Source organism: Metaclostridioides mangenotii, from assembly GCF_018917235.1.
Lineage (GTDB): Bacteria > Bacillota > Clostridia > Peptostreptococcales > Peptostreptococcaceae > Metaclostridioides.
The window spans coordinates 230,687-288,357 of sequence record NZ_JAHLOF010000003.1 but is presented as its reverse complement, the minus strand read 5'-3'; the positions used below and the strand labels follow the sequence as shown (position 1 = coordinate 288,357).

The 57,671-nt window shown below is 30.3% G+C and carries 56 protein-coding genes and 1 pseudogene (2 of these 57 running past the window's edge); 53 read left to right on the top strand and 4 right to left on the bottom strand.

What is annotated here, in order from left to right:
- The 5 genes from KQI18_RS06730 to KQI18_RS06710 form a co-directional block, all read left to right on the top strand.
- A protein-coding gene (locus tag KQI18_RS06730) for a branched-chain amino acid transporter permease (RefSeq protein WP_216467015.1) crosses the window boundary here: on the top strand, window positions 1–118 show its 3' portion. 221 nt of this gene lie to the left of the window's left edge; only the last 118 of its 339 coding nucleotides appear in the window; its start codon lies beyond the left edge, outside the window; it ends in the stop codon at window positions 116–118.
- A 35-nt stretch (window positions 119–153) separates the two neighbouring features.
- Window positions 154–624, top strand: a complete 471-nt coding sequence (locus KQI18_RS06725) for a YbaK/EbsC family protein (RefSeq protein ID WP_216467014.1) — start codon at window positions 154–156, stop codon at window positions 622–624.
- A gap of 372 nt (window positions 625–996) precedes the next feature.
- Window positions 997–2,028, top strand: a complete 1,032-nt coding sequence (locus tag KQI18_RS06720) for an XdhC family protein (RefSeq protein ID WP_216467013.1) — start codon at window positions 997–999, stop codon at window positions 2,026–2,028.
- Window positions 2,029–2,286: 258 nt separating this feature from the next.
- Window positions 2,287–3,054 (top strand): 4,5-DOPA dioxygenase extradiol, encoded by a 768-nt coding sequence (gene ygiD / locus KQI18_RS06715; RefSeq protein WP_216467012.1) that lies wholly within the window; start codon window positions 2,287–2,289, stop codon window positions 3,052–3,054.
- Window positions 3,055–3,302: 248 nt separating this feature from the next.
- The gene (locus KQI18_RS06710; protein WP_216467011.1) at window positions 3,303–5,756 is read left to right on the top strand and encodes a cell wall-binding repeat-containing protein; all 2,454 of its coding nucleotides are present in this window, start codon (window positions 3,303–3,305) and stop codon (window positions 5,754–5,756) included.
- A gap of 206 nt (window positions 5,757–5,962) precedes the next feature.
- Here the strand turns inward: KQI18_RS06710 and KQI18_RS06705 are convergent, their stop codons facing one another.
- Window positions 5,963–6,181: a (2Fe-2S)-binding protein gene (locus KQI18_RS06705; RefSeq protein WP_216467010.1), complete on the bottom strand. Its 219-nt coding sequence runs from the start codon at window positions 6,179–6,181 to the stop codon at window positions 5,963–5,965.
- A gap of 286 nt (window positions 6,182–6,467) precedes the next feature.
- Here KQI18_RS06705 and KQI18_RS06700 point away from each other — a divergent pair, with 286 nt between their 5' ends.
- The 21 genes from KQI18_RS06700 to KQI18_RS06600 all read left to right on the top strand — a co-directional run bounded on the left by KQI18_RS06700 (window position 6,468) and on the right by KQI18_RS06600 (window position 27,927).
- Window positions 6,468–7,565: a VanZ family protein gene (locus tag KQI18_RS06700; protein ID WP_216467009.1), complete on the top strand. Its 1,098-nt coding sequence runs from the start codon at window positions 6,468–6,470 to the stop codon at window positions 7,563–7,565.
- A gap of 214 nt (window positions 7,566–7,779) precedes the next feature.
- Window positions 7,780–8,556, top strand: a complete 777-nt coding sequence (locus KQI18_RS06695; RefSeq protein ID WP_216467008.1) for an SDR family NAD(P)-dependent oxidoreductase — start codon at window positions 7,780–7,782, stop codon at window positions 8,554–8,556.
- Window positions 8,557–8,759: 203 nt separating this feature from the next.
- Window positions 8,760–9,668 (top strand): DUF2935 domain-containing protein, encoded by a 909-nt coding sequence (locus tag KQI18_RS06690; protein ID WP_216467007.1) that lies wholly within the window; start codon window positions 8,760–8,762, stop codon window positions 9,666–9,668.
- A gap of 143 nt (window positions 9,669–9,811) precedes the next feature.
- Window positions 9,812–10,717 (top strand): DUF2935 domain-containing protein, encoded by a 906-nt coding sequence (locus KQI18_RS06685; RefSeq protein WP_216467006.1) that lies wholly within the window; start codon window positions 9,812–9,814, stop codon window positions 10,715–10,717.
- 88 nt (window positions 10,718–10,805) lie between these two features.
- A complete protein-coding gene (locus tag KQI18_RS06680; RefSeq protein WP_216467005.1) occupies window positions 10,806–11,138 on the top strand; it encodes a hypothetical protein in 333 nt (110 codons plus the stop codon).
- 137 nt (window positions 11,139–11,275) lie between these two features.
- Window positions 11,276–11,956: a response regulator transcription factor gene (locus tag KQI18_RS06675; RefSeq protein WP_216467004.1), complete on the top strand. Its 681-nt coding sequence runs from the start codon at window positions 11,276–11,278 to the stop codon at window positions 11,954–11,956.
- Window positions 11,940–13,352, top strand: a complete 1,413-nt coding sequence (locus KQI18_RS06670; RefSeq protein WP_216467003.1) for a sensor histidine kinase — start codon at window positions 11,940–11,942, stop codon at window positions 13,350–13,352. The genes KQI18_RS06675 and KQI18_RS06670 overlap by 17 nt, the downstream gene beginning before the upstream one ends.
- A gap of 254 nt (window positions 13,353–13,606) precedes the next feature.
- Window positions 13,607–14,608, top strand: a complete 1,002-nt coding sequence (locus tag KQI18_RS06665) for an ABC transporter substrate-binding protein (RefSeq protein WP_216467002.1) — start codon at window positions 13,607–13,609, stop codon at window positions 14,606–14,608.
- A complete protein-coding gene (locus KQI18_RS06660) occupies window positions 14,583–15,338 on the top strand; it encodes an ABC transporter permease (protein WP_216467001.1) in 756 nt (251 codons plus the stop codon). Before KQI18_RS06665 ends, KQI18_RS06660 begins: the two co-directional genes overlap by 26 nt.
- Complete coding sequence (locus KQI18_RS06655) at window positions 15,339–16,025, top strand: ABC transporter ATP-binding protein (RefSeq protein WP_216467000.1); 687 nt, start codon at window positions 15,339–15,341, stop codon at window positions 16,023–16,025.
- 258 nt (window positions 16,026–16,283) lie between these two features.
- Window positions 16,284–16,721, top strand: a complete 438-nt coding sequence (locus KQI18_RS06650; protein WP_216466999.1) for a LytTR family DNA-binding domain-containing protein — start codon at window positions 16,284–16,286, stop codon at window positions 16,719–16,721.
- 25 nt (window positions 16,722–16,746) lie between these two features.
- Window positions 16,747–17,202, top strand: coding sequence for a DUF3021 family protein (locus KQI18_RS06645; protein WP_216466998.1), 456 nt, complete (start codon window positions 16,747–16,749; stop codon window positions 17,200–17,202).
- A gap of 111 nt (window positions 17,203–17,313) precedes the next feature.
- On the top strand, window positions 17,314–18,204 hold the full coding sequence (locus KQI18_RS06640) for an ABC transporter ATP-binding protein (protein ID WP_216466997.1): 891 nt from the start codon (window positions 17,314–17,316) through the stop codon (window positions 18,202–18,204).
- Entirely contained in the window at window positions 18,197–19,000 is an 804-nt protein-coding gene (locus tag KQI18_RS06635) for an ABC transporter permease subunit (protein WP_216466996.1), read from the top strand. The genes KQI18_RS06640 and KQI18_RS06635 overlap by 8 nt, the downstream gene beginning before the upstream one ends.
- A 154-nt stretch (window positions 19,001–19,154) precedes the next feature.
- A complete protein-coding gene (locus KQI18_RS14450; RefSeq protein ID WP_216466995.1) occupies window positions 19,155–19,820 on the top strand; it encodes a Crp/Fnr family transcriptional regulator in 666 nt (221 codons plus the stop codon).
- A gap of 107 nt (window positions 19,821–19,927) precedes the next feature.
- A complete protein-coding gene (hcp, locus tag KQI18_RS06625) occupies window positions 19,928–21,790 on the top strand; it encodes a hydroxylamine reductase (RefSeq protein ID WP_236887667.1) in 1,863 nt (620 codons plus the stop codon).
- A gap of 77 nt (window positions 21,791–21,867) precedes the next feature.
- On the top strand, window positions 21,868–22,488 hold the full coding sequence (locus KQI18_RS06620) for a hypothetical protein (RefSeq protein WP_216466994.1): 621 nt from the start codon (window positions 21,868–21,870) through the stop codon (window positions 22,486–22,488).
- A gap of 1 nt (window position 22,489) precedes the next feature.
- Complete coding sequence (locus tag KQI18_RS06615; protein ID WP_216466993.1) at window positions 22,490–23,041, top strand: hemerythrin domain-containing protein; 552 nt, start codon at window positions 22,490–22,492, stop codon at window positions 23,039–23,041.
- Between the two features lie 274 nt (window positions 23,042–23,315).
- The gene (locus KQI18_RS06610) at window positions 23,316–25,685 is read left to right on the top strand and encodes a glycyl radical protein (RefSeq protein WP_216466992.1); all 2,370 of its coding nucleotides are present in this window, start codon (window positions 23,316–23,318) and stop codon (window positions 25,683–25,685) included.
- Window positions 25,686–25,773: 88 nt separating this feature from the next.
- On the top strand, window positions 25,774–26,679 hold the full coding sequence (locus KQI18_RS06605; RefSeq protein WP_216466991.1) for a glycyl-radical enzyme activating protein: 906 nt from the start codon (window positions 25,774–25,776) through the stop codon (window positions 26,677–26,679).
- 201 nt (window positions 26,680–26,880) lie between these two features.
- A complete protein-coding gene (locus KQI18_RS06600) occupies window positions 26,881–27,927 on the top strand; it encodes a helix-turn-helix domain-containing protein (protein ID WP_216466990.1) in 1,047 nt (348 codons plus the stop codon).
- A gap of 23 nt (window positions 27,928–27,950) precedes the next feature.
- Here the strand turns inward: KQI18_RS06600 and KQI18_RS06595 are convergent, their stop codons facing one another.
- Complete coding sequence (locus KQI18_RS06595; RefSeq protein WP_216466989.1) at window positions 27,951–28,916, bottom strand: helix-turn-helix domain-containing protein; 966 nt, start codon at window positions 28,914–28,916, stop codon at window positions 27,951–27,953.
- A 426-nt stretch (window positions 28,917–29,342) separates the two neighbouring features.
- Between KQI18_RS06595 and KQI18_RS06590 the strand changes: the two genes are divergently transcribed.
- From KQI18_RS06590 to KQI18_RS14445, 16 genes are all read left to right on the top strand, one after another.
- Window positions 29,343–30,272 (top strand): ABC transporter substrate-binding protein, encoded by a 930-nt coding sequence (locus KQI18_RS06590; RefSeq protein WP_216466988.1) that lies wholly within the window; start codon window positions 29,343–29,345, stop codon window positions 30,270–30,272.
- Window positions 30,273–30,334: 62 nt separating this feature from the next.
- Complete coding sequence (locus tag KQI18_RS06585; RefSeq protein WP_216466987.1) at window positions 30,335–31,267, top strand: ABC transporter substrate-binding protein; 933 nt, start codon at window positions 30,335–30,337, stop codon at window positions 31,265–31,267.
- 68 nt (window positions 31,268–31,335) lie between these two features.
- Complete coding sequence (locus KQI18_RS06580; protein WP_330654370.1) at window positions 31,336–32,268, top strand: ABC transporter substrate-binding protein; 933 nt, start codon at window positions 31,336–31,338, stop codon at window positions 32,266–32,268.
- Between the two features lie 50 nt (window positions 32,269–32,318).
- On the top strand, window positions 32,319–33,347 hold the full coding sequence (locus tag KQI18_RS06575; RefSeq protein ID WP_216466986.1) for a FecCD family ABC transporter permease: 1,029 nt from the start codon (window positions 32,319–32,321) through the stop codon (window positions 33,345–33,347).
- Window positions 33,344–34,351 carry an iron ABC transporter permease gene (locus KQI18_RS06570; protein ID WP_330654369.1) on the top strand — a complete coding sequence of 336 codons (1,008 nt, stop codon included), beginning with the start codon at window positions 33,344–33,346 and terminating at the stop codon, window positions 34,349–34,351. Before KQI18_RS06575 ends, KQI18_RS06570 begins: the two co-directional genes overlap by 4 nt.
- A gap of 33 nt (window positions 34,352–34,384) precedes the next feature.
- The gene (locus KQI18_RS06565; RefSeq protein WP_216466985.1) at window positions 34,385–35,206 is read left to right on the top strand and encodes an ABC transporter ATP-binding protein; all 822 of its coding nucleotides are present in this window, start codon (window positions 34,385–34,387) and stop codon (window positions 35,204–35,206) included.
- Complete coding sequence (locus KQI18_RS06560; protein ID WP_216466984.1) at window positions 35,203–36,930, top strand: ABC transporter ATP-binding protein; 1,728 nt, start codon at window positions 35,203–35,205, stop codon at window positions 36,928–36,930. Before KQI18_RS06565 ends, KQI18_RS06560 begins: the two co-directional genes overlap by 4 nt.
- Window positions 36,931–37,232: 302 nt before the next feature.
- Window positions 37,233–38,267, top strand: coding sequence for an ABC transporter substrate-binding protein (locus KQI18_RS06555; RefSeq protein ID WP_216466983.1), 1,035 nt, complete (start codon window positions 37,233–37,235; stop codon window positions 38,265–38,267).
- A 2-nt stretch (window positions 38,268–38,269) separates the two neighbouring features.
- Window positions 38,270–39,385: a FecCD family ABC transporter permease gene (locus KQI18_RS06550; protein ID WP_216466982.1), complete on the top strand. Its 1,116-nt coding sequence runs from the start codon at window positions 38,270–38,272 to the stop codon at window positions 39,383–39,385.
- 1 nt (window position 39,386) lies between these two features.
- Window positions 39,387–40,172, top strand: a complete 786-nt coding sequence (locus tag KQI18_RS06545) for an ABC transporter ATP-binding protein (protein ID WP_216466981.1) — start codon at window positions 39,387–39,389, stop codon at window positions 40,170–40,172.
- Between the two features lie 17 nt (window positions 40,173–40,189).
- Window positions 40,190–41,509 carry an MATE family efflux transporter gene (locus tag KQI18_RS06540; RefSeq protein WP_216466980.1) on the top strand — a complete coding sequence of 440 codons (1,320 nt, stop codon included), beginning with the start codon at window positions 40,190–40,192 and terminating at the stop codon, window positions 41,507–41,509.
- Window positions 41,510–41,625: 116 nt separating this feature from the next.
- The gene (locus KQI18_RS06535) at window positions 41,626–42,582 is read left to right on the top strand and encodes a helix-turn-helix domain-containing protein (protein ID WP_216466979.1); all 957 of its coding nucleotides are present in this window, start codon (window positions 41,626–41,628) and stop codon (window positions 42,580–42,582) included.
- 399 nt (window positions 42,583–42,981) lie between these two features.
- Window positions 42,982–44,739: an ABC transporter ATP-binding protein gene (locus KQI18_RS06530; protein WP_216466978.1), complete on the top strand. Its 1,758-nt coding sequence runs from the start codon at window positions 42,982–42,984 to the stop codon at window positions 44,737–44,739.
- 1 nt (window position 44,740) lies between these two features.
- Window positions 44,741–46,444, top strand: coding sequence for an ABC transporter ATP-binding protein (locus KQI18_RS06525; protein WP_216466977.1), 1,704 nt, complete (start codon window positions 44,741–44,743; stop codon window positions 46,442–46,444).
- A gap of 93 nt (window positions 46,445–46,537) precedes the next feature.
- The gene (locus KQI18_RS06520) at window positions 46,538–46,894 is read left to right on the top strand and encodes a DUF134 domain-containing protein (protein WP_216466976.1); all 357 of its coding nucleotides are present in this window, start codon (window positions 46,538–46,540) and stop codon (window positions 46,892–46,894) included.
- A 55-nt stretch (window positions 46,895–46,949) separates the two neighbouring features.
- Entirely contained in the window at window positions 46,950–47,432 is a 483-nt protein-coding gene (locus KQI18_RS14445) for a NifB/NifX family molybdenum-iron cluster-binding protein (RefSeq protein ID WP_216466975.1), read from the top strand.
- 51 nt (window positions 47,433–47,483) lie between these two features.
- Here KQI18_RS14445 and KQI18_RS06510 read toward each other — a convergent pair whose 3' ends face one another.
- Window positions 47,484–48,158 carry a DNA alkylation repair protein gene (locus KQI18_RS06510; RefSeq protein ID WP_216466974.1) on the bottom strand — a complete coding sequence of 225 codons (675 nt, stop codon included), beginning with the start codon at window positions 48,156–48,158 and terminating at the stop codon, window positions 47,484–47,486.
- Window positions 48,159–48,309: 151 nt separating this feature from the next.
- Here KQI18_RS06510 and KQI18_RS06505 point away from each other — a divergent pair.
- From KQI18_RS06505 to KQI18_RS06460, 11 genes and pseudogenes are all read left to right on the top strand, one after another.
- Window positions 48,310–48,792: pseudogene (locus tag KQI18_RS06505) on the top strand (amidase domain-containing protein).
- A gap of 183 nt (window positions 48,793–48,975) precedes the next feature.
- Entirely contained in the window at window positions 48,976–49,482 is a 507-nt protein-coding gene (locus tag KQI18_RS06500; protein ID WP_216466973.1) for a GNAT family N-acetyltransferase, read from the top strand.
- Window positions 49,483–49,584: 102 nt separating this feature from the next.
- Window positions 49,585–49,770, top strand: a complete 186-nt coding sequence (locus KQI18_RS06495) for a hypothetical protein (protein ID WP_216466972.1) — start codon at window positions 49,585–49,587, stop codon at window positions 49,768–49,770.
- A gap of 497 nt (window positions 49,771–50,267) precedes the next feature.
- Complete coding sequence (locus KQI18_RS06490) at window positions 50,268–52,475, top strand: HAD-IC family P-type ATPase (RefSeq protein WP_330654368.1); 2,208 nt, start codon at window positions 50,268–50,270, stop codon at window positions 52,473–52,475.
- Window positions 52,476–52,494: 19 nt separating this feature from the next.
- Complete coding sequence (locus KQI18_RS14440; protein ID WP_330654367.1) at window positions 52,495–52,944, top strand: cation-translocating P-type ATPase C-terminal domain-containing protein; 450 nt, start codon at window positions 52,495–52,497, stop codon at window positions 52,942–52,944.
- A gap of 224 nt (window positions 52,945–53,168) precedes the next feature.
- Window positions 53,169–54,152, top strand: a complete 984-nt coding sequence (locus KQI18_RS06485) for an SPFH domain-containing protein (protein WP_216466971.1) — start codon at window positions 53,169–53,171, stop codon at window positions 54,150–54,152.
- Window positions 54,153–54,173: 21 nt separating this feature from the next.
- Window positions 54,174–54,347, top strand: coding sequence for an Arc family DNA-binding protein (locus tag KQI18_RS06480; protein ID WP_216466970.1), 174 nt, complete (start codon window positions 54,174–54,176; stop codon window positions 54,345–54,347).
- Window positions 54,348–54,447: 100 nt separating this feature from the next.
- A complete protein-coding gene (locus tag KQI18_RS06475; RefSeq protein WP_216466969.1) occupies window positions 54,448–54,726 on the top strand; it encodes a hypothetical protein in 279 nt (92 codons plus the stop codon).
- Between the two features lie 112 nt (window positions 54,727–54,838).
- Complete coding sequence (locus tag KQI18_RS06470) at window positions 54,839–55,648, top strand: TraX family protein (RefSeq protein ID WP_216466968.1); 810 nt, start codon at window positions 54,839–54,841, stop codon at window positions 55,646–55,648.
- 503 nt (window positions 55,649–56,151) lie between these two features.
- Entirely contained in the window at window positions 56,152–56,778 is a 627-nt protein-coding gene (locus KQI18_RS06465; protein ID WP_216466967.1) for a hypothetical protein, read from the top strand.
- 115 nt (window positions 56,779–56,893) lie between these two features.
- On the top strand, window positions 56,894–57,373 hold the full coding sequence (locus KQI18_RS06460) for a flavodoxin family protein (protein WP_216466966.1): 480 nt from the start codon (window positions 56,894–56,896) through the stop codon (window positions 57,371–57,373).
- 195 nt (window positions 57,374–57,568) lie between these two features.
- Here KQI18_RS06460 and KQI18_RS06455 read toward each other — a convergent pair whose 3' ends face one another.
- Window positions 57,569–57,671 carry the final stretch of a siderophore ABC transporter substrate-binding protein gene (locus tag KQI18_RS06455; protein ID WP_216466965.1) on the bottom strand. Its footprint extends 854 nt past the window's final position, so 103 of the gene's 957 nt are visible here — the last part of the coding sequence; its start codon lies beyond the right edge, outside the window; the stop codon is at window positions 57,569–57,571.

Below are 57,671 nucleotides of genomic sequence, written 5' to 3'. Positions count from 1 at the left end.
ACTTATTTCCGTAGCATTTGTTGCTTTATTACAGGTTAATAAAAAGAATACTATATTGAGTATACTTTTGGGAACAGCATGTTATATGATCTTGATTCGAACTGTCTTTCCCGTATAATAAACCTATAGATACTTTATTACAGGAGGGTTAATATGTCAGTAGACGTTGTAAGAGATTATTTTAAACAATTTGGTATGCAAGATAGAGTATTAGAATTTCCTATATCAAGCGCTACTGTAGAAGAAGCTGCTGAAGCGCTAAAATGTGAAGGTAAAAGGATTGCAAAGACTATGTCTTTTATGGTTGATAAAAAACCTATCTTGATAGTTATGGCAGGAGATGCTAAAGTCGACAATCCTAAATATAAGTCAAAGTTTAATAAAAAGGCAGTAATGGTAAAAGGTGATGAAGTAGAAAAACTTATTGGACATCCTTCGGGTGGAATATGTCCATTTGTAGTAAATAAAGGTATAAAAATATATTTAGATGAGTCATTAAAAAGATTTGATACAGTTTTTCCTGCTTGTGGTAGCCGAAATAGTGCAATAGAGCTTACAATAGAAGAGCTTGAGAAGTGTTCAGATTATGTTGAATGGGTAAATGTAGGTAAAGGCTGGGAATAATAGGATAGTAATCATTAAAAATATTAAATATTAAATATTAATTAGCGTGTTAAAAATTATTATAAAAAAGCCTGTTCAATTATTGATCAGGTTTTTTTAAGTAATCAATTGCATCGCTACCTACAACTTTAGCAGCTATAGTAAATGCTTTGTCATTGGTATAAAATTTAAGATGGTACTTATGAGGGTGTACACCATAATCTGGAAGTGATCAAAAATCTAGAAATATAGAAATATACTTTCTTTATTTTAAAATAATATTCTAAAATGATTGTCATATTTGGTCGATAGTGTTATCTTAAAAGTATTATAATTGTACTAAATTGTGTTAAACATAAAAGAATAGTTTATATTGGATAGGGAGGCGTTAAATTGTTAGAGTATTATAGACAGGTTAGAGATATAGATAAAAATAAAGTTGTAATAAATGCTGTAATTCTAAATGGAGATTTTGAAGGAGAAAAGGCTCTATGGAGTGACGGACAATATAAGTATAAAAGTAAAGATTTAGAAATATGGAGTAAGCTAGAGGAAAATATTAAAGATATAAAAAAAGCACAGAGCTTTGATATTGATGGATGTAGAGTATTTTGTGAGATTACAAACGGTCAAAACAATCTTATAATTTGTGGTGCGGGTCATATTTCTATTCCACTAATAAAAGTAGGTAAAATGGTTGGATTTAATGTTACCGTTATAGATGATAGATCTAAGTTTACAAATAATGTGTTAAAAAATACAGATGCGGATAATGTGATATGTAATAATTTTATGTCTGCATTGGACAGTGTCGAGGATAATGTTAACAACTATTATGTAATAGTTACACGAGGTCATAGATACGATCAAGACTGCTTAACAAAAGTTCTCAGAAGACCGAATTCATATATTGGTATGATAGGAAGCAAATTGAGAGTAAAAAAAGTTAAAGAATTAGTTATCGAACAAGGATTTACAAAAGAGGAACTAGATAATATTTATTCACCAATTGGTCTAAAAATAGGAGCTGAGACTCCAGAGGAAATCTCAATTTCGATTATGGCAGAAATTATTCAAGTTAAAAGTAAGGGGAACAGTAACAGCGGAATAAACAAAGAATTATTGAGCGCAATATTGACTGAAGATAAAATTAAGATGAAAATGGCAATGATTACTATTATTAGCAGAAGAGGATCGGCACCTAGAAATGTTGGTTCTAAGATGTTAGTCTTTGAAGATGGAACGTTCCTTGGTAGTATCGGTGGAGGCTGTGCAGAAGCAGAGGTATTTAACGATGCAATAAGTTCTATAAAAAAACAAAAGAGCTTAATAAAAGAGGTCGATATGACTGGGAACTCTTATGAAGATGAAGGAATGGTTTGTGGTGGATTTATAGAAGTTTTTATAGATCCTGTTAAGATGTAAATTAAAACACAGAATAATATTATTATTTAATTACATTATTTGTAATATTTTCAATAAAGGATAATAAAGAATATAAAAAGATAAAAAGTTATGAAATATAAATAAATACCCTAATCAAGTTGTTTTGACACAGCATGATTGGGGTATTTATTTTAAAGTTAATAGACTAATAAATTAATCAATAAATAAGCAATTATAGAGTAAGTTATAAGAACATTTAAACATTTAGAAATAATTTTATTGGAAGGAATGAGATAGATGAATCAAGAAAAAATGCCAATGATATTTGTTGGACATGGATCACCGATGAATGCAATTGAAGACAATAAGTACACAAGAGGGTGGAGAGAAGTAGCAAAAAAATTACCGAGACCTAAAGCAATACTTGCTATTTCTGCACATTGGTATACCAAAGGTACAAGGATTCAAGATGAAGAGTACCCTAAGATGATTTATGATATGTATGGTTTTCCTAAAAATCTTTACGAGGTAGTGTATCCAGCTAGAGGTTCAGCTGAATATGCGCAGAAAACTATTGAGTTAATTAAAAATCCTGTTATAATAGACAATTCCTGGGGGCTAGATCACGGTACATGGTCAGTGCTTGTTAGAATGTACCCTGGTGCCAATATACCAGTATACCAATTAAGTATAGATGGATATGTCAACAGTAGAGAGCATTTTGAAATTGGCAAATATTTAAAAGAACTTAGAAACCAAGGAGTACTAATACTTGCAAGTGGAGATGTAGTCCATAATTTAGGTAAAATTAGTTATATCGATGACGGGTTCACTTGGGCAGAAGAGTTTGATTCATATATAAAGGAATCTATTTTAAATAGAGAGTTTGAAAATGTAGTAAACTATGAAAATCATGAACTAGCAGAACTAGCTGTTCCTACGCCAGATCATTTTTATCCGCTATTATATACTTTAGGAGCTTGTGATGATAATGATGAAATTGAGGTATTTAATGAAGGTTGTTTATCTGGGAGCTTGTCTATGACTAGTTATTTATTTAAATAAAATAAGTTTTTGAGTCCTTTTTAAATAAGGGACTTTTTGTTTGCATAAAAATCACGAAGACTATACAGCTATAATCATAAAAAATACGACAAAAATTATATTATTTTTGAAATTAAAATTTTTACTACAAAAAAATGCTATTTCACAACATTTACAACATAAATTAAATCTTTTTATTATATATTCGTATATAAGTAAAAATTAATTGTGTAAATTTTTATTATTATAAAAAAAGGGGTGTCAATAGTATGGTTTTTATTTTTAAAAAATTTAAAAAGAAATTTTTCGTATTATTACTTATAAATGCTTTATTTTTTAGTAGCATTTGCTCAGTTTATTCATTGGATAGTTTAGAAAGTTCTGTAGAGAATAATATTTCACAGACTAATCAAACTTCTAAAGTTGAATCAGAATATTTGATTCCTGATTTGCAGCTTAGAATGATAATAAATTCTAAACTCGGAAAAAAAGGTGAAGATCTAAAAACATATTCTGCTAGTCTAGAGGAGCTAGAAAATTTAACAATTTCATTAGATTTTTCATGGAATCAAAATATTTATCCAAATATAAATCCTTTAGAATCTTATATTCAATTTGAATCTTTGGAAGGACTAGAATATTTGAAAAATGTAAAAAATATTAGGTTTCTTCGCACTATTATACCAACAGATGGAATTGAAAACATTTCAAAAATGGCATCACTAGAAGATCTTAATATTAATTCAAGTTTTTTTGACGGAGAAGATGCAACAACGGCCGTACTTAATATAGGTATAAATGGACGGCAGATAGAAGATAAAAAAATAATACCTATTTCTAATAAAGTTGATTTAGGGCCTATAGCAAATTTAAATAATTTAAAGTCATTTAAGTTTAATATAAATGGATTTCAAGAAAATAGCCCGTATTCTTATTCTTTAAGAACTAACTTTTCATTATCTGGTCTGTCTAAAGCTGTAAACTTAAAAGAGCTGGAATTATCTTATTTAGCTGATGTTGACGATAGAAATTTTGAATGGATTACTTCTCTTGCAAAATTAACAAGATTATCGATAACAGATTCTCCACTTGAAAGTGTGGAATCAATTTCCAAGCTTCAAAATCTAACTAACTTAAACATTAATGCTACTTATGTAACAGACTTTTCTCCTATAATTGATAAGGATTACTTCAAAGGGGCTAGTTATATGAAGTATAGGTTTAATACACAGTACTTTGAAAATATAGCTGAAAATGGAGAGAATTTAAAAGTAATTGATTTAGATCATACATTTAATTTTGGAAAGGGTAGTATTACAAATTTTACTACAATGCAAAATTATTTGGGATCATTTAACATTTATAATTACAAATTTACTGATAATGGTCTTTCTGTATCTCTTAAGCTAAATGAGAGAAAAGAAATAAATGCTTATAATTATGTAACTGGTAAATGGGAGGATAAAACTTTAGGGATAGTCTTTGGATTTAATGGTACAACGGAAGATGGTAAACAAATATCTTATCTACCTATAATAGTTCCGATTGGGAATAAGATCACTTTCGATAGTAACTATGAAAATGGTCCTAAAGAAGTTGTCAATGTAGAGCCTTTAAATAAAGTAATACCAGTCAAAATGACTAGATCAGCATATACACTAGAGGGATGGTATACAGATAAAGAAACAACATCTCCATTTGATTTTAAAACAGATGTAAATGATAATCTTATATTATATGCTAAGTGGAAAAAACAAACAGGTGGCGGAGGCGGTGGAACAGTAGACCCACCAGTAAATCCACCGGTACCATCTAAAACTGTTATATTAGCAAGTGGAGAGAAATATACAGATGTACTTACAGCAACAGTACTAGGAAACGAAAAGAATGCTCCTATACTGCTTACTCAAAAAGACAAAGTAGACGATAAGACTTTAGCAGAATTAAAAAGACTAAGTGCAGAATATATAATAATCTCAGGAGGAGTAGATTCGGTATCACAAAAAGTAGTTGAACAGTTGAAAAGCTACAATGTTACAAGGATAGCAGGGACTGATAGATACGAAACTGCTTCAAAAATAGGAGCTGAAGTTAGAAAGACAGGAAATAAGACTGGGGCTATGCTAGTAGATGGAACAAACTTCCCAGATGTAATAGCAATCTCAAGTTTAGCGTCACAAAAAAGGGTTCCAATACTTTTAACTGAACCAAAAACACTTAATAATACGACTCAAGATACTTTAAAATCCTGGGGAGTAAACGATGTAATTATAGGTGGTGGATATAACTCTGTATCAAGAGATATAGAAAATAACCTAGGAATAAGTAAAGTAAGTAGATTTGGAGGGGAAGATAGATATGAAACTGCTGGACTTATTGGATCGGAAGTAAGGGAGTTAACAGGAAACGATGATGATATGATACTAGTAGATGGCACAAACTTCCCAGATGGTATCACAATAAATAGTTTAGCTACTAATTTTAAATCTCCGATAATGCTTACTGAGCCAGAACATTTAAATCATGTAACAGACGAAAAGATAAAAGAATGGTCTATCAAAAATATACTAATAGGCGGAGGATATAACTCAGTTTCACAAGATATAGAAAATAAATTAGGTGTAAACCGTAAGGAGAGAGTATTCGGGCAGGATAGATATGAAACAGCAGTAAAAATATCACAAAGACTTTCACAAGGCAATATTGCTAAAGGAAGTAAGTAGATAAATAAAAAGTTGTCTCAAAGTTAACTTTGAGACAACTTTTTTATTTTGTTACATCAATATTATTTCTTTAAAGCAAGGCTAGTTTTTACAATCAGCTTACATCTGTTAAAAAATAACTAAAAAATGGGGATGTTGATAAATACAACTATTGTAAATTTAAAGTCGAGGTATCTTCATCTATTTAAATAAGTATTTATACTATATTAAACATTCCCTTTTAAATCATTAAAAACCTTCACTATATCTTTATAGCAACAAGTTTTTTTAGGATTATTAACAGCGCAGTTGCTATTAAGCATAGCTCCAGTTTCCTTAATTACATCTTCTACAGTATCAGCTCCATTTTGCATTGCTTTAAATATATTTTCTCTTGTAACATTATTGCAGTAACAGACTTTTTCATTACAATCTTCATTATGCAATTTATACACTTCCTTAGATTTAGATTATGGTTTATATATAAATGTTTATGTTTTTATAATATAAATTATATCTATTGATGTCAAAGTATTTCGCTTATCAGTATATAAAAAATATATCTTAAGTCTACAAATTATAAATATAGATTTTATGTTTAAAATTTAGAAAATATAGATAATATGCTATTTATAACCTTACATTTTCGTAATATAATGTGATTTAACTTAATAAAATTAAGGAATGTGATATAATACAATACAAATAATAATTATACAAAGGAGGTTAAGTATGGACGGTTATATTTTTCCAATAAAGATAGCATTTATAACATTTCCTTTTTTAGCGATACTATTCACATTACCGTTTGCAATATTTCAATATAGAAAATACGGTTATATTAATAAGTTTAGAGTTTTAATTTTGTATTCGTTTTTACTATTTTTATTGACTGCTTATTATCTAGTTATACTTCCATTGCCTAATACAAGAGATGTACTGAGTTTACAATCACCTGGAACACAACATGTACAATTAGTACCATTCAAATTTATTAGTGATTTTCTTAGTGAAACTTCATTGAAATTTAATAAACCATCAACATTTATTTATATATTAAAAGAAAGAGCTTTTTTACAAGCTGCTTTTAATGCGATTATATTGTTACCACTTGGAATTTTTTTAAAATATTATTTTAAGAGAAGTCTAAAACAGACTCTTATTATTACATTTTTAGTATCACTATTCTTTGAGTTGACACAATTAACAGGGCTATACGGAATTTATAATGCCCCTTACAGAATATTTGATGTAGATGATTTAATGTTAAATACATTGGGTGGATTTATTGGTTATTCAATAGCCCCATTATTCAGTTATGTTCTTCCTAAAACTGATAATTTAGATGGTGAAATAGATATTGAAAATCTTGAAGTGGGCTATATTAAAAGATTCTTTGCTTATTTCATAGATTGGGCTATTCTTGGATTTATTCCTAATATAAAGACACATATTTCGATTCAAATAATTACTGTTTTTATTTATTTTATTTTAATAGCTTACTTAACTAATGGTAAAACAATAGGAAAATTATTAGTTGGAATTAAGGTAAAAGGTAAAAATGATAAAATAACGTTTAGAGAACTATTTATTAGATATGGGATACTTTACTATGGAGTATTTGGAATTAATAAACTACTTTTAAAAATACAAGACTTAAATCAATATTTTTACAAGAATTATATAATAGTAATTTTTATTATACTACTTGCATATAACTTATTTATATTTATTAATTTTTCATATTGTGTATTTAAAAAAAATAAGACACTTTTTTATGAGAAATATAGTGGAACTAAAAATGTAAATATAAAGAGAAAAAATAGCTAGACTAGGTTATCACCTAGTCTTTTTTTATTTAAAAATAAACTAAAAGAAGTGTATAAGTGGTAACGATCAATTTCTAATAATATATTGTCAGTTTTAGTCTTTAAAGTAAATTGACAAAAATTTGATTATGATATTTATTATAAAATATGTTAAATCTAAATAATAAGGGTATATATAAAGCAACACAATAAATATTATTTGGAAGGTGATTTGAATGAGTTTATTCGATTTTAAAGATAGAGTAGCAGTAATAGCCGGAGCATCAAGTGGTTTAGGAGCAGATGCAGCAAGAGCGTTTGCCGAACATGGAGCAAGTGTAGCAATTTTAGCTCGTAGAAAAGATAGATTAGATGAACTAGCAGATGAAATAAATGCAAAGGGCGTTGGAAAAGTTTTTGCAGTTCAATGTGACGTATCGGATGAAGAAAGTGTAAAAAATGCAGTAGAAACAATCGTTGATCATTACGGAAAAATAGATATACTTTTTAATAATGCGGGAGTAGCAGTTGGAGGAAGCGTAGAGACTCTAAGTGATGAGGATTGGGATAAGGCCATAAATGTCAACCTTAAAGGGATAATACACATGAGTAAATATGTAATTCCAGTAATGAAAGAAAATAAGTATGGAAGAATAATAAATACAGCCTCAATTAATGCGATCTTAGCAGATAAGCCAGAAGCATTATGGAGACATTCATATAATACAACTAAAGCGGGAGTAATTGGATTAACAAAAGGAATGGCAGCTTCGTATACACAATACGGTATTACAGTAAATGCTGTTTGTCCTGGATTATTCGAATCAGAAATGACAGCCAATACATTATTTAAGGCTCAAGACTTCTTAAATATGTACAATGCACTTTGCCCAGCAGGAAGACCAGCATCTAGAGGAGAACTAAACGGACCACTTTTATTCTTCGCTTCCGAAGGTGCTTCATATGTTAGTGGTCAGTATCTACTAGTTGATGGTGGATTCTCAATAGTTTAGGGATTGTAAGGAAAAAAATTGTTTATAGCCTAAATTTATTTATAGAAGAAATTATAAAATACCCACAGAGTCTAAAGGATCTTTGGGTATTTTATTTTGAAGATAAAATATAACACTTCTTCTTTATTACAATATAAAGTCTTTAGTCATAGTTATACAAACAAAATCATATATAATCTTAAGAAACAGAAAGGAGATTAACAATGGTAAGTGAAGAAAGATATGTTATTTTATCTCTTGAATTACATCTATTTTTTGCGCGTATAATGAAAGAACATGCGATCTTTTTAGAGGCAAGCTTTACTCCAAAAGATTTTGATATGTCACAGATGGCAGATCACTTTAAACAACAATTTGAAGGATTGTTAGACCAAGTAGTTAGGTTTGGAAATGGTGTTGTAAGAAGCGATGTACTTACATCAGGAGAAATAATTACGGAATATACACTTGGAAGTGAGCAAAAAACAGAAAATTTCACAGGAATAACTATTAATAAAAATATTACGTTGATGGAAGCTCAGTTACATAGTAGTACAAACCCTAATATCACTCCAAATTTTTATCAAAATATTAAACAATTAAATACTAATGCTAGAATGCTGGTTGAGTCTTTTATAAATTTTAAATCTATGGTGTTAAATCAAGTTCTTTCTTGCAATATAACAACATCAAATTATCCACTTATGCTTCAACATTTATTGCATGAATCTCAAATGTACAGTGATCAACTTATGATGTTAGAAAATGGAGAAGATATAGAAAACCCTGATGTAAAGAAAACTGAAAGGTTTTGGGATAAGATAATGATGGAACATGCGCTTTTTATAAGAGGAATGTTAGACCCAACAGAAATCAAATTAATTAATTCCGCAAATGATTTTGCCAGAGTTTACAGTGAAATAATAAATAGATTAGATCAAGCTGCTAATACATTGATAAATAGTATAACTGGTGAAACATTAGATGAAACTGTAAAATTTAGAGATTTCAAGGAATCAGGAGTTAAAGGAATTAATGAATGTAAAATTCGTTCAATAATTCAGCCTCTACTTGCAGATCATGTATTAAGAGAAGCCAACAACTATATCAGAATTTTAAAAATTATGGATTAATATTAAAATTACTTGATTTTATATATATATAAAAATTAAAATAATGGTGATATCCTACGATATCACCATTATTTTAATTTTGAGTGTAATAGTAATAACTTTATAGGCATATATTTTCTTAAGACAAAGAAAGGAGATTTACAATGATTAATGATCAAAATTATGTTATTTTATCCCTTGAACTGCATTTATATTTTGGACGAATAATGAAAGAACACTCACTTTTTTTAGAAGCTGGATTTACACCTAAAAATAAAGACTATTCTGATATAGCTGATAATTATAGACAACAATTTGAAAGATTGTTGGAATATACAGTTCAGTTAAGTAACGGAATTATTAGTAGAGATGCTCTGTCTTCTGGGGAAATAATTACTGATTTTACACTAGGCAGTGAACAAAAAACAGAGAATTTTACAGGCATACCGATTAATAAAAATATTACCATCAGGGAATCTCAGTTACAAAGTGGTAATAATCCAAATATTACACCTGAACTAATGCAAAGTGTAATGGTGCTTAACTCTAATGCAAGAATGCTATTAGATGGTTTAATTAATTTTAAGATTATGATATTAAATAACGTCTTATCTTGTAATATATTTACAATGAACTATCCTTTATTAATAGACCATATCTTACGTGAAGCTCAAATGTATAATACACTTTTAATGAACATAGAAAACAGAGAAGAGATCAACGCTGATGTTAAGGAAATGGAGCTTTTCTGGGATCAGATAATGATGGAACATGCAATGTTTATAAGAGGATTGCTTGATCCAACAGAAAATGATTTAATAAACACCGCCAATGATTATGCTAAACAATATAATGATTTGTTAAATAGCGCTAGAGCTGCTAATGAAGCTACTTTACCAAGTGTTACGAATCAAACACTGACTGAAACTATAAAATATAGAGATTTTAAAGCTGCTGGAACCGAAGGTATAGCAGAATGTAAAATTAGATCTATTATACTACCACTTTTAGCAGACCATGTTTTACGTGAAGCTAATCACTATATAAGACTTTTAAACGAGACAAAATAAGTTAGGATAAAACTCCCGTACCATTCATAATTTATTCATAAAAGTTGATTAATATTAAATTAAGAATTAAATTAAGGGAGTGTTTTAAGTGAAAAAATCATTAATAGGTACATTAGGATTAGGATTAGTATTAGGAGCTTTCGGTATGAATGTTTTTGCAAATGATAATACATCAGTAAGTGACCAAATATACAATAACAATGTGGCAACAATTAGTGCTGACCAAGATAACGCTCAAAATAATGCACAATTTGAAACTCTGTATCAGAAAGCAGATAAAATAGAAACATTGGATAGTAACCAATATACAAATGGGCAAAATAACAAAAATCAATATCAATATAGAAATAATCAAAGATATAATAACAATAACGGAAACTACAGGGGCGACTGTAATGGAGCAGGAAATTGTCGTCGTTAGATTTATTAAAATTTTTTATGAACACCTACATATGTAGGTGTTTTTTATTTTAAAATTTAATAAAAAATTCATAAAGTATCAACAATTATATGATATATTTGATTTAAGAATCCTATATAGAAAGTCGAGGGAGAAGAATGTTTAATGTACTTATAGTAGATGATGAAGCTAAAATAACTGAGGTCGTAAAGGCCTATCTAGATAAAGAAGGATATAATTGCATAGTAGCGAATAACGGATCACAAGCGATTGATTATTTTTATAAAAATGAAATTGATATTGTGATTTTAGATAGAATGTTGCCTGATATAACTGGAGAGGAGATTTGTAAAAAAATAAGAGAAACATCTAATGTTCATATAATTATGCTTACAGCAAAAATAGAGGATGAAGATAAAATTGAAGGGTTCTACACTGGTTGTGATGATTATGTATGTAAACCATTTAATGTGAAGGAACTTGTCCTAAGAGTTAAAGCTGTTTTAAGAAAAATTGATAACTCACATAAAAATACATTAATATTTGAAGACGAGTTAGAAATAAATACTACGTCCCATGAAGTGAAAGTAAGAGGTGAAATTGTTACTCTTACAAATACTGAATATAAGATATTATTGCTTTTAGCTAAAAATCCAAAAAGAATATTTGATCGAGAGCTACTGCTTGAGCTTACCATTGATGAACACTACGAAAAGCTTGATAGGATAATAGATGCCCATATTAAAAACTTACGACAAAAAATTGAAAAAGATACGAAAAAATCAAAAATTATACAAACTGTATATGGGGTAGGTTATAAATTTGGACTACAGGAGTAAGAAGACAAGTTTAAACAAAAGATTAATAATAACTTTAGTTTCAGTAATATTATTAGTTGTGGTAGCGATAGGGGTATCTATAAATAAGGTTTTTCAAAAGAAATTCGGAGATTATATAACTAAAAATTACGATAAAGAAGTCTCTGTAATGCTAAATTCTATAGAATCCGGATATAAAGACAATAAATGGGATGTAATGAGTATTAAAAAAATGGGAGATATTGCGATCAGTAAAGGTATATTTGTTGAAGTATACGACCAAGATAAAAATTTGGTTTGGGGAGCAATGCAAAGCAATAGAAGTAGATGTCATGAAGTCATGGGAAGTATCAGGAACAATATGAATAATATGCATAATAATTGGGATGGTGATTATACAGTAGAATTACATGAGCTATATGATGGAAGTCAGAAACCGATTGGAATCGCAAGTGTTGGATCTTATGGATCACTGTATTATATGGACAATGACGTAAATTTTTTAAATGAGATAAATAAAATAATTGCAATATTAGGGATTGTTATGACAATAATTACAATAATGATAGCTATTCTTATTGCAAATAAAATTTCAAGACCAATAGAGATCGTATCAAATATGGCAAATGAGATGGGAAAGGGTGGATATAAGCAGAAGTTAGAATATGAGAGCAATATATCTGAGATTGATAAGCTTATTTCTTCGATTAATGAACTAGCATATAAGTTAGATGAACAGGAAAATTTGAGGAAGAGACTAACTACAGATGTCGCTCATGAACTCAGGACTCCACTTACAAATATACAGACACATATCGAGGCAATGATAGATGGAATATGGGAGCCAAGCAATGAGAGATTAAACAGTGTAAATGAAGAAGTTATAAGGCTTACACATCTAGTCAATGAACTAAAAAATCTAGCCAAATTTGATAGTGAGAAAAGTAAACTGGAATTAAGTGAAGTAGACGTAGCTGGTATTATTAAAAATACGATCTACAATAATCAAGCGAGTGCCTTAGAAAAAAACATAAACATAACATCAGATATTGAAGATATCACCACTTATTTAGACAAAGAAAAGATTACTCAAGTTGTGTTAAATTTACTATCAAATGCTATTAGATATACAAATGAGTATGGAAATATAAATATAAGAGCATATAGGGATAATAATGATATAAAGATTCATATAAAGGACGATGGTATTGGAATACCTAATGACAAAATGAATTATATTTTTGAAAGATTTTATAGAATAGATGAATCTCGAAGCAAGGATACTGGTGGTATCGGAGTAGGTCTTACTATTGTAAAGTCAATTGTGGATTTACATGGTGGAAGTATATATGTTAATAGTGTAGAAGGTAAAGGCAGTGAATTTGTAGTTGTAATTCCTGAAATTGATAAATTATAGAATTACACATGTAGTTTTTAATTATAAAAAATTTAATATGCCAAAAATATATAATATTCAACAAACGGGAATTAAAATTATGAACATATTAATTTTAATTCCCGTCAATTAGTTTAGTGTATGAATTCTTACAAGATAATTTGCATATATTGGAAAAAATATTTAGAATTATATTTATAAGTTAAAAATTCTTTAGATAAGAAATCTAGAAAAATATAAAAACTTAAAAAATTTAAATTATAGGAGGTAAAATGATGAAAAAGTTATCAATATTATTATTAAGTATCATTTTAGCTGTAGGGGTATTAACTGGATGTGCAAATAAAAATGACCGAGGAAATACTAAAGAGCAACCTAAAGCAGAGACTAAAACTGTAACGGTAGCTTCACCTGATGGACTTCCAACAATATCAATAGCAAAACTTATAAAAGAAAAGCCAGAAATCAAACCAAACTATAAAGTTGACTACAGTGTAAAAGCAACTCCAGATGAACTATCAACAACAGTAATGAAAGGTGATGCGGATATTGCTATAGTGCCTTCAAATATGGCTGCCATTGCTTACAATAAGACTAAAGATTATGCTATAGCAGGAACTACAGGGTCTGGGTCGTTATATTTAATTTCAACAGAGGAATTAAATAGTTACGATGACCTAAAAGGAAAAACTATAGTAAACACTGGGAAAGGTCTTACACCTGATATAACAACTCAAACTATTTTAAAGGATAAAGGTATCGATGTTAGTAATGATGTAACTTTGGACTATGTAAATGCAGTTAGTGAACTAGTTCCAATGATCGTTTCAGGAAAAGCAAATACGGCGGTTGTACCAGAGCCAGCACTTAGCGCATTGATGGCTAAAAAAGAAAATGTAAAGATATTTAAAAGTCTAAATGATGAATATAAAGATTTGAACGAATCAAAATTTGGATTTCCTCAAGCAACCGTAATTGTAAAATCGAGTTTTCTAAAAGATAACAAAGAATTTGTGGAAGGATTTTTAACAGAGGTAAACAAAAGTGTAGTTTGGGCGAACTCAAATAAAAGTGAATTAGCAAACTATTGTGGAGAAATAGGAGTTTCTACAGAGAAGGCTATAATAGAAAAATCAATAGAAAGAGCAAATTTAAAGTATATACCCATTAATGAAACAAAGAAAGAGTACAATACATATTTCAATTATTTATTTGACAGCAATCCAAAATCATTAGGAGGCAGTTTACCAGATGAAGGAATTTTCATGGAAAAATAGATCTCAAGTTTTTATTGCGACACTGCTTTTAATTGCAATTTGGGAGATAGCAGCAATCATAATCGATAATAGTATATATCTTCCAACTGTAGAAGTTGTCGTAAAAAATTTAGGTCAAATTATTGTACAGGATGATTTCTTTTTAAATATATATTATTCTATGTATAGGACATTAGTAAGCTTCATGATTGCGTTAATATTAGCGTTAATAGCTGGAATAGCTTCATCATTTACTATGATTATAAGAAATATATTAAGACCTATAAACGCGCTTGCTACTTCTATTCCTACCATGATACTCGTTGTACTTTCTTTAATATGGTTTGATAAAAATAATGCACCCTATATAGTTGGAGTGTTTATAGTGTTTCCATTATTATTCGATGCAGTTACTAGTTCTATAGATAGTGTTGACAAAAACTTAGTTGAGATGGCAAAAGTATATAAAGTTAGTACAATAGAAATTATAAGAAAAATATTTTTTCCGGCTATTAAATTTCAAGTATTAGGTATGTTTATATCATCTTTTTCATTAGCCTTTAAGGTAGTTATAGCTGGAGAAGTATTCGGACAGCCAAAGTATGGAATAGGAACAGTTATACAATATGAAAAAATGAACTTCAATACGGAAGCAATTTTTGCTTGGATTGTTATAATTGCATTAATTTCGTTTTTTCTTGGTTTACTTCAAAATTTAGGCAAAAAATCAATGTTTAGGTGGATGACATAGATGGATATTATTATAAAAAATTTGTATAAGAGTTATGAAGAAAAAGACGTATATAAAGACTTTAGTATAGATTTTATAGAAAATAAAGTAAATACAATAGTAGGAAAATCGGGTTGTGGAAAGACTACACTTCTTAAAATTGTTTCAGGGATGGAAAAGAAAAATGATGGTGAAATCCTTGGTGTAGACTTGAACTCCATAAGTTATATTTTTCAAGAGGATAGGCTATTAGATTGGCTTACTGTAGAAGAAAACTTAGAATTTGTACTAAAAAATGATTATGATAAAAATTTCCTTAAAAAAGTATGTAGTAAGTATTTAGATATGGTTGGTATAGTAGATTACAGAAATTATTACCCACAAAAACTTAGTGGAGGTCTAAGGCAAAGAGTAAATATTGCTAGGGCACTAGCTAAACCGTCAAAGCTTATATTAATGGATGAACCATTTAAATCAATTGATATTATCAATAAAATGGAGATAATGAGCTCTTTTAAAGATATAATATCAAAAGAAAAACGAACTGTACTGTTTGTTACACATGATATTGAAGAAGCAGTTTACTTTGATGGATTTATATATGTGTTGGGTCAAAATCCAGTTAAAATTGTGAAACAATACGAGAATAATGACAACATATCTAATAGAATATTAGATATAAAGGAAGATATAATAAAAAATATATAGCCAATTATGTAACTGATAAGAGCTGATACAGCATAGTGTATATCTATGTTGCATCAGCTCTTTTTACTTAATATCATTTGTCTGAATAAATTGGAATAATTTTTTATTGGTAACTTAGCATCAATATATGGCACCTTAGAGAACTACTAGTTGTATTAAATAAATATTCAATGTATACTCAATTTATCTAATATTTGTATATGAAATTTAATATAAAATATAAAGCATTTGTGAACTAGTATTTTACGAGGAGGATATATGAAAATTATAGTTGAACATACTTCCTGTGAAGAGAACAAAATCATTTTAAAATGTGCACACTTAGACGATGAAATGTTAGAAATATTAGCATTTTTGAAAGAAAGAACTATAAAATTATTAGCACACCGAGATGGAGAAGTTTTTATGTTAATGCCAGATGAAATTTTCTATGCTGAGACTTTAGATGGAAGAACGATACTTTATACAAAAGATGATATTTTTTATTCACAAGATTCACTTGCTCATCTGGAAACAAAATATTCAGATATGGGATATATTAGGATAGGAAAATCACAGCCAGTAAACTTAAGATATATTAAAAAACTGAAAAATATGTCCAATAGGCGCATAGAGGTAACTCTAAAAAGTGATGAAAAATTAATTGTATCAAGGCACTATATTCAGGAATTTAAAAGTAAATTAGGAATCATATAATAATGGTAAAATAGGAGGATTATAAATGAAAGATAAAAGAACTTTAGATTTAATACAAAGATATTATCTGTTTATTTATGAGTCGAAGACTACATCTGGAGTTTACTTCTTAGCATTTGTGATTTTGTATCTGTTTTTAGGGTTAGCAGTACCACAAAAGGTTACTGTAGATATTATTACTGCAATACAAATGATGGGAGCTTGTTTTCTAATAGGGTTTAGTCAGCATGCTATTGTGTCATATGAAAAAATAACAGTAAAACGAGCTTTTATTTGGATGATATTCTCAACAATAGTCACATTTACTTTTTCTATAGGATTTAGATGGTTTGAAGCATATCCCACTTGGTGTCAGGTAGTATTTTATACTTTTATGATAGGTGGGTTTGCAATGATGTGGCTAGCAGTTAAATGGCACTCCGAAAGAGAAAATAAAAAACTTAATGATAATTTAAAATCTTATCAGAATAAATTAAAGTAGATTAAAATAAATTCGAGTACAAGATCAATTATTAGAATTTTATGCAATGATTCTAAGTCTAGGTCTCTTGATTATAAGTAGTAATGTGTAAATTATAAGGGGGGTACTTTTATGGATGTTATAGTTGTTGACAATATAACCGTAGATTATGGTGGAGGAAAAGGTGTATTCGACCTAACATTTAAGGTGAGAAGTGGAGAAGTACTAGGCTTTTTGGGTCCAAATGGTGCTGGGAAAACTACTACAATTCGTCAGTTGATGGGATTTGCTCATCCAGATAAGGGAAGTTGTAGTATTCTTGGACTCGACTGCAAAAATAAAACAGCAAAAATTCAAAAAGATATAGGTTATTTGCCAGGCGAAATTGCATTTATGGGTGATATGACGGGGATGCAATTTATAAAATTTATTGCGGATATGAAGGGTTTAAAAGATTTAACTCATGCATATGAGCTTATATCTTATTTTGAACTCAATACTAGTGGAAAAATAAAAAAGATGTCAAAAGGTATGAAGCAAAAGATAGGAATTGTATGTGCTTTTATGCAAAACCCTAAAATACTAATTATGGATGAGCCTACTAGTGGCTTAGACCCCCTAATGCAAAATAAATTCGTAGAGCTTGTAAGATTAGAAAAAGAAAAGGGTACGACTATATTGATGTCCTCACATATGTTTGAAGAAATTGAAAGAACTTGTGACAGAGCAGTTATTATTAAAGAAGGTAAGTTAGTAGCTGTCGAGGATATGGGAACTTTAAAAGAAACAAAGAGAAAAGGATTTATAGTTACTATGCAAAACTCTATTATGGCAAAGAGTTTTGCTAATGAAGTAGACGGTGTGGAATCAGTCAAAGAAAACGTTGTGACTGTAGGTGTAAAGGGAGATATAATGCCTTTTATAAAAGCTTTAGGAAAATATACCATATTGAATTTAGAGCCAGTAACTCAAAGTTTAGAGAATTTATTTATGCACTATTATGGAGGTGTAGAAAATGATTAGTATGCCATTGTTTAAAAGGGAATTAAAGTCTATATGGAAGATATTTATCATATTTTTAGCTGTACTTACAATGTATACAACAGTTATTTTATCTATGTTTGATCCAGATCTTGGAAATATTTTGGCAGACTTTGAAAAAGCTATGCCTGGGATAATGGCAGCAGTTGGGATGAAAGGTGCAGGGGCTACTAGTTTAGTTGGCTATGCGGCGTCATATCTGTTTGGATTTATCATGATAGTGTTTCCAATGATATTCTCTATAATTTTATCGAATAAATTAGTTGCTAAGTATGTAGATAATGGATCAATGGCTTATTTACTAGCTACACCAAATACTCGAAGAAAGATAGTATGTACGCAGGCAATATTTTCAATTTTATGCACGGCACTCCTTATTACATTAGTAACGATAATAGGAATTACGTATAGCGAATATGCATTCCCAGATGAGTTAAATATACAAAAATATATACTTTTAAGCGTTGGTGCTTTTGGATTACAAATAGCAATTGGTGGATTTGGTTTTTTAGTTTCTTGTATAAGTAATGAGACAAGAATATCATATTCTCTTAGCATTGGTCTACCAATAGCTTGTTATATTATTCAGATGGTTGCAAACCAAGGAGATAAATTTGAAAATCTAAAATACGCAACATTTTTCACATTATTTTCACCTGAAAAGATTGTTGCTGGAGATAACGAGGCACTTTGGATGTTGGGTGGCTTATATATAGCAGGAGTTATAATGTATATAATCGGCTGTAAGTGTTTTGAAAAACGCAATTTACCAATTTAAATATACAATAACATTAATAGACAAAGAGTGGGAATTAGTACTTTACTCTTTGTTTTATTGTTTTGTGAAGCTTGTTAGTACCACAGTTAATAATGTATACTATTAATTATTGAGATTTTGTTTAACATAGTTTAATATAAGGGGGAAAGGCTAAGTGAGTTTTATAAATTGCATACTTTTTAAAGGCCTAACAGAAGATGAAGTAAAAACTACACTTGATTTATCGGAGTCTAAAAGATTTGATTACAAAAAAGATTCGTGTATATTTGAAAGAGATGATATACCAGAATACATGTATGTACTGATAAGTGGAGCTGTTCAAATAGAGAAAGTCGATGTTAACGGAAAGCGGATAATTATGAATGTATTTAGAGAAGAAGGAACTATCTTTGGAGAAGTTTATTTGTATTTGAGTCATCACTCTTATGACTATTCTTGTATAGCAATAGAAAAATCAGAAGTATTAGCTATTCCAAAGTCCTTCTTTGATGCAAATAATGGAAGCAATGAAATACTAAGAAAGATAACATACAACATGCTAGAGATACTTTCAGAAAAAGCTTATCATTTAAATCAAAAAGTTTTAATTTTAGGTAGTTTTTCACTCCGCCAAAAATTATCAAACTTTTTACTACAAAAATCTAGAGATTCGGGTACGATACAGTTAGGATTTAATAGAGAGGAGTTGGCGGACTATATTGGAACTACTCGTCCATCGCTCTCAAGGGAATTAATGAACATGGAAAATGACGGATTGATTAGAGTTGAGAAAGACGTAATTGTTATAATAGATATGGAACGTTTAGCTGAAATTTCATAAAAAAATTAAAAAAGTTTTTAACATGTAACATATGTTACAGAATAGCCTCCTAATTTGCTTTATACTTTTAATTACAGAAAGCGAAAAAAATTTAGGAGGTTTTTAATATGAGTAAAATGTTTTGTTATCAATGTCAAGAAACAGCTGGAAATAAAGGATGTACTATGGGTGGGGTTTGCGGAAAGAAACCAGAAGTTGCAAACGCACAAGACTTTTTGATTTGGCTTACAAAAGGTACATCAGAAATAACAACAAGACTTAGAAAAGAAGGAAAAATAGTTAGCAAAGAAGTAAATCATTTAATAACTTTAAATTTATTTACAACAATTACAAATGCTAACTTTGATATAGACGCAATAAATGCCAGAGTAGAAAAAACTTTATTAGTTAAAGAAGAATTATTAAAAGAACTTTCAAATAAAGATAATTTATCAGAGGCTGCTCTTTGGAGCGATAAAAATTCTAATGTTTGGGCTGAAAAATCTACATCAGTAGGAGTTCTTTCAACAGAGGATGAAGATATTAGAAGTTTAAGAGAACTAATAACATATGGTTTAAAAGGATTATCAGCTTACTCTAAACACGCTAATGTACTTTTAGAAGATGATGAAGAAGTAGACAAGTTTTTACAGATAGCTTTAGCTTCAACTCTTGATGATAGTTTATCAGTAAATGATTTAGTAGGATTAACACTAGAAACAGGAAAATTTGGTGTTGCAGGTATGAGTTTACTTGATAAAGCAAATACTACAACTTACGGAAACCCTGAAATGACAAAAGTAAATATAGGAGTTGGAAACAGACCAGGTATACTAGTTTCTGGACACGACCTAAGAGATATGGAAATGTTATTAAAACAAACAGAAGGAACAGGAGTAGATGTATACACACACTCTGAAATGTTACCAGCTCACTACTATCCAGCATTTAAAAAATACGATCATTTTGTAGGAAACTATGGAAATGCATGGTGGAAACAACAAGAGGAGTTCGAATCATTCAACGGACCAATTTTAATGACAACAAACTGTATAGTTCCGCCAAGAGATAGTTACAAAGAAAGAATTTATACTACAGGGGCTTCTGGTTTCCCAGGATGTAAACACATTTCAGGAGATATAGGAGAAGAAAAAGACTTTAGTGAAATAATTGAACATGCTAAGAAATGCCAAGCTCCAAAAGAAATAGAAACTGGAGAAATAATAGGTGGATTTGCACATAATCAAGTATTTGCACTTGCAGATAAAGTTGTAGAAGCAGTTAAGACTGGTGCTATAGAGAAATTTGTAGTAATGGCAGGTTGTGATGGCAGACAAAAAGGTAGAAGTTACTACACAGATTTTGCTGAATCACTACCAGAAAAAACTGTAATACTTACAGCTGGATGTGCTAAATACAGATATAATAAATTAAATTTAGGTGATATAGGTGGAATACCTAGGGTACTTGATGCTGGTCAATGTAACGACTCATATTCACTAGCTGTGATAGCACTTAAACTTAAGGAAATATTTGAACTAAACGATATAAATGATCTTCCTATAATCTACAACATAGCTTGGTATGAGCAAAAAGCAGTAATAGTACTATTGTCTCTACTATATTTAGGAGTAAAAGATATACATCTTGGGCCAACTCTACCAGCATTCTTATCACCAAATGTTGCGAATGTATTGGTAAAAGAGTTCGGGATATCTGGAATACAATCAGTAGAGGAAGATATGGAACTTTTCTTCCCAGAAAGTAAGGAAGGTGAAGAAGTGGAAGGTAATAATAAAATAACAGGAGATATGATAATGGGTGATGTACTTCGTGCTCATCCAGAATTAGCACCAGTTTTCATGGATATGGGAATGCATTGTCTAGGATGCCCATCATCTCAAATGGAAAGTATATCAGATGCTTGTGCAGTACACGGACTAAAAGAACAAGAAGTATTAGATAAATTAAACAGTTTTTTAAATAAGTAATTTAAATCAAATTGATATGGACTAGATATTTAAAAAATATCTGGTTCATATCTAATGAATGATAAGAAGGTGAAAAAATGAGCAAATATTTAGGACCTATTCATTTTCTAGTTTACGGAAAAGTTCAACAAGAAGAAGATATGGTAGAGAATATATTAGATTTATCAAAAGAACAAGGTTGGAACATAGGCTTAAAAGACGAAGTTGATATGAAAGTTGGTGTAATAGAGCGAGCGCCACTTGATACAGTCATAGATACTGGTAATATTCACGGTTGGCTTCAGGATCAGGTATCTCTTGTGGAAAAACGCTTTGCTTATGTAGTTAGTAAATTGCTTTTAGAAGAAAAAAATAGAAAAGATTTATTAATAAAAGTAATGAAAGAATTAGGGCGTGAAAATTCAAGGGAAATTGAAAACATAGAATCAATTACTCCAGAAGATATATATCTGACAATAAACAAGATATTTTTAGATGGAATGCCATGTGATAGAGCAAATGAAATAATCGAAAAAGATGATGATAAAGTCGTTTGGAGGCTTAGAATAGATGTTCATGAAGAGTATTGGGATCATGGAATTCCAGTTCAAGTTTATCACGATTTAAGAAAAGCTTGGCTTGATGGATATGTTGAGAATTCAGGCATCGAATTAGAACAGTTAGATGGCAACACTTATCAACTGATGAGGAGAAGATAATATGTATGCTATAGAAGTTTTAGTTAAAGAACACGAAAATATTTTGAGATTCACTGATCAAATGGAAAGAATATGTATAAAAATCATTGATGGAGCCGAAGTAGATACTAATTTGTTTAGAAAAGCAATAGTTTTTATAAGAGAATACGCTGATGCACATCACCATGGTAAAGAAGAAAAAATATTATTTCAATATATGATTGATAACTTAGGATCAGTTGCTAATACTCTTGTCAGAAATGGTATGCTAGTGGAGCACGACTTAGCAAGATTAAACGTACTCGAAATGGAAAAAGCTATAAATAGATATGAGGAAACTCATAGTACAGAGGATAAACTAAGTATAATTTCAAATATGATGGGATATACATATTTACTTAGACGTCACATCGAAAAAGAAGATGGAGTGGTTTATCCATACGCAGAAAAAAACCTTAGCCAAGAGCATTTAGACGAAATAGATATTAAATCTAAGGAAATTGAAGATGGAGTAACTGAAAGAGAAGATTACTCTGAACACCTGAAATTTTTAGATAATCTGAGTCAAATGTAATAACTACCCTTAAAGTAGACTAAATATTAGTCAAACTACTTTAAGGGTTTTTGTTTTTAAAAATCTGTATTGACATTTAATATTACTGATGATATTCTTTGTATAAAGTTACAATATATTATACATTTGTACAATATAAAAAACGAAATCGTCTTATATATAAGATATATGTAATTTAATATTTATATTGTTTATAAATATTATGGATTTTTTAAGTATGTACTAAATATTGTACATATTAAAATAAATATAATATGTTTGAAAGGGGACTATTATGATAACAAAGAGAATTGAATCTACAAGACAGAATTACATTAACTCAAAACCTGCTATTTCATATGAAAGGGCGAGAATTTGGACTGAATCACATAAAAGGACTGAAGGCGAGTCAGTCGCAATCAGAAGAGCCAAAGCATTTAGAGATACGTGTGAGCAACTAGATGTAAATATATTTGATGGCGAGCTTATTGTTGGCGCTATTGGTGAATTTAGAAAATGTGGAATTCTAACTCCTGAGTTTTCTTGGACATGGGTTGATAGAGAGATGGATAACTTTGATAAAAGAATTCAGGATCCGTATATAATGACTGATGAACAAAGAGCTTTTGTTAGAAAAAATATATTTCCATATTGGGAGGGAAAATCTTTAGAAGAGGCGTTTTTATCTCGTTTACCCGACCAAACTGCAAAAGTAGCAGTTGATACAGGGTTTGTCGATAACGACTCAAAGTGGAGACAAGCGGTTGGAGAAATTACCCCAGATTATCAAGATGTACTTTTCAAAAAAGGCTTTGCGGGTATTATCGAAGACGCCAAAGAAAATATGTCTAAACTATCTATAACTTCATCAGAAGATATGGAAAAGAAAGAGTTTTATGAATCAATCATAATCACTTCTGAAGGGATTATAACATTTGCAAATAGATATGCGTCTAAGGCAAGAGATATGGCATATAAAGAAAATGATATCAATAGAAAGGATGAATTGATAAAAATAGCTGAAATATGCAATATTGTGCCAAAAAATCCTCCAAAGACATTTTATGAAGCTATTCAATTCGTTTGGTTTACACAAGTTGGAGGTATAATTTCAGAAAACCCGCTTGCACTTAATCCAGGGAGATTTGATCAATACATGTATCCTTACTATAAATCAGACTTAGAAAAAGGATTAATGACTCAAGAGCAAGCTCAAGAACTTGTGGATTCACTTTGGTTGAAGTTATCTGAGTGGGTTTGGACTATTTCAGCTAATACAGCTGATTTCTTCGCGGGATACAATCAATTTCAAAATCTAACAGTAGGTGGAAAAACAAGAGAAGGTAAGGATGCGACTAATGATGTTTCATATTTATGCTTAAATGCAACGGAAAGAGTAAAAACTCATCAACCAGGTTTAAGCGTTAGGATCCATCAGGATTGCCCTAGTGAATTTTTAGATTCTGTTACTAATTTGGTGAGTAAAGGAACTGGATTCCCAGCTATTCACAATGACAATGTAGGATATCAAATGCTTATAAATGCAGGATACGAGCCTGAAGATGCTAGAGATTGGAGCAACTGTGGATGTGTTGTACCACATTTTAGAAAAACGGGAGAGTGGACATCTGCTGTAAATATTAACTTTACAGCTGCTCTAGAATTTGCATTAAACCAAGGTGAAAGTAGAATTTCTGGTGAAAAAATTGGATTAGATGAGAATAATCCTGCAAAATTTGAATCTTATGAAGAAGTTGAAGAAGCTTTTTACAAACAATTTGATAATTTAATTGAGCATTCAATTATAGCGACATTGGTAGCACAAAGACTTCATAAAGAGATGGTACCAAGACCGTTTTTATCATCATGCATAGAGGATTGCATGATAAAGGGAAAAGATTTAGTAAATGCCGGTGCAAAATACAACTTAGGACCAGTTTTAACAGGTATAGGTTTAGCAGTTACTTCAAACTCTCTAGCTGTTATTAAAAAACTTGTTTTTGAGGATAGAGTGACTACAATGGAAACTATTATCAAAGCACTTGATGCAAATTGGGATGGCTATGAGGAGTTAAGACAACTTGCTCTAAACGTACCCAAATACGGTAATGATATAGATTTTGTAGATGATATTGCAATAAAAATGGCAAATCATTACTACAGTGAAGGCCATAAATATACAGACATAAACGGAAATAATTTCAACACTGCATTTATGGGGATTTCTAACTATTTGCCAACTGGAAAGGTTGTTGGAGCTACACCATGTGGTAGAAAAGCAAAAGAACCATTATCTGAAGGAGTATCACCATTTGCTGGATCAGATACATCAACACCACTAGCAGCGATGAGATCTGCAGCAAAACTTAATCAGGACGTTCACTCTGGAGGAACTTTATTGAATTTAAGATTAAATGAGGATTTAGTTAAGACAAAGAGAGGCCAAAGCAATTTGGGGTCTATGATACAATCATTTTTCTCTTTAGGTGCTTTCCATGTTCAGTTTAACACTATATCTACAGAAGTACTGCGTAAAGCTCAGGAAAAGCCAGAAGATTACAAAGATTTATTGGTTAGAGTTGCAGGATATAGTACACAGTTTGTAAATCTATCTAAATCTATGCAAGATGCTATTATAGCTAGAACTGCACATGAAAATTACTAAATATAAAATTTATTTTAAAATATCAAGATAAAAAATAGATTGTTAAATGAGATATAAAAAAACCGGATTAGATCTAGGAGGAAGTAGTATGAAAGATATTAGAGGATATATAATGGAACCACAAAATTTTTCTGTTAACGACGGTGATGGAATAAGAACAAATATATTTTTTGCTGGCTGTCCTCTAAGATGCAGTTGGTGTTCAAATCCTGAGAGCCATACCTCTTCCAATAAAATTGCTTATTACAAAAAGACTTGTGTAAACTGTAAAAAATGTGTAGATATTTGTGAGAATGATGTAGGGATAGATTTAAACGATAAATCTAATAGAATTAAGTGTAATTCATGCGGTAAGTGTTCAGAAATTTGTCCAACGAAGAGTAGGAAAAATTTAATTTATAAATATAGCTTAAAAGATATAATGAAGGTAATAGAAAAGCAAAAATTATTTTATAATTTTTCCGATGGAGGAATGACTTTTTCAGGTGGAGAAGCAACTCATCAAGAAAAATTTCTAAGAGAACTTGTAAATGAGTGTTATGATAAAGCAATAGATATGGCTATAGAAACGTGTGGTTATTTCGAATTTGATAAAGTCAAAGATATCTTAGAAAAATTAGATTTGATATTTGTAGATATAAAGCACATGGATGATGATAAGCACAAACAATTTACTGGGGTAGGAAATAAAGAAATTCTTGGTAACATATCGAAAATGAATGAATTAAAGGTACCAATTGTAGTTAGAATTCCTGTAATTGATGGAGTAAATTCTGATATTGAAAATATCAGAGCAACAGCTAAATACATCAAAGATAATGTGTCAAATCCAAAGATAGAATTATTGCCATACCATTCCTTTGGAGATGGTAAATATGAAGCATTAGGTCTTAATATACCATCAGAAAAATTTAAAAGACCTTCTTTAGAAGATTTAGAAAAACTATATGAAATCATAGAAAAAGAAGGTGTAGAAATAGTAAGCTACAAGTAAATTGAGATGTATGTAAAGTGCTAACAAAAGTTTTAATAAAAAACATTTGTTGGTACTTTTTTTATGTAAATTAATTGATATTGATTATGTAGGGAAAAAGAAATATAATTAAGTAAATGATAATGAATTACAATTTCAAATAGATTAATAATTAACCAATTTAGAACAAACAAAATATCTGATAAAAAGGAGTTCTGGAAAATGAAACATATATATAAGATTAATACAAAAGAGAAGCCTACTTCAATGCTTAATCAATATACTGATATACGTATGAAGTTTTCAACAATGCGAAAACAAAATTCAAATCTAATCATTAGTGAAGAAAAAGAAATCATCTATGATATAAAACCAGAGTACGGCAGAGGTTTTATTAAATATTATAAATTAATGGACGATGTTATGCTTGTAATTTACGATACAGTATTCGATAATGAAATGATTACTGAGTTCGATTTATCTGATGAATATTTTGAAATAGAATATTGTATAGACGGTAGTCTCACATTTATAGAAGATAGAGTAGGTAAGATGTGTTTAAAATCTAATGAGCTATCTATTTCAATGTCCCGTGAAACATGTGGAATGGTTATAAATCGTGCTGGCCAAAAATATCAAGGTATTTCTATAATGACAGAGAAAACAGATATTACATCATTTTTTGGCAGTAGTGGTATTAAATTGTGGGAGGATACTATTGAAACCTTAGAGAATGATCTTAGAAATCAATACTATCAAGGAATAAAAGGATCACCTGAGGTATCCAATATATTTCTACAAATTTTTAATTGTAAATTGCCTTATAGATCTAAAATTTTGTTTTTTGAGAGTAAAGTTATGGAGTTATTATCAAAAATTGCTTCATATGAAATTTTAGATAATAACGAAATATATAACACTCAGTTAGATGAATTTGAGATTTCTCAAATTAAAAAAGTTCCAGAGATATTAATGGAAAATTTATATGAGCTTCCAACGATAAATGTTATCTCAAAAAAATTAGCAATTAACAAAAATAAGCTGACAAAAGGTTTTAAAGCAATATATGGTGATACTATATTTAGATATCATAGAAAAATGTGCCTACAAAGAGCGACTATATTGTTATCAGACACGGATAAATCCATAAGAGAAATAGCACTAGATGTAGGTTATTCTAATCCGAGCAATTTTTGCTATGCTTTTAAAAGGGAATTTGGTATAACTCCAATGCAATATAAAGTTGACTCAACAAAATTACCCAGTTAACTTAAAAATTTAAACAGATATATTTATATATCAAAGGATTTGCGAAATGCACTTGGAGTTATACCGTAAACTTTTTTAAATGCTGCTGAAAATTTACTTGCACTTTCATATCCTAAGGTTGAAGCAATATTGTGTATACTCATATCATCATGTGATAAAAATCTAAGAGCTTGTTCCATTTTTTTGTGCTTGATATACTCGTAAATTGTTTTGCCATAGGTAGCTTTAAAGCACCTTCTTAGTTTAGATTCACTCATCTCTGCAATATTAACCATTTCATCTATAGTCGGTGGTGTTAAAATATTCTTATCCAACTCAGATTTTAACAACCACATAAACTGTAAATTTTGATAGCTTAAATGGTTATGACGTGATTTACTTAGAAGTGTTTCTTCATTTTCTAAATTACGTTTAATTATTGAAAATATTTCATAAGTCTTTCCTAAATAATAAATAAAAGGCAGATCTGATCTTCTTATTGCATATTTCAACTGTTCAAATATCATAATCAATTCAGGAGTATTGTAATGGTTTAAATTTATTATTACATTGTCAGATAAATTATAAGAAAACTCATCCATATATTTTGTAATAAAATCTTCATGTAAAAGGGCAAAAGTATACCATACAGGTTCATCTGTACCAATAGTTATTTTAAACTGCGTTCCTTTATTAATCAAAAGGTGTATACCTTGGTATAAACGTTTTGTTTTTTTCCCATTCTCTGTAATAGTTATGTTTCCGCTGTATAAAGAGCATATTAATATATGATTATTAGGAATATTATAAATATAATTAACTGGTTTAAGCAGAGTAAAATAAGCATCACTGAATATTAATCCGTCGTAAGGAATAACTTCCACAAACCAACTATCTCCATTTTCTTTAGGAAGTCGATAAATACTTCCATTCCCGTATTTAAATTTCTTGCAATTTAGTTGTAATGCAAAGTCACTAATCACTTCAGTTCTTTTATCATCTATATTCATGAATTTATCCTCTCATATATTATTGTATATGCAATTTTATAATTATATCCACATGTTAACATATTAATATTTTTAAAACAATATATCAAATGATCCAAAACGGTATAATTATACACCAATTTCACAATTTAATTTAATAGAAATAAGTTTGTATGCATTGAGTTTACTTGACTTTATACGTTAGTGTTAAATTTAGAACCTAATTTAATGCAAATGATAATTATTGACAGTTGAAAAAGCGTATTGATATAATACTCATGAATCGATTATAGCTAGCTAATGTAATTCAAAAGTTATTTATGAATTTTTTATACAATAATGGAGGGATAAATGAAATCAAAAAATTTATACTTAATATTTTAGGATAAGTATATATGTAATAAAAAATACTTAGCTTAAATCATTATAAATATGAGGAGATACGAGATGAGTCTAAAAAAAATAAAACTAATTACTATAGCTTGTATAGTTTTTATGATATCTATGTTAGCAATTGGGTGCACTAATAGCAGTAGTAGCAGAGAAAAAATGGAGGAAGCTTCTAAAACAAGAACTGTCAAAACAGTTAAAGGAGATATAGAGGTGCCTGTTAATCCTAAGAGAATAGTTATAAATTATTTTCAGGGTGATTTGCTCGCACTTGGTGTAAAGCCTATAGCTATGAATACAGTTGGAGGAAAAACTGCGTTCGAAGAAGAGCTTAAGGATGTTAAAGAAATTGAAAAATGGGAACCAGAAGAAGTAATGGCACTTGAACCTGATTTGATAATAGTAATTGATGAAGAACAATATGAGAAATTACATAAAATTGCACCAACGATACTTGTTCCTTTTACGGAAATGTCTGCTAAAGAGAGACTAACTCTTATAGGTGATGCTGTTGGAAAGCAAGAAGAAGCTAAAAAATTACTTAATGATTTTGACAAAAAAATAGAAGAAAGCAAACAGAAGCTAGAAAAAGCAGGAATAATGGATAAAACTTTTACTTTATTAGAGAATAATTCAGGAAAAGTATGGGTGTTTGGTAATAAATGGGGTAGAGGCGGAGAAGTATTTTATGATTATCTTGATCTAAAAGCCCCTGATATTATTGAAAAAGAGATAATAGATGGAGATCAATATAGGGAATTATCATTAGAAGCTTTACCTGAGTACTGTGGCGATTTTATAATTAAGTCGGTTTGGGACGAAAAGGACAATCTAAAAGATAATAATCTGTGGAAAAATATATCAGCAGTAAAAGAAGATCGAGTTATAACTACGAATGCTGAATTATATTACTATATGGATATTTATTCTATGAATGCCCAACTTGATATTTTTGTCAATGATATTCTAAAAACTATAAAAAAGTAGAGCGAATTTAAATAGAAGATCTAGGTTGAATATAAAATATTTGTAAAATGAGGTGGCATAAAATGATAATGAAAAAATTGAAATTTATTCCTTTGGCTTGTATGGTTTTTATGATTTCAATGTTGGCAATTGGTTGTTCTAATAGTAGCAGCAATAGCGAGAAAGAGTCAGAAGGCGAAGCAAAAACTAGAACGGTAAAAACAATTAAAGGTGATGTTGAAGTTCCTGCTAACCCAAAGAGAATAGTTGTAAATTTTTATCAAGGGGATTTGCTGGCATTAGGTGTAAAACCTATAGCAACAGAAAAAGCTGAGGGAGAAGTAGCTTTTAAAAATGAACTAGATGATGTTGCAACAATTGATAAATGGGAACCAGAAGAAGTAATGGCACTTGATCCAGACCTTTTAATAGTAACAAGTGAGGAAGATTATGAAAAATTAAATAAAATAGCACCGACAATACTTATTCCATTCGGAGAATTTTCAACAGAAGAGAGAGTAACCCTTTTAGGTGATGCAGTTGGTAAGCAAGAAGAGGCTAAAAAAGTACTCGATAATTTTAGTAATAAAGTAGAAGATAGCAAAGATAAATTAGATAAAGCAGGAGTTATGGATAAAACGTTCACATTGCTAGAAAGTCATTCTGGAAAGACATGGATTTACGGAAATAAATATGGTAGAGGTGGAGAAATATTCTATGATTATCTAGATCTTAAAGCGCCGGCTGTGATAGAAAAGGAAATAATCGACGCAGACCAATACAGAGAAATATCATTAGAAGCTTTATCTGAATACTGTGGAGATTATGTAATTAACTCAACATGGGGCGGAAAGGATACTTTATCTAACAACGATGTATGGAATAATACTACAGCAGTAAAAGAAGGAAGAGTTATAAAAACTAGTGCAGAATTATACTTCTATGTAGATATATATTCTATGGATGTGCAGCTTGATAATTTTGTAGATGCTATTCTAGCTACTACCGATAAATAGAGATAATTTTGATAAAAAAATGTATGTCGGTCATACATAAAATACTCATAAAGGTGAGGCGATACAAAGTGATTATAAAAAGAATGAAATTTATTCCTTTGGCTTGTATGATTTTTATTATTTCGATGTTGGCAATTGGTTGCTCTAATAGTAGTAATATTAATAAAAAATCAGAAGCTGAGCCTAATACAAGAAAAGTAAGAACCGTTAAAGGTGATATTGAAGTTCCATCAAACCCAAAGAGAGTAGCTGTAAGTTGTTACCAAGGGGATTTACTAGCAATGGGTGTAAAACCTATAGCAACAGAAAAACCTAAGGAAGAATCAGCATTTAAAAATGAATTAGCTGGTGTTGCTACAATTGAAAAATGGGAGCCAGAAGAAGTAATGGAGCTTGATCCAGATTTGTTGATAGTAGTAAAAGAGGAAGACTATGAAAAATTAAATAAAATAGCACCGACTATACTTATTCCTTTTGGAGAACTAACTACGGAAGAGAGAGTAACTCTTATAGGTGAGGCTGTTGGAAAGCAGGAAGAAGCTAAAAAGGTAATAGATAATTTTAAACAAAAAGTAAAAGATAGCAAAGAAAAGTTAAATAAAGCAGGAGTAATGGATAAGACCTTTACATTAATAGAAAGTGATTCTGGTAAGACATTGATGATATTTGGTAATAAATATGGTAGAGGAGGAGAAATATTTTATGACTACCTTGACCTTAAAGCGCCAGATATAATAGAAAAAGAAATTATAGATGCAGACCAATATAGAGAGCTATCACTAGAAGCCTTACCTGAATACTGTGGAGATTATGTGATTAACTCAACTTGGGGAGGTCCAAATATCTTAGCAGACAACGATATATGGAATAATATTAAAGCAGTAAAAGAAGGAAGAGTTATAAAAACTAGTGCAGAATTATACTTCTATGTAGATATATATTCTATGGATGTACAACTTGATAAATTCGTTGATGCTATTCTAGATACTACTAATAGATAGATCTGTATAATTTTAAGTTTTATAAAATAATTATGTAAGAAGGAATTGAAATGCAAACACAAAATTTAGAATCACAAAAAAGAGGTAAAGTAGATTTTATATTATTTATGGCTATAGGCTTAGTACTTTTAATTATTTTTTTAGCTGGGTCCATTTCATTTGGTGCAGCTAATATGGATATAGCAACGGCATGGGAAGCTATAATAAAATTTAATCCAAATATAACTGAACATCAAATTATTAGGACACTTCGCTTACCTCGTACTTTCGGAGATATTATTGTTGGAGCAAGTCTAGCAGTTGCAGGGGCGATAATGCAGGGAAGTACGAGAAACCCATTAGCCGACTCAGGTCTTATGGGAGTAAATTCAGGTGCTGCCTTTGCAATAGCAATTTGTTTAGCTTTTTTCCCAGGAAGTTCGTATTCTAATCTTAGCTTATTTTCATTTGCAGGTGCAGGACTAGGAGTTGGGATAACTTATTTTATTGCTTCATTAAGTAAGAGAGGAATGACGCCACAAAGGCTTGTACTATCTGGAATCTCAATATCTATGCTTTTCAGTGCAATGAGTTCCTATATTGCAATTAAGTTTAATATTGGGCAACAGCTTAGCTACTGGTCATCAGGAGGGGTAGCTAGTGTTTCTTTCGGAGACCTTCTAGTAGTCGCACCGTGGTTCATTATGGGTATGATATTATCAATTATACTGTCCCCTTCAATTACAGTACTGAGTTTAGGTGAAGACGTAGCTAAGGGATTAGGTCAGAAGACCGTATTTGTTAAATCGGTAGCATCAATAGTAGTACTTATACTGGCAGGAATATCTGTTTCTATAGCAGGGCCTATAGGGTTTGTGGGACTTATTATACCTCATATGATGCGCTTCTTAATAGGAGTTGATTATAGATACATAATACCCGCATCAGCTTTATACGGGGCAGCTTTTATGGTAGGAGCAGATTTATTTGGAAGATTAATAAATAAACCATATGAAACTCCATTAGGAATAATGTTTTCAATTATTGGGGTGCCTTTCTTTCTTTATATATCAAGAAAGGAAAGGAGGTCATTTGAGTGAGAATAAATAATGTTATGAAAAAAAATATATTAACTTTTGTATTGCTATTAGCTTTACTATTATCAGTTATTGTTAGTATGAATGTTGGAAAGATGAACCTAAATCCAAGTGAAGTACTAAATGTCATACTTGGCAACGGGACACAAAAACAAAATTTAATAGTTTATGAATTTCGTCTACCCCGTATTGTTTTATCGATTCTTGTTGGTATAGGTATGGCAACTTCCGGTTGTATTCTACAAGCTCTATTTAAAAACGACCTGGCGGATCCAGGAATATTAGGAATTAGTTCTGGATCAGGATTATTTATGCTTATTTATTTATCAGTATTTGCAGTTAATGGTGTTTCTTCAGCTATTGCTTTACCGGTACTGTCATTTATTGGAGGAATGATTGCCGCAATACTAATTTATGTATTATCCTATAAACGAAACGCAGACATGTCTCCAACTAGACTTGTTCTTACAGGTGTTGCGATGAATACTGGATTTGGAGCTTTGTCACTGTTTATTACACTGAAATTAAACCGTAACCAATTTGAATTCGCACAAAAGTGGTTAGTAGGAAGTCTTTGGGGAGATGATTGGAGATATATAGCTATATTACTACCATGGATACTTGTATTTTGTTTATATGTTTATTATAAAGCTAGAACATTAAATATTTTAAATTTAGGTAATCAATTAGCTACAGGAGTCGGTGTTCCAGTAAAAAAAGAGTTCTTAGGATTATCTATATCGGCAGTAGCTTTAGCTTCTGGGAGTGTAGCATTAGGTGGATCTATGTTCTTTGTTGGACTGATTTCACCGCATATAGCTAGAAAGATAGTAGGCCCTAATCACAAGGTACTTCTTCCAAGTTGTGCACTAATAGGGGCACTGATTATGGTTTTAGCTGACACAATAACGCGTACTGTGAGTTTTGGTGCAGATATACCTACTGGTATTATTATCACTATTCTTAGTACCCCTTATTTTATATATCTTCTGGCTCGTTCAGAATAATTGTTCATATATATAGAAAGTAGGTAATAAAAAATGATTAGTATAGAAGCAAAAAATCTATCTATTGCTTATGATGAAAGTGTAATAGTAGAAAATCTAAATGTAGGTATTCCTGAAGGAAAAATAACTACTATTATTGGTCCCAATGGTTGTGGTAAATCTACTATATTGAAATCTTTAGGCCGTATTATGAAACCAAAGAACGGCATGATTTATATAAATGGTGACGATATTAAAAAATTATCAACAAAAGAAATTGCAAAGAGAATGGCAGTTTTACCGCAGTCACCACAATCTCCAAACGGGCTTACTGTGGGTGAGCTAGTAGCTTATGGACGATATCCACATCAAAAAGGATTGGGAAGTCTTACATCTGAAGATAAAAATATTATTTCTTGGGCATTAGATGCTACAAAGATCTCGGAATTTGCTGACAGATCTGTAGACACTCTTTCTGGTGGACAGAGACAAAGAGTTTGGATAGCTATGGCCCTTGCGCAACAGACAGGTATAATTTTACTAGATGAGCCTACTACGTATTTAGACTTATCTCACCAATTAGAAGTATTGGAATTACTATATGAATTAAATAAAAGACAAGGAAGTACGATTGTTATGGTAATACATGATTTAAATCTTGCAGCACGTTTTGCTGACTATATGATTGCAATTCGTAGTGGGAAAATTATTTCAAGTGGAACACCTGATGAAGTTATGACTAGGACGGTACTTAAAAAAACCTTTAATATAGATGCCGAAATAGTTAAAGATCCTAGAACACATCGTCCAGTATGTATTACTTATGATTTGATAAAAACTGATTACACAAATATAAGGAGAGTGAATTCTAATTGAATATATTGAGGAAGTTTTTCTCCTATTACAAACCATATAAAAAGCTTTTTATAGTAGATTTTACATGTGCTACTTTATCAGCCCTACTAGAACTTGTTTTCCCGCTTGCTATAAGTTTAGTTTTAGATGATTTTCTGCCAAAGGGAAATTGGACGTATATTCTTTATGGATGTATGATCTTATTCGGTATATATATAGTAAGTTCAATTTTACATTATATAGTTACATATTGGGGTCACAAGTTAGGTATAAGTATAGAAGCGGATATGAGAAAAGTACTTTTTGAGCATGTTCAAAGACTCTCGTTTAGATTTTTTGATAATAATAAAACTGGACATTTAGTTTCTAGGATGACTAATGATCTTATGGATATGGGGGAGTTAGCCCATCATGGCCCAGAAGATATGTTTATTGCAGCTATGACGCTTATAGGAGCATTATCTATTATGCTTTCTATAAATTTAAAGTTAACGATTATAACCTTTATAACTGTTCCATTTATTATATATCTTTCTTTATACTTCAGCAAGAAGATGGCTATTGCATTTGATCATATGTATGAAGAAATAGGTAATTACAATGCACGTGTAGAAAATAATGTTAGCGGAATGCGTGTTGTTCAAGCTTTTACGAACGAAGATTATGAGATAAATAAGTTTCAAAAAAATAATCATAATTTCTTTTTGACAAAGTGCGTTACGTATAAAATTATGGCTTGGAATTCATCTTTAAGTTTTATACTTATGAAACTAGTATCTATATTTGTATTATTATGTGGGACTTGGTTTGTACTAAATGGAGAAATGAGTAATGGTGAATTCATATCTTTCGTAATGTTATCAAATGTATTTTTATCGCCAATTGCAAAAATTGCATCAATTATTGAGACATATCCAAAAGGTGTAGCAGGATTTAAAAGATTCCTTAGTCTTTTAGAAACAAATCCTGATGTAAAAGATCAACCAGGTGCAAAGTCGATTGATAAGGTTAAAGGTGATATTTTATATAAAGACGTTACATTTAGTTATGATAGTGATGATATCAATGTTTTAAATAATATTGATTTAAAAATCGATGCTGGCCAAACTGTCGCATTAGTTGGGCCATCTGGATCAGGTAAATCTTCTTTATGCAGTCTTCTACCTAGATTTTATGATTTGGAAGATGGGAATATATATGTAGATGGAATTGACACTAAAAATATAACTGTTAATTCATTGAGAAGCCATATCGGTATTGTTCAACAGGATGTATTTTTGTTTGATGGTACTATACGTGAGAACATAGCTTATGGCAAACTCGATGCAACAGAAGAAGAAATCTGGAAAGCAGTAAGGCAAGCCCAACTTGAAGACGTTATACTTGCAATGCCTGATGGTTTAAATACATTTATTGGAGAAAGAGGAGTTAAACTATCTGGAGGTCAAAAACAAAGATTATCAATAGCTAGAATGTTTCTCAAGAATCCTTCTATATTGATATTAGATGAAGCTACTTCTGCACTTGATTCGGAAACAGAAGCGGCGATACAATTGGCCCTAGAAGCATTATCGAAGGGAAGAACTACTTTAATTATTGCTCATAGATTGTCTACCGTTAAAAATGCAGATAAGATCGTTGTTTTAAATAACGGTGTAATAGATGAAGTAGGGACACATAAAGAATTGGTAAATAATAAAGGGATTTATTCAAGATTGTACGATAGACAAAGTGTTTTAGCTTAATAAATGAACCCTCTAAAAAAGAGAATATAATAAAAAGTCAGGAAACGTATGTTTTCTGACTTTTTTATTTAAAAATATAGGTAAAATCACACCTAATATTTAATTTAAATTTTTTATTATTTATCTAATCAGCTTTTGGTTAAGTTTTATTTTTAATAATCAATTGAACATTTCATAAAAAGGTTTTTTCTCAACATAATCGGTGGCCATATCAACATATAAATTTTGAACTCTTTTGTTAATATAGTTTTAAGAAGGTTAATGAAAATAACTATCAATTACAATTAAAAGGAGGTAATTTAATGTTTAAAAAGTACATGACACTATTTATAGGTACTATTTTCATTTTTATGATGTCAGGATGTTCTAAATCTATTCGAACAAAGGCTGTAGATAATCAAAATATAGGAGAACATTCTCAAATAGATACAAATAATTACAATGACGCTTATCCTTTAGATATTAATGTCTACACAGATGAGGGTAAAGAAATAGTTCAAACTATAGATAAAGAACCTAAAAGAATTATAGTAATAGGCCAAGCCATGGCTGAGCTTATGATTGAGTTTGGGCTTAAGGATAGGATTGTTGGTGTAGGATATCTAGATCAATCCTCATCAAAATACGAGGATGAAGTTTCTAAGTTGCCAGTTATGTCTAAAACATGGCCATCAAAAGAAACTATGATTGCTCTGCAGCCAGATATTATTTATGGTATGTCTTCATCATTTAAAGAAGATAGAGTAGGTGATATTTCTTTCTGGAATGAAAGAGGTGTTTCAGTTCTTCCAGCAGTTAACTTTACGATAGGAAGAAGTATAGATGAGTATTTCAATGATATTAAGAACCTTGGTAAAGTTTTTAGCGTTGAAGATAAGACAACTAAGTACTTAACCGAAGAAAAAACAAAGATTAATAAAATAAAAAAGATCACAAAAAATGCAAAAAATAAACCAAATGTTCTACTTGTTGCAAGCTCAGGACGAGAAAATTATAATTACTATCCACGTTCAGGGTGTGTAATTGACGAAGTTATTGAGGATGTAGGCGGAAAGTACTTAGAACTTTCAAATGATTCGTATATAGAAATGTCGACTGAGTCTATTATAGCTGCAAATCCAGACAAAATAATTATTACTGAGTTTCAAGGTTCTGATAGTGAATCAATAAAAAATAAGTTACTATCCAACAAAAGACTTAAAAATGTGACGGCGATAAAAACAGGTAATGTAATGGTTGCGGATTATACAAATGCTATACGTGGAAGTACTGAACTTTCCGAACTGTATAAAGATGTTGCAAAATTTATTCAACCTGAGATGTTCGGAGGAAATTAGATATGTCTTCTTCAATACAAGAATTAAGAATAGAAAAGAACAATTTAGAGGGCTATGAGAGTATTTTAAGAAAACGTTCGGTATTTTCTACGACCATAATTGCTCTAGTTATTATTCTTATACTGTCTATCATAGTTTCGGTATCAGTAGGACAAGTTTCTATTCCGATCAATCAATCTTATCAAATATTGATTGGTAAGCTAACTGGTTTACAAATTAGCAATTCAGATCAATTAAAAATGTTTGAAGATATTATTTGGCAGATTAGATTGCCAAGAGTTTTGTTGGCGATGATTGCAGGTGTTGGTTTAACTTTATGTGGTGTGGTTATGCAGGCTTCAGTGCAAAATCCATTAGCCGATCCGTATATATTAGGAATTTCTTCAGGGGCTTCATTAGGGGCAACTTTCTCTATTATGATTGGCTTTGGATCAATAAGTATTCTTAGTGAGATAGGAATTGCATTTTGGGCATTTTTAGGCGCATTTCTTGCTTCTATTATGGTAATGGGGTTTGCAGGCATGGGAGGGAAAATGTCCTCTGTTAAATTGGTACTTACTGGCACCGTAATAAATGCTTTATGTAATTCTGTTTCAAGCTTCATTGTTTATTTTGCTAATGATGCAGAAGGCATCCGTTCTGTAACATTTTGGACAATGGGAAGCTTGAGTTCTGCACAATGGGGTAAGCTACCGGTTGTTGTTATTATTGTATCACTTGCTGTAATACTACTTTTACCACAGTCTAGGATTATGAATACCATGATGATCGGAGAAGAATCTGCGATAACATTAGGTATCAATCTTAATGCTTATAGGAGAGTTTATATGGTGATTTCAGTTGCGGTAACAGGTGTTATAGTAGCTACATGTGGAATCATAGGATTTGTGGGACTAATAGTTCCACATATTGTTAGAAGCATTGTTGGTTCTGATAATAAAATACTTTTACCTCTAAGTATACTATGTGGTGCGATATTTTTGATTTGGGCTGATATATTAGCTAGAACTATAATTCCATATAGCGAATTACCAATTGGTATTATTACATCTATACTTGGAGCGCCTGTATTTATGTATATGTTGATAAAAAAGAGTTATGGGTTTGGAGGTAAGTAGGATGAATTTAAAAGTTGATAACCTATTTGTTAGTTTATCAGGTGTAAAAATTGTCAAAGATATATCCTTATATGTTAATGACGGAAAATTCGTAGGGATTATTGGTCCGAATGGATGTGGAAAATCAACATTGTTAAAGAGTATTTATAAAGTTATTAAACCTGATAAAGGATCTGTTTTTTTAGGGGAAAAAGATATTTTAAGATCTACTCCAAAGGCAGTTTCAAAACAAATGGGAGTTGTTGGACAGTTCAATGATTTAAGTTTCGATTTTTCAGTTTATGATATGGTGATGATGGGGAGAACACCACATAAGAGCTTAATGGAACCAGATAATAAAGAAGATCATGATATTGTATACAGAGCTTTAAAAAAAGTAGATTTAGTTTCATACTCTGATAGAAGTTACTTAACTCTTTCAGGAGGAGAGAAACAAAGAGCTATACTTGCTAGAACTATCGCTCAACAACCTGATTTTTTGATTCTTGATGAGCCTACAAATCATTTGGATATAAAATATCAATTACAGATTTTCTCTATAGTTAAGTCGTTAAACATAGGAGTATTAGCTGCTCTACATGACTTATCAATTGCATCTAATTACTGTGATATATTGTACGTTATAAAGAATGGAGAGATAGTTACTTATGGAAAACCAGATCAAATATTAACTGAGGAACTTGTTAAATCCGTATATGAAATAGATTGTGATATATACACAAATCCTATAAATGGTAAGATGGCTATTTCATATAAATTGCCAGAAGCTGAGGATTATATATCTTAAATATTGGAGGGAATATTATGGAGGCTGATATGACAAAAGGTAAACCAATGGGAATTATCGTTAGTTTTTTTATTCCTATGTTTATTGGAAATTTATTTCAACAAATATACAATGTTGTGGATTCCATAGTTGTAGGTAGATTTGTAGGAAACAATGCCTTTGCAGCTGTAGGATCCTGTTTTCTAATTATGAGCTTCATGACATCTATTTTAATTGGAATGGCTATGGGGGTTTCTGCATTTTTCTCCCAACTTTATGGAGCGAAACAATTTGATAAAATGAAGAGGGCTATATCTACTTCTTTTATTTTTATAATGGCTATAAGTATTTTATTAAGTATCATTACAAATGCATTTATGTACGAAATTATTGAATTATTTAAAATGCCTCAAAATACTATTGTATATTCTGCTGAATATCTTAGATTTATATTATCAGGGCTTGTCTTTACAGGTCTATACAATATTTGTGCTTATTTACTTCGATCTGTTGGTGATTCAAAATCACCTTTATATTTTTTAATTATTTCTTGTATTATAAATACTATATTAGATTTAGTTTTTGTTATAGTATTTAATATGGGAGTATTTGGTGTAGGTCTAGCTACATTTATAGCTCAAGGATTTGCAGCTATTTTGTGCGCTATACATACAGTAAAACATATGCAATTTCTTAAATTTGAAAAAAAGGATATTGTATTTAGTAGAGATCTTTTCAAAATAATATTTAGTTACTCTGTCTTGACAGCAATGCAACAATCTATTTCAAGTTTTGGTATGCTATTAATCCAAGGATTAATCAATACTTTTGGAACAACTGTAATGGCGGCATTTGCAGCTTGTTCCAAGATTGATGAGTTTGCCAACAGACCTTTACAGGATCTGAGTAATGCATTTTCAACTTATGTAGCGCAAAATAAGGGTGCTGATAATATAAAAAGAATACGAGAAGGATTCAAAGATATTTTAAAACTAATTGCTATTATTTCAGTTGCAATATCAATAGTTGTTTTTATATTTGCACCAGATCTTATTTCTATCTTTGTTAAAAAAGAGTCTTTAGATATTATCTCTGTAGGTGTAAATTATCTTCGAATTGTTTGTGTATTTTATATATTACTTGGATGTATAGTTATGTTTTATGGATTTTTTAGAGGCATAGGAGAAGTAAAAGTATCAATTATTCTAACAGTAGTATCTCAAGGAATAAGAGTAGTCTTAGCATACGGATTAGCTCGGACTTCAATGGGATTTGCAGGTATATGCTGGTCAATTGTGATTGGATGGTTATTATCAAATCTATTAGGTACTTTTATGTATAAAAGAGTAATACAATAGTAGATAAATTAGTTGATGATAAATATAGGATCGTAATGATATAAGATTATTTATGATATAATACATAAAAATGTATTTTTGGAGGTGTATTTTAAATAAGGAAATTTGACCAAGATATGAATATGTTCAGACATATTATTGATTCAAAACAGCATTTGGGAGATCACGTTGTATATAATATTTCAGAAAAATTTGGAAGAGGAACTATAAAAAGCTATAACGTGATGAGTGGTGTCGAGCTTACATATAATGATTTTGAAATATACAAACCTCTTAGTGAAAAATTTAAGATAAGTGTCGATTCTTTAGAAATAAATTATTGTTTGGAGGGTTGTTTGGAAAGTGAACTTCCAAATAGCAAAATTGTATATATGGGTGGAGGAGATATATCCATTTTCGGATATAGGACAGGAGTTGTTTTAGCAGATTTTACTACTAAACATTATAAGGGATTAACGGTTATGCTGTACTTAAATGAAGCAACAAAGATTATAGGGAATATGCTTGGTGTTTCAGAATTAGAAATTAAGAATATGATAAACTCTTCGTTTAATTCGGAAACTTGTATAGTAAACCACGGAAATCAAAGCCTAGATCATATATTTAAGGAATTTTATGTGCTTCCAGACAAGTTTAAGGATAAGTTTATCAGAATAAAAGTTGTTGAATTATTACTTTATGTTTTAAGTAATTCTGATTATAAGACTAAAGAAAAAACTTATTTTCCGAAATCAATTGTAGAAAAGATTAAAGATGCTAGAAGAATTCTAGTTACGAATGTAGATTCTCATATAACCATTAAAGAGCTATCTGACATGGTTGGGATAAATGCTACTGATTTGCAGAAAGGTTTTAAAGAGATTTACCAAAGTTCAATTTATGCTTATGTAAAAAGTTACAGAATGAAAAAATCAAAAGAACTACTTATCAAAGAAGATTTGAGTATTTCTGATGTTGCTAATTTAGTTGGTTATATTAATAATAGTAAATTTTCAAAAGCTTTTAAAACTGAATTTGGTATGACTCCATCAGAATACAAAATATCTAGTAGAACTGGATTGGCCAATAAGTAATTATAACTGGTTTTAATTTATATAATTTATAATTTTTTATTAAATTACGAAATTTATAATTCATTTTTTGTGAAGTAAAGTCTAAATATACTTAAAAAAATATTAATCATTATTACAAGTCAGGAAATTTTATTATTTCCTGACTTGTTTATTTTGCATCGGAAGTTAAGTTAGTATCAAAATAATATTCTTTAGTTCACTTAAACGTTTTTGAATTTTAAATAAAGTATTAAAATATAGAAAATAATCATTAAAGTACTTAAGAGATAATTTATAGTTGACTCAAATTATCAAATGAAATATTGTATTTCAAAATGGATCATTTACAATTTTACGGAGTAGATAAGGATTTACCTATAAAGTATTCTATATTTATGAAGAATATAGGAGGCGAATAAAATGGATAAAAAAAAAGAAAATCCTATTTTAGTATTATTTAAATTAGCAGGGAAAGAAAGGTACAAGCTGTATTTTGCTATGTTTTGTGGACTAGTGAGCGGTTTAATGGTAGTAGTGCCTTATATAGTGATATATAAAATAATTGAAGCAGTATACCTAAACCAAGGATCTACAAATCTATTGATTCAGTACAGCGCCATACTTACTATATCTATTATTATTAGGTATTTATTTATGGCAATAGGCATAGTAGCTTCACATAAAGGAGCATACAATGCACTATACAAAGTGAGATGTATGATTATAAATCATATGGCAAAGATTCCTCTTGGATATCTCAATGAAAGAGATTCCGGGGAAATTAAAAAAGTAATAAGCGAGGATATAGAGAAATTGGAGCTATTTTTAGCACATCACCTTTCAGAGATATTTATGTATATAAGCGGTCCACTTGCAATATTTATATATCTTTGTACGGTAAATCCTAAATTAGCTTATGTATCACTTATTCCGGTTCCTATAGGTATTTTAATACAACTAAGAATGTTTAAGGGTGAAAATCAAAGAATGAGTGAATTAAATAGAGTTATTGGAAATCTAAACTCTGTGATGATTGAATATATAAATGGGATGAAGCTTATCAAAGCTTACAATATGGGTTCAGATTCATTCAAAAAATATAAAGATGCTATAGATGAACAACACAGCTTATGGAAAAAGATAGCATACAAAATGGGTCCTTTGTATGCAATTTATGTAATCATTTTACAGTGTAGTACAGCTATTATAATTCCTATAGGTGGAATTATGTATAATAACGGTCAATTAGGAGCGGCTGGGCTTATGTTATTTGCTTTTGTAGGAAGTCTTTATCTTTCAGAGCTTCGTCCTTTGATGGAGTTAGGTTCTAGCTTTTCAAAAGTATTAAATGGTGTTAATAACGCAAATAAGATTTTAGAAATACCAACTTATAAAAATGGTTCTAAATTCTTTCCGAATAAAGCAGATATTAAATTTGAGGACGTTTGTTTTTCTTACGACAACAAAAATAATATACTGAATCAAGTAAACCTGGAAGTTAAAGAAGGAGAAAAAATAGCTGTTGTTGGAAAGTCGGGTGCTGGTAAAAGTACGATTACTCAACTTGTAGCTAGATTTTATGATGTAGATAAAGGGAGAATACTAATCGGAGGTAAGGATATAAGAGAATTAGATTATGAAACACATTTAGATAACATATCAATAGTATTCCAAAACACGTTTCTTACAAAAGAAACAATATATGAAAATATTGTTATGGGTACAGATGCAACAATAGAAGAAGTAATTGATGCAGCTAAAAAAGCTAGGATTCATGAAGTAATACAGAGTTTACCAGATGGCTATAGTACAAGAGTTGGTTCGTACGGTTCAAGATTTAGTGGAGGTGAAAAGCAGAGGATTGCAATTGCTAGAGCCATATTAAAAGATTCACCTATACTCATTTTAGATGAAGCTACATCGGCTGCAGATCCTGAGAATCAAAGAGATATAGAAGCTGCTATAGATACTTTATGTGAGGGCAAGACAGTAATTATTGTCGCACATAGACTTAACATAGTAAAAGAATGTGACAGGATAGCAGTAGTTGAAAACAACACTGTTACAGATATAGGAACTCATGACGAGCTTAGAAGAGTAAATGATTATTATCATAGAATATATGATGCATATGAAAAAACAAGGTTAATTGAGTATACAGTAAAGGCAGGTGTTTAGAATGGACAAAGCTATCTGGATTAAAAAAGATAAGAGTTTGACAGTATCAATTATCCTTAATATTATAGAGGGGTTACTCAATGGTTCTGTGCTTGGTGTTGTATTTTTAACTATAGAATCTCTATTCAAAGATACATTTGAAATAAGACAATTGACAAATTTTTGTATATTATTAGCAATTATATTTGTACTTCGATTATTTCAGTACTCTATTGGCTATACACTAGGTCATGTAGGTGGTTCATCCACAGCAAGAAATATAAGAATATATTTAGGTAATAAAATAAAAAATCTACCTATGATTAAATTTTCGAAATATAAAAGTGGAGAATTTATCAACATAATAACAAATGATGTGAATAACTATGAAGACATCTTAGGTCATAAAGTTGGAGAAATAGCTAAAAACATAGCCTTAGCTTTGGTTACTTTGTTATTTTTAACAGTAATAAATCCTATTATTGGATCTATTAATATAATATTAGCATTATTCATAATCCCATTTATGTATTTATCTACGAAGCTTGTAACAAAATACGGTGGGATGAAGAAAGATATACTAAATGATAACGTAAGTGACTTGGTTGAATATATAAGTGGAATCCAGACTTTTAGAAGTTATGGACTGGGAGGGACAAAAAATAAAAAGATAAATAAATCATTAAAAAATATAAGTGATATAAGCTATAAATTTGAGTCAAAGGTTGTTCCAACCGGTAACATTTATAGAATTATCATGGATATATCCATGCCTTTGACTATTATATTTGGAGGTACGAAATGGCTCTCAAATGAAATAGATTCGCCACAATACATTATATGCATAATACTATCATTTTTTATATCTCAACTAATGGGAACACTATTTGTAGACTTGACAACGTATAAAAATCTTATGATTTCAAAAAAATCTATGGATAATTTAGCAAATCAAGATGAAGATATCTATTCTGAAAATAATTTTAGACCACAAAATTACGATATTGATTTTCATGATGTGGTTTTTAGTTATGAAAAAGGAGAAACAGTTCTAAATAATATTAGCTTTAAGGCTAAACATGGGGAATTGACGGCCATAGTTGGTGAATCAGGCTCAGGGAAGTCTACTATACTCAATCTTATATCAAAATATTATGAACAAGGTAGTGGTAATATAAAGATTGGAGGAGTTAGTATTAAAGGGGTAAATTCAGAGAGCGTACTTAAAGATGTGTCTATGGTTTACCAAGATGTGTTTTTATTTAACGACAGCATAAAAAATAATATAAGATTTGCTAAACCAGATGCGACAGATGAAGAGATAATTTCTGCATGTAAATCATCCAATTGTCATGATTTTATAACAGCTTTAGAAAAAGGATATGATACTCTGGTTGGAGAGAATGGTAATAGGCTATCCGGAGGCGAAAAACAAAGAGTATCTATAGCTAGAGCAATATTAAAAGACAGTCCTATACTGCTTCTAGATGAGGCTACAGCTTCACTTGATATAGAAAATGAACTCTATGTAAAAGAGGCTATCGCAAATCTTATAAAAGAAGATAAAACAATTATTATGATTGCACACAATCTATCAATAATTAAAAATGCAGATAATATTTTAGTATTAGATAAAGGTAGAATAGTTGAGCATGGTAAGCATGAGACACTTATAAAAAATAAAGGTAAGTATTATTCTATGTGGAATAGTGAAACGAAAATATAATTTTATAAAGTTATTGACATATGTCGTTAATATAGGTAATATTTAATTATGACATATGTCAATAACTTATTTTTATTTAAAAGGAGGGAGAGAATGCCCAGACCTAGAAAATGGAGAAAAGTATGTTGTCTCCCAAATTACATAAAATTTGGACCCTTAGATAAATCTGAAGAGAACAAATATCTTATTACTATGACTGTAGATGAGTACGAGACAATAAGATTAATTGATCATGAGGGTCTAAACCAAGAAGAATGCTCAAAACAGATGGGTATAGCTAGGACAACTGTACAGGGAATTTATACAGAAGCTAGAAAAAAGCTAGCAGATTCATTAGTAAATGGAAAAGTTTTGTGGATTGAAGGCGGAGAATATCAACTTTGTAATAGTGAGAACGGATGCGGAAAAGGTTGCCGTAGAGGAAAGAAGTGCAGATTAGATGAGGAGTAATTATAAAAAATTAAGATAACAATAAATTTAAAAATAAAAAATGGAGGAATTTAATATGAAAAAAATAGCAGTTGCAAGTAATGAGAATATGATAGATAATCACTTTGGACATTGTAAAGAATTTATGATATTTGACACAGATGGAAATGATATAAGCAAAGAAGAGACAATTCAAAATCCAGGACATAAGAAAGGTTTTATACCAAAGTTCTTAGGAGATTTGGGTGTAGATGTAGTTATTGCAAGCCATATGGGAGAAGGGGCAACAAAATTATTAAACGAAAAGGAAATTGAGATTATTGTAGGTGCTAGTGGGAATTCTAAAGAAGCAGTAAAAGAGTATTTAGCTGGAAATCTAAAATCCCAACAAACTTCTTGCTGTGGACATCATGATGATGGAAAATGCGGAGAACATGATCATCATGAGAATCATAGAAAATGTGGAGGTCATGGAAACCATGAAAACCATGCAAAATGTGGAGGACATAAAAAACATGACCATGGAAAATGTAAAGGGCATGGTCATGATAATAAATAGTATTTAAACTATAAATTAAATTTAAAAGTTAAAATAGACTACATTTGTAGTCTATTTTTTTCTTTTTATACCAGCATTTATCCACTCTGGAGCGTACGGTGAAGTACAACCCTTTGATACCTTTAAATCTTTGTAGACGCCTAATTCTTCGCCTATTGCAATACATTCATCTGTATATTTTGGAATTCTTATGCCTATTTCACATAGAGCTCGATTCATAGCGTCTTGTTTTAATTTAGGAGCTGTAGTTAATTCTTTTTTTATAATATTTAAGAAATAATCTATTTCATCGTAAGTAATTTTTTTTGATATTATTTTAGAGACTACAATATTCCATCCAGATCTTCCAATTAACTCATTTTCACTATTTAACCAATTTTGCATAAATTCTTGTTCATAATTAGTTTTAGATACATTTGTGAAAATAAATTCATCAAGTAATAGAGTATAAGTTATATTTTTTACCATATTATCAATTTCTTTATATGAAAAGTTATCTTTATCAAATAAAATGGTAGCTAAAAACATAGCATCCGTATTTCCCGTATCCCAAAGCTTAAATCCAAGGGAGTGATTTTTACCAATTTTTTTACCCAGCGCTCTTAATTTACCAATAGGCACACCAAATTGATTATCACCAGCGCCGTTTTTTTTATTAAATATTTTACGCTTATCGTTTCCTAAACTTTTTAATTCATTAAGCACAACTTTTATTTCTATACACAAATTAATTACCTCCGATAGTTTTCATAATTTGTAAATGCTTTAATCATATTGATATTCATTTATATTTTACGTCATTTATATAGATTTGTTAAGTTGCTTTTTTTAATCTATTTCATACTCTAATAGTATAGACAAATATAGGAGGATTAATATGGCTTATAATAGAGAAAATGCAGTTGCATATGCGCATAGATGGGCTTTTGATAGAAATCCTGCATACTATAACTTCACTGGTATTGGTGGAGATTGTACAAATTTTGTATCTCAATGTATTCATGCAGGCGGGGCTAAAATGAATTTTACGAAAGATTACGGTTGGTACTATATTTCGCCGAACAATAGGGCACCTGCATGAACTGGTGTAGAGTTTTTTTATAAATTTTTATTGACTAATAAAGGTGTAGGTCCATATGGAAGACTTGTGACAATGGAGGAGTTAGAACCTGGAGACGTAATTCAGCTATCTAATTCTGGAATCGTATTTACTCATACTCTTTTGGTGGTGGAAACGGGATATTTTAATACCCCAGACGATATTCTAATAGCTGCACATACCGATGACAGTGATTATAGGCCGCTTTCGACTTATGCTGTAGCTGATATAAGATTTATAAAAATTTATGCAAGAGGTTAGTATAATTAAATTTACAATAATCTTATTTGTATTATGTACGAAATAAAATTACGTGTTTATAAGGGTTTATCTAATTATTAATTTAGTATACATTTAATTATAGATAAATCCTTGTTTTTATTTAAGGATTGTATAAAATTGTATTAATACATAATTTTACACCCAAATAAAGGAGGAGTTTATATGAATTTTAGTCTAGAAAAATGGCGCTATGATTTTGTACCTTCATTGGCAAAATATGCTAATAATTTAAAAATAGGAGACAATCTTAGAGACGGTTTCCCATTTCCTTATACTGAGGATGACGCTAGAAAATTTATCGATACTTGTTTAGAAAAGGGAGATAAAAATCAATTATTTTATGCCATTTTAGTAGACAAAGAGGCGATTGGTTGTATAAGTATTCAAGTACAAGATAATGTATATAAAAAAAGTGCAGAACTTGGCTATTTTATAGGAGAACCTTTTTGGGGAAGAGGAATTACATCAAAAGCTGCACAACAAATCTGTAATGAAGCATTTGAATGTTTTGATATAGTTAGGATATTTGCCGAAGTTTACGAATACAATATTGCTTCTTGCAAAGTTCTTGAAAAAGCAGGTTTTAATTTGGAGGGAATAAAAGAAAAAAGTATTTATAAAAATGAAAAAATATATAACTCTTATATATATACATTGTTAAAAACATAAAGATTCAGTATATAAAATAATTAAAGATTAAAAGATAGATAATCATGAATAATTTTTACATGAAGTGAGATAATATTAAAAAAATGTTTGTGAGGTGATTATATGGAAATGAACACACAAGACTATCTAAAAAAGGCATTACTAGACACGCAAGAAAAGGTTAGAGACTTTATGTTGTATGCTGATAAAATAGAAGATAAGGAAATGAGTAAGTGTTTTAAAGCATATTCAGAAGCTGAGGGATTACAAGCTCAAAAACTTCAAGAATTTATTGAAAAACTAAAATAATAATATTATAAAAATGTCCTGATAGTTAGAAAGTTTCTATTTATCGGGATATTTTTATTTGATTTATCAAACCCTTCGCCTAGTCAAAATTTTAATGTAGTAAAGCTAAAGCTACCTAAAATTGAGTAAAAAATAAAATAATTTATTAAAAGTGTCGAATTAATTCAATGCCTTTTAATCGACTATATAATACTAAAATTAAATGTAAAATGCTTGTTAAATATATTTATAGCTGATTGAAGTATTTTTATTTGTAGTATATATTATTAATATAGTAAGATATTATATTAAAGGAGAGCAGATTTATAAATTATGGATGATTCCGATGAAAGCGACTCTGAAAGGAGCCTTTATATAAATACAATAAAATTTGATAAGATTCAAGAGTATACAAGGCATATTTGTGCATTTTAATTAAACTAGCACACTATTATGTCTTTTTTGTGCTTATTGAATTATATAAATAAACTAAAAAAGAAAGGAGTGATCTTCCAATTATGGAAAGTCACAGACGGATGCCTTGGCATTCAAAAAATATCGACGAGGTTTTAGAAACTTTACAAACATCAGACGAAGGGTTAAGCGATGCCGAGGCAGCTCAAAGGCTAAAAATTAACGGACCAAATGAACTACGCCAGAAGCCTTTAAAAACAATCTGGCAAATGTTATGGTCGCAAATTACCGATCCAATGGTTTTAATACTTATAGGAGCAGCAGCATTTTCATTTATATTGAAAGAATGGACTGAAGCATTCGTAATACTGACCATTGTTATATTAAATGCTGTAATAGGCATTGTCCAAGAAAAAAAGGCGGAGTCGTCAATACAAGCTCTTAGAAGTATCAGTGCACCTACTGCACAAGTTCTTCGTGAGGGTGAAGAAAGTATAATACCCGCTAACGAAATTGTTGTAGGTGATATTGTGTTTTTAGAAGATGGTTCAATGATTCCAGCTGATATGAGACTTATAGAGTCAGTAAATCTAAAAGTTCAAGAAGCTTCTTTAACGGGCGAATCAGTACCATCAGAAAAAGATTCAGAAGATATTTTGGATGAGGGTTGTTCACTTGGAGATCGTAGTAATATGGTGTATACAACATCTATAGTTACATACGGTCGTGGGATAGGTGTTGTAACTGAGACTGGTATGGATACAGAAGTTGGTAATATAGCAGAACTTTTAGAAAATCAAGACGATTTTGATACACCATTAAAAAGAAAATTAAATTCAGTAGGAAAAATACTTACGATAGTGGGGATTGTAGTATGTATACTTATCTTTGGGATAGGAGCTCTATACAATAGACCTCTTGGCCCTCAATTTTTAGTAGCAATTTCTCTTGCTATTTCTATAATTCCAGAGGGTTTACCTGCAACTGCTACAATTGTAATGGCTCTTGGTGTACAACGTATGGCGAAGAAAAATGCATTGATACGTAAATTGCCAGCAGTCGAGACATTAGGTAGCACAACAGTTATATGTAGTGATAAAACTGGTACACTTACTTTAAATAAAATGACGGTAACACATATCTCTGTAAATGGAGATTTTGAAGAGGGAAACGCAACTTCTATATCACTTGCTAAAGATAAACATCCAGATGTATATAGAGAGCTTGTTTATGCTGGGGCACTGTGTAATAATGCAAGTTTTGACCCTGATAGAGAAGGAGAGATAATTGGAGACCCAACTGAAGGTGCTTTAATATACATGTCACAGGAGTTTGGCATCGATCATGATACTTTGGAAGAAAAGTTCCCTAGATTATTTGAGCAACCATTTGATTCGGATCGAAAGCGTATGTCTACAATTAATAATATAGATAATAAATTTGTAGTATATACAAAAGGAGCTGTAGACGAGATATTACCTTTATGTACTAAGATATTGACATCAAAAGGAGTACGTGAAATAACCAATAATGATAAGAAGAATATACAAAAACTATGCTTAAATATGTCAAGAGATGCTCTTAGAGTCCTTGGATTTGCTAGAAAAGATATATCATTATTGCCAGAAAATGAAGATGAAGATATAGAATCCGACTTAACATTTGTTGGAGCAGTGGGGATGATTGACCCACCTAGAAAAGAAGTGGCAGAGTCAGTTAGGACTTGTAGAAAAGCTGGAATTCGTACAATTATGATTACAGGTGACCATAAAGATACTGCAATTGCTATTGCAAAAGAATTAGAAATCTTAAATGCCGGTGACACTGTAATAACTGGTGATGAGCTTGATAATATGACTGAGGAAGAACTTGATAAAGCGGTTAAAACTACTACAGTTTTCGCACGTGTTTCCCCTGCAGATAAATTAAACATAATACAGTCCTTAAAACACACAGGTGAGGTAGCTGCGATGACTGGAGATGGAGTCAACGATTCGCCTGCATTAAAAGCGGCAGATATAGGCGTATCCATGGGTATAACGGGTACTGATGTAGCAAAAGATGCATCAGACATGATACTTTTGGATGATAGCTTTACTACGATAGCTTATGCCATAAAAGAAGGACGTAGGGTTTATAGAAACATACAAAAAGTTATACAGTTTCTATTAGCTGGAAACATAGCTGAGATTACCACGTTATTTGTTGCAACCGTTCTAAATTGGGATGCACCGCTTTTAGCAGTCCATATTTTATGGGTTAACCTTGCCACTGCCACACTTCCAGCATTAGCACTCGGGGTTGATCCTTGATCCAGCAAGTAAAAATATTATGAAACATAAACCTGTAAAATCAGGTACTTTGTTTGAAAAGGATCTAATATCAAGAGTAGTGACGCAAGGAATATTTGTAGCATTACTTACTATTTCAGCATTCTGGATAGGTTTTGAGAGAGATGGTTATTCGACAGGTCAAACTATGGCGTTTAGTGTACTTGCATTTTCTCAAATGCTTAGAGCGCTTAATCAGCGTTCTAATACAGAACCAATTTGGGTTCGTGCAGAGGGAAAAAATCCATGGCTTATGACTTCTTTCATTGTCTCAGGCTTACTAATGATGTGTATACTATTTATACCTAGTTTACAAACAGCATTTAAACTTACGTTATTAAGTGGCAAAGAATGGATTATCGTTTTAGGATTGTCTCTATTATCGATAGTTCAAATGGAAGTTGTCAAATTAATAAATAGAATAAAATCTACTGATATACAACAAATATAATTAAATAATTTTATAAGTTAGATATTTTAAATTTTGTTATTAATACTAGCTTTTTACTTCAAAGAAGAAAGAGGGCAATTGCCCTCCTTTTTTTAATAGTTACAATTAAATAGTTACAATTTATGGAGCTAATTGTAATTGACATTGGAATAATATAGAAGTATAATTATGATATCAAAATAATATCATAATTATATAAAAATAATCAAAAAGGGGTGTTACTTATGAATGATCTTTCTAGAGTAGAAAAAAGGGAGTTTAAGGAATTTAAAGCTAAGTCTAAAAATGGTATGGCTGTATTATTGATAAATATTGCATGTATGGTTGTAGCTGTGGTAGGGATAATATTCATGTTATCAGGTGATCCAAATGCGTTTAAAATAGGAATAGCCATTTTATTATTCCTATATCTCTTTGTAGGAGCGCCAATTGTATTTTTTGGATTAAAAGTAGTAAAACCAAATGAAGCTATAGTTCTTTCTCTATTTGGTAAATACTATGGGACTATTCGTGAAGACGGTTTTTACTTTGTAAATCCTTTTGCATCTGCAATATCACCGCCAGCAGGCCTTGATGAGGGTGTTAAGGAAGTTGGAAAAGGTGTTTATCTTCCAAGCAAGAGAATATCTTTAAAGGCTATGACTCTTAATAATGAAAAGCAGAAAATAAATGATCAAAATGGTAATCCTATAATAATTGGAATAGTAGTTATTTGGAGAGTTGTAAATACAGCAAATGCAGTGTTTAATGTAGATAACTATAAAGAGTTCCTGACTACTCAATGTGATTCAGCTCTTAGAAATATAGTACGTCTATATCCATATGATACAGCGAATACAGCTGATGATGAAAAATCACTTCGTGGAAGTAGTCAAGAAATAGCACAGAAGTTAAAAGAAGAGATACAATCAAAAGTTGATATTGCTGGACTTGAAATTATGGAAGCTAGAATAACTCATCTTTCATATTCTCAAGAAATTGCAGCAGCAATGCTTCAAAGACAACAAGCGGCGGCTGTAATCGATGCTAGACAAATGATAGTTGAAGGAGCTGTGGGAATGGTTGAGATGGCTCTTGAAAAGCTAAAAGAAAATGAAGTTGTAGATTTAGACGAAGAACGTAAAGCCGCAATGGTAAGCAATCTATTAGTTGTACTTTGTGGAAGTAAGGATGCTCAGCCAATTGTGAACAGCGGTTCAATATATTAAAAATAGATAGGGTGACCATAGATGGCTAGCAAAGATAAGGATAAAAAGCAAGTATTGCTTCGACTATCTCCAAAACTATGGGAAGATTTAGCAGCATGGGCAGAAGACGATTTTAGATCAATCAATGGTCAAATTGAATACCTTCTAACGGAGAGTGTGAAGCGAAGGAAAAAATCAGGTAAAAAATTAGAATAAAGTTTATGTATCTTATAATTTAAGTCTAATAATTTATAATCAAAGGCCGTACTAAGTGTAGTACGGCTTTTAAAAACAAAAAAACTAAGGGGATGATTATTTGGCTAATACAATTATTGGAGTTGTAGGAGGAATACTTATAGTATTTGGACTGATTCTCTTACTTTTAGAATTAAAGTTAAAGCTACCTATTTTATACGGATTTGGAGATAATTCTATAAAACAAAATAGTTTACCAATAATACTTGTTGGAATAGCAATGGTATATTTTAGAAATGGAATTGTCCAAATTAATTCGATAGCTGTTTATGGAATATTTATAACAATAGAGTTAATAGTAATTGTAGCATATTTTATATTAAGAAATAATTTAACATAAGTATGAAAACTTTAATCTTACATTATTGTTATATAAATGTAATATCATTAAAAGGCGTTTTTTTAGGTAATCCTATATTATATATTTATAACATTAAATAGGAGGTCATAAAATGGAAGATATTAAAAGAGGTATTACTAGTTTTCAACTTAAATTAACCGGAATTATTCTAATGGTATTCGATCATATAGGAGAGTTTTTTAGTTTTTTAGGAGCGCCAGTGTGGTTTCATTGGTTAGGTCGTTTAGTTGCACCGATGTTTTTATTTACAAGTTCAGAGGGTTATATTCATACTAGAAATAAAAAGAAATATTTATTTAGATTGCTAGTAGGTTTCTGGATAATGAATATTGGTAATATGATTGTAAATAGATATTTCTCTATTGGTAATACAGTAGTTGTAAATAATATATTTGGAACACTATTTTTAGGTGTTTTATATATGTATTTTATTGATTTATTCACTGCTGGAATTAAGGAAAAAAAGGCTACTAAAATAATGGGTTCAGTTGCCCTAATGTTAGTTCCTGTAGTATTAACAGCAGTGATTTTAGTAGCTATGTCTCAAGTTGGTGATAATCAAAGCTTATTTAATGTAGCTTTGATATTAATGAATACTGTTCCGATACCAGTACTTGTAGAAGGGGGACCTTTGTTTATAATACTTGCTGTATTATTTTATGTATTTCATGGCAAAAAAGGTATGCAAGTGTCTTCATTGATACTTATAGCTATTATTGCTTATTTTGCTGGAAGTGGAAATCCGTTTACAGAAAATTATCAATGGATGATGTGTTTAGCTTCAATTCCAATCATACTTTACAATGGAGAAAAGGGAAGAGGAATGCGTAATTTCTTCTACTTCTTTTATCCAGCACACATATATATACTATTTTTCATTTCTTACTTTATGCAAAAATAGTTTTTATAGAATGAATTTAAAGCAGTCAAATTTACTTTAATGATGGGTATTTGGCTGCTTTAAATTTTTATGTTATATCTCTATAAAGAGAGTGAATTCTAGTAAGTCTTTAAGGGCACTAATACATTATATATTAGTGCCCTTTTTTATACTGTGTATTAAATAAATATTAGAAATAAAATGCTATATTTGCCTACTTAATAATTTTATTAGCTAAAATGGTGAATAAAGACTAATTCACTCGAATAATAGGTATATAGAAAAAATCTATATTTATTGCCTAATACAGATAAAATAAGGTATCTAATGTAGTTTTTTCTTTGAATTTTGTTGACAAATTAATTACTTAGGGTATATTTTAACTTAAGATAATTTTTGAGTTGAACTAAGAATCGTTTAAAAAAGTATTTAAAAATAAATAATAAAATGAATTTTTTGTAGCATAACGTTGATAATAATTAGAGTGTATATAAATCAACAATACATAGAGTAGGTGGTCAATAATGGATAAAGATATATTAAATATAGAAACAAAAGATGGAAATATTGAGTATGGGGCAAATCAAAATTGGTATAAAAGTGAATGGCAACGCAAAAGTGGTTGTGGTCCGTCAACAGCAGCAAATATATTTGCATATTTAGCTTGTCAAAATCCAAAGGGGAAAGATCTATGTGAATTAAGACCTCCATTTGATCAAGAAACCTATTTGGAACATATGGATACAATATGGAGTTTTGTGACTCCTACTATGAAAGGTCTAAATTCTACTAAGCTATTTATAGATGGTGCCAAAAAGTATGCAAAGTCTCGTGGTGTTGAAATAAAAGAACATAGTCTAAATGTTTCTAATAAGTTAGATTGTAAGAGAGCAAGTGCCGGTAAGTTTATTAAATTTATTAGTGATGGTCTAGAAAATAACTGTCCTATTGCATTTTTAAATTTATCAAATGGAAAGGTAGATAACTTATATAATTGGCATTGGGTAACGCTAGTAGGACTTTGGGAAGACAAAGATGGTACAATTTACGCCACAGCCTCTGATGAAGGTGAAAAAAAAGATTTTAATATGAAGCTTTGGCTTGAGTCGACTCTACTTGGAGGAGGATTGGTATATTTTACAATTGAATAGCTTGCTTATAATGATTTAAAATATATTTTAAGTATTAATTTAATTGTAAACACTTTAAATAAAGATAATAAATGTAATCAAATTACATTATCTATAACTTTGGGGGTAAATTAAAATGAAATCATTGGTCGTATATTATTCATTAGGAGGAAGTACACAATTAATTGCTAGCATTATATCACAGAAAATTGATGTAGATATTCTAGAGATAAAGTCAGCAAGAGAAATACCTAAAAAAGGATTTATGAAATATTTTCTAGGTGGAAAGAGTGTTATTTTTAAAGAGAAACCTAGATTATTAAATGATAAAATAGATTTAGATGAGTATGATACTATTTTTATTGGTACACCAGTTTGGGCGGGAAGTTACTCATCACCAATTGCATCCTTTATTTCTAAAAATCCTGTGAAAGGGAAGAACATAGCTCTATTTGCATGCCACTCGGGAGGTGGAGCAGACAAGTGTTTCGAGAGACTTGAAAGTGCTATGCCTGGCAATGAGTTTATTGGTAATTCTAGTTATAATTTACCTCTTAAGGTTCGCTTTGAAGATATAGTAGATCAGGTTTATTCTTGGATTGATAGTGTAGTTTAGATTTCTTATAATATTATAAATAGCATGTTTCAAGAAATTTGAAACATGCTATTTTTATATTAATAAAAATAGAGCGAAAAAATATCTTTAAAATTTAGCATATCTTATACTTAAATTTTAGTTGGATATCTTTTCACTCGAAAAGTTTTAGCGAAACATATTTTGATTTATATAGTTTTGGAGTCTATTAACTGACTATTTTAAAGCAGCCTCAACTTCATCTATCATACTGTCAACTGAAGTTAAACCACCACCTGATAAGTACCAGAATTCAGGATCTAGATTAATTATTTTATCA

Coding starts and splice junctions, on each gene's coding strand:
- KQI18_RS06725 (WP_216467014.1), top strand. CDS start 154: ATGTCAGTAGACGTTGTAAGAGATTATTTTAAACAATTTGGTATGCAA.
- ygiD (WP_216467012.1), top strand. CDS start 2,287: ATGAATCAAGAAAAAATGCCAATGATATTTGTTGGACATGGATCACCG.
- KQI18_RS06710 (WP_216467011.1), top strand. CDS start 3,303: ATGGTTTTTATTTTTAAAAAATTTAAAAAGAAATTTTTCGTATTATTA.
- KQI18_RS06700 (WP_216467009.1), top strand. CDS start 6,468: ATGGACGGTTATATTTTTCCAATAAAGATAGCATTTATAACATTTCCT.
- KQI18_RS06695 (WP_216467008.1), top strand. CDS start 7,780: ATGAGTTTATTCGATTTTAAAGATAGAGTAGCAGTAATAGCCGGAGCA.
- KQI18_RS06690 (WP_216467007.1), top strand. CDS start 8,760: ATGGTAAGTGAAGAAAGATATGTTATTTTATCTCTTGAATTACATCTA.
- KQI18_RS06685 (WP_216467006.1), top strand. CDS start 9,812: ATGATTAATGATCAAAATTATGTTATTTTATCCCTTGAACTGCATTTA.
- KQI18_RS06675 (WP_216467004.1), top strand. CDS start 11,276: ATGTTTAATGTACTTATAGTAGATGATGAAGCTAAAATAACTGAGGTC.
- KQI18_RS06665 (WP_216467002.1), top strand. CDS start 13,607: ATGAAAAAGTTATCAATATTATTATTAAGTATCATTTTAGCTGTAGGG.
- KQI18_RS06660 (WP_216467001.1), top strand. CDS start 14,583: ATGAAGGAATTTTCATGGAAAAATAGATCTCAAGTTTTTATTGCGACA.
- KQI18_RS06655 (WP_216467000.1), top strand. CDS start 15,339: ATGGATATTATTATAAAAAATTTGTATAAGAGTTATGAAGAAAAAGAC.
- KQI18_RS06650 (WP_216466999.1), top strand. CDS start 16,284: ATGAAAATTATAGTTGAACATACTTCCTGTGAAGAGAACAAAATCATT.
- KQI18_RS06645 (WP_216466998.1), top strand. CDS start 16,747: ATGAAAGATAAAAGAACTTTAGATTTAATACAAAGATATTATCTGTTT.
- KQI18_RS06640 (WP_216466997.1), top strand. CDS start 17,314: ATGGATGTTATAGTTGTTGACAATATAACCGTAGATTATGGTGGAGGA.
- KQI18_RS06635 (WP_216466996.1), top strand. CDS start 18,197: ATGATTAGTATGCCATTGTTTAAAAGGGAATTAAAGTCTATATGGAAG.
- hcp (WP_236887667.1), top strand. CDS start 19,928: ATGAGTAAAATGTTTTGTTATCAATGTCAAGAAACAGCTGGAAATAAA.
- KQI18_RS06620 (WP_216466994.1), top strand. CDS start 21,868: ATGAGCAAATATTTAGGACCTATTCATTTTCTAGTTTACGGAAAAGTT.
- KQI18_RS06615 (WP_216466993.1), top strand. CDS start 22,490: ATGTATGCTATAGAAGTTTTAGTTAAAGAACACGAAAATATTTTGAGA.
- KQI18_RS06610 (WP_216466992.1), top strand. CDS start 23,316: ATGATAACAAAGAGAATTGAATCTACAAGACAGAATTACATTAACTCA.
- KQI18_RS06605 (WP_216466991.1), top strand. CDS start 25,774: ATGAAAGATATTAGAGGATATATAATGGAACCACAAAATTTTTCTGTT.
- KQI18_RS06600 (WP_216466990.1), top strand. CDS start 26,881: ATGAAACATATATATAAGATTAATACAAAAGAGAAGCCTACTTCAATG.
- KQI18_RS06595 (WP_216466989.1), bottom strand. CDS start 28,916: ATGAATATAGATGATAAAAGAACTGAAGTGATTAGTGACTTTGCATTA.
- KQI18_RS06590 (WP_216466988.1), top strand. CDS start 29,343: ATGAGTCTAAAAAAAATAAAACTAATTACTATAGCTTGTATAGTTTTT.
- KQI18_RS06585 (WP_216466987.1), top strand. CDS start 30,335: ATGATAATGAAAAAATTGAAATTTATTCCTTTGGCTTGTATGGTTTTT.
- KQI18_RS06575 (WP_216466986.1), top strand. CDS start 32,319: ATGCAAACACAAAATTTAGAATCACAAAAAAGAGGTAAAGTAGATTTT.
- KQI18_RS06565 (WP_216466985.1), top strand. CDS start 34,385: ATGATTAGTATAGAAGCAAAAAATCTATCTATTGCTTATGATGAAAGT.
- KQI18_RS06555 (WP_216466983.1), top strand. CDS start 37,233: ATGTTTAAAAAGTACATGACACTATTTATAGGTACTATTTTCATTTTT.
- KQI18_RS06550 (WP_216466982.1), top strand. CDS start 38,270: ATGTCTTCTTCAATACAAGAATTAAGAATAGAAAAGAACAATTTAGAG.
- KQI18_RS06545 (WP_216466981.1), top strand. CDS start 39,387: ATGAATTTAAAAGTTGATAACCTATTTGTTAGTTTATCAGGTGTAAAA.
- KQI18_RS06540 (WP_216466980.1), top strand. CDS start 40,190: ATGGAGGCTGATATGACAAAAGGTAAACCAATGGGAATTATCGTTAGT.
- KQI18_RS06535 (WP_216466979.1), top strand. CDS start 41,626: ATGAATATGTTCAGACATATTATTGATTCAAAACAGCATTTGGGAGAT.
- KQI18_RS06530 (WP_216466978.1), top strand. CDS start 42,982: ATGGATAAAAAAAAAGAAAATCCTATTTTAGTATTATTTAAATTAGCA.
- KQI18_RS06525 (WP_216466977.1), top strand. CDS start 44,741: ATGGACAAAGCTATCTGGATTAAAAAAGATAAGAGTTTGACAGTATCA.
- KQI18_RS06520 (WP_216466976.1), top strand. CDS start 46,538: ATGCCCAGACCTAGAAAATGGAGAAAAGTATGTTGTCTCCCAAATTAC.
- KQI18_RS14445 (WP_216466975.1), top strand. CDS start 46,950: ATGAAAAAAATAGCAGTTGCAAGTAATGAGAATATGATAGATAATCAC.
- KQI18_RS06500 (WP_216466973.1), top strand. CDS start 48,976: ATGAATTTTAGTCTAGAAAAATGGCGCTATGATTTTGTACCTTCATTG.
- KQI18_RS06495 (WP_216466972.1), top strand. CDS start 49,585: ATGGAAATGAACACACAAGACTATCTAAAAAAGGCATTACTAGACACG.
- KQI18_RS06490 (WP_330654368.1), top strand. CDS start 50,268: ATGGAAAGTCACAGACGGATGCCTTGGCATTCAAAAAATATCGACGAG.
- KQI18_RS14440 (WP_330654367.1), top strand. CDS start 52,495: ATGAAACATAAACCTGTAAAATCAGGTACTTTGTTTGAAAAGGATCTA.
- KQI18_RS06485 (WP_216466971.1), top strand. CDS start 53,169: ATGAATGATCTTTCTAGAGTAGAAAAAAGGGAGTTTAAGGAATTTAAA.
- KQI18_RS06480 (WP_216466970.1), top strand. CDS start 54,174: ATGGCTAGCAAAGATAAGGATAAAAAGCAAGTATTGCTTCGACTATCT.
- KQI18_RS06470 (WP_216466968.1), top strand. CDS start 54,839: ATGGAAGATATTAAAAGAGGTATTACTAGTTTTCAACTTAAATTAACC.
- KQI18_RS06465 (WP_216466967.1), top strand. CDS start 56,152: ATGGATAAAGATATATTAAATATAGAAACAAAAGATGGAAATATTGAG.
- KQI18_RS06460 (WP_216466966.1), top strand. CDS start 56,894: ATGAAATCATTGGTCGTATATTATTCATTAGGAGGAAGTACACAATTA.